This window comes from Ruegeria sp. BC3 (genome assembly GCF_056539265.1).
The window spans coordinates 1-57671 of sequence record NZ_JBQFUP010000006.1 but is presented as its reverse complement, the minus strand read 5'-3'; the positions used below and the strand labels follow the sequence as shown (position 1 = coordinate 57671).

51 protein-coding genes, 2 tRNA genes and 1 riboswitch (1 of these 54 running past the window's edge) are annotated in these 57671 nt (G+C 55.0%); of the genes, 22 read left to right on the top strand and 31 right to left on the bottom strand.

Annotation, left to right across the window (positions count from 1 at the left end):
* The 7 genes from ACR0MV_RS16205 to ACR0MV_RS16175 all read right to left on the bottom strand — a co-directional run.
* Nucleotides 1-599, bottom strand: partial view of a DegT/DnrJ/EryC1/StrS family aminotransferase gene (locus ACR0MV_RS16205; protein ID WP_480702832.1) — the 5' portion only. Its footprint begins 496 nt before the window's first position; only the first 599 of its 1095 coding nucleotides appear in the window; it begins with the start codon at nucleotides 597-599; the stop codon falls past the left edge of the window.
* Nucleotides 600-615: 16 nt separating this feature from the next.
* A complete protein-coding gene (locus ACR0MV_RS16200; protein WP_480702830.1) occupies nucleotides 616-3213 on the bottom strand; it encodes an FkbM family methyltransferase in 2598 nt (865 codons plus the stop codon).
* On the bottom strand, nucleotides 3210-4205 hold the full coding sequence (locus ACR0MV_RS16195) for a GNAT family N-acetyltransferase (protein ID WP_480702829.1): 996 nt from the start codon (nucleotides 4203-4205) through the stop codon (nucleotides 3210-3212). The genes ACR0MV_RS16200 and ACR0MV_RS16195 overlap by 4 nt, the downstream gene beginning before the upstream one ends.
* A gap of 11 nt (nucleotides 4206-4216) precedes the next feature.
* Nucleotides 4217-4441 (bottom strand): hypothetical protein, encoded by a 225-nt coding sequence (locus ACR0MV_RS16190; protein WP_480702828.1) that lies wholly within the window; start codon nucleotides 4439-4441, stop codon nucleotides 4217-4219.
* Nucleotides 4442-4443: 2 nt separating this feature from the next.
* On the bottom strand, nucleotides 4444-6051 hold the full coding sequence (locus ACR0MV_RS16185; protein WP_480702826.1) for an HAD-IIIC family phosphatase: 1608 nt from the start codon (nucleotides 6049-6051) through the stop codon (nucleotides 4444-4446).
* Between the two features lie 2 nt (nucleotides 6052-6053).
* Nucleotides 6054-6485 (bottom strand): sugar 3,4-ketoisomerase, encoded by a 432-nt coding sequence (locus tag ACR0MV_RS16180; protein WP_480702824.1) that lies wholly within the window; start codon nucleotides 6483-6485, stop codon nucleotides 6054-6056.
* Between the two features lie 304 nt (nucleotides 6486-6789).
* The gene (locus ACR0MV_RS16175; RefSeq protein WP_480702822.1) at nucleotides 6790-8586 is read right to left on the bottom strand and encodes an ABC transporter ATP-binding protein; all 1797 of its coding nucleotides are present in this window, start codon (nucleotides 8584-8586) and stop codon (nucleotides 6790-6792) included.
* A gap of 600 nt (nucleotides 8587-9186) precedes the next feature.
* Here ACR0MV_RS16175 and ACR0MV_RS16170 point away from each other — a divergent pair.
* The 3 genes from ACR0MV_RS16170 to glf are packed head-to-tail and all read left to right on the top strand — an operon-like array spanning nucleotide 9187 to nucleotide 12024.
* Nucleotides 9187-9987 carry a glycosyltransferase family 25 protein gene (locus ACR0MV_RS16170; RefSeq protein WP_480702820.1) on the top strand — a complete coding sequence of 267 codons (801 nt, stop codon included), beginning with the start codon at nucleotides 9187-9189 and terminating at the stop codon, nucleotides 9985-9987.
* Nucleotides 9984-10874 carry a hypothetical protein gene (locus tag ACR0MV_RS16165; RefSeq protein WP_480702818.1) on the top strand — a complete coding sequence of 297 codons (891 nt, stop codon included), beginning with the start codon at nucleotides 9984-9986 and terminating at the stop codon, nucleotides 10872-10874. The genes ACR0MV_RS16170 and ACR0MV_RS16165 overlap by 4 nt, the downstream gene beginning before the upstream one ends.
* A gap of 1 nt (nucleotide 10875) precedes the next feature.
* A complete protein-coding gene (glf, locus tag ACR0MV_RS16160; protein WP_480702816.1) occupies nucleotides 10876-12024 on the top strand; it encodes a UDP-galactopyranose mutase in 1149 nt (382 codons plus the stop codon).
* Here glf and arsB read toward each other — a convergent pair.
* From arsB to ACR0MV_RS16140, 4 genes are read right to left on the bottom strand one after another with little or no spacing between them, the layout of a single operon-like run.
* The gene (arsB, locus tag ACR0MV_RS16155) at nucleotides 12021-13055 is read right to left on the bottom strand and encodes an ACR3 family arsenite efflux transporter (RefSeq protein ID WP_480702815.1); all 1035 of its coding nucleotides are present in this window, start codon (nucleotides 13053-13055) and stop codon (nucleotides 12021-12023) included. The genes glf and arsB overlap by 4 nt on opposite strands.
* The gene (gene arsJ / locus ACR0MV_RS16150; protein WP_480702814.1) at nucleotides 13052-14317 is read right to left on the bottom strand and encodes an organoarsenical effux MFS transporter ArsJ; all 1266 of its coding nucleotides are present in this window, start codon (nucleotides 14315-14317) and stop codon (nucleotides 13052-13054) included. The genes arsB and arsJ overlap by 4 nt, the downstream gene beginning before the upstream one ends.
* Nucleotides 14314-15312, bottom strand: coding sequence for an ArsJ-associated glyceraldehyde-3-phosphate dehydrogenase (locus tag ACR0MV_RS16145; RefSeq protein ID WP_480702813.1), 999 nt, complete (start codon nucleotides 15310-15312; stop codon nucleotides 14314-14316). Before ACR0MV_RS16145 ends, arsJ begins: the two co-directional genes overlap by 4 nt.
* Entirely contained in the window at nucleotides 15309-16142 is an 834-nt protein-coding gene (locus ACR0MV_RS16140; RefSeq protein ID WP_480702811.1) for an arsenate reductase/protein-tyrosine-phosphatase family protein, read from the bottom strand. Before ACR0MV_RS16140 ends, ACR0MV_RS16145 begins: the two co-directional genes overlap by 4 nt.
* Before the next feature lie 175 nt (nucleotides 16143-16317).
* Between ACR0MV_RS16140 and ACR0MV_RS16135 the strand changes: the two genes are divergently transcribed.
* Nucleotides 16318-16393 (top strand) — tRNA-Thr (locus tag ACR0MV_RS16135).
* A gap of 61 nt (nucleotides 16394-16454) precedes the next feature.
* On the opposite strand, the gene ACR0MV_RS16130 is transcribed toward ACR0MV_RS16135, so the two are convergent.
* The 7 genes from ACR0MV_RS16130 to ACR0MV_RS16100 form a co-directional block, all read right to left on the bottom strand.
* Nucleotides 16455-16880 carry a hypothetical protein gene (locus ACR0MV_RS16130; protein WP_480702810.1) on the bottom strand — a complete coding sequence of 142 codons (426 nt, stop codon included), beginning with the start codon at nucleotides 16878-16880 and terminating at the stop codon, nucleotides 16455-16457.
* A gap of 260 nt (nucleotides 16881-17140) precedes the next feature.
* A complete protein-coding gene (dxs, locus tag ACR0MV_RS16125; protein ID WP_480702809.1) occupies nucleotides 17141-19069 on the bottom strand; it encodes a 1-deoxy-D-xylulose-5-phosphate synthase in 1929 nt (642 codons plus the stop codon).
* Between the two features lie 14 nt (nucleotides 19070-19083).
* Nucleotides 19084-19950 (bottom strand): polyprenyl synthetase family protein, encoded by an 867-nt coding sequence (locus tag ACR0MV_RS16120; protein WP_480702808.1) that lies wholly within the window; start codon nucleotides 19948-19950, stop codon nucleotides 19084-19086.
* Entirely contained in the window at nucleotides 19951-20193 is a 243-nt protein-coding gene (locus tag ACR0MV_RS16115; RefSeq protein WP_058272726.1) for an exodeoxyribonuclease VII small subunit, read from the bottom strand.
* The gene (locus ACR0MV_RS16110; RefSeq protein ID WP_480702807.1) at nucleotides 20190-21116 is read right to left on the bottom strand and encodes a histone deacetylase family protein; all 927 of its coding nucleotides are present in this window, start codon (nucleotides 21114-21116) and stop codon (nucleotides 20190-20192) included. The genes ACR0MV_RS16115 and ACR0MV_RS16110 overlap by 4 nt, the downstream gene beginning before the upstream one ends.
* Before the next feature lie 69 nt (nucleotides 21117-21185).
* Nucleotides 21186-21887 (bottom strand): response regulator, encoded by a 702-nt coding sequence (locus tag ACR0MV_RS16105; protein WP_170426079.1) that lies wholly within the window; start codon nucleotides 21885-21887, stop codon nucleotides 21186-21188.
* Nucleotides 21884-22396 carry a MarR family winged helix-turn-helix transcriptional regulator gene (locus ACR0MV_RS16100; protein ID WP_170426077.1) on the bottom strand — a complete coding sequence of 171 codons (513 nt, stop codon included), beginning with the start codon at nucleotides 22394-22396 and terminating at the stop codon, nucleotides 21884-21886. Before ACR0MV_RS16100 ends, ACR0MV_RS16105 begins: the two co-directional genes overlap by 4 nt.
* Before the next feature lie 158 nt (nucleotides 22397-22554).
* Here ACR0MV_RS16100 and ACR0MV_RS16095 point away from each other — a divergent pair, with 158 nt between their 5' ends.
* From ACR0MV_RS16095 to ACR0MV_RS16075, 5 genes are all read left to right on the top strand, one after another.
* Complete coding sequence (locus ACR0MV_RS16095; protein ID WP_170426075.1) at nucleotides 22555-23421, top strand: branched-chain amino acid aminotransferase; 867 nt, start codon at nucleotides 22555-22557, stop codon at nucleotides 23419-23421.
* Nucleotides 23422-23548: 127 nt separating this feature from the next.
* Nucleotides 23549-24499, top strand: coding sequence for an AraC family transcriptional regulator (locus ACR0MV_RS16090; protein WP_480702998.1), 951 nt, complete (start codon nucleotides 23549-23551; stop codon nucleotides 24497-24499).
* Nucleotides 24500-24607: 108 nt separating this feature from the next.
* On the top strand, nucleotides 24608-24973 hold the full coding sequence (locus ACR0MV_RS16085; RefSeq protein WP_480702806.1) for a hypothetical protein: 366 nt from the start codon (nucleotides 24608-24610) through the stop codon (nucleotides 24971-24973).
* A gap of 135 nt (nucleotides 24974-25108) precedes the next feature.
* Nucleotides 25109-26677, top strand: coding sequence for an alkaline phosphatase D family protein (locus tag ACR0MV_RS16080; protein WP_480702805.1), 1569 nt, complete (start codon nucleotides 25109-25111; stop codon nucleotides 26675-26677).
* Between the two features lie 208 nt (nucleotides 26678-26885).
* Complete coding sequence (locus ACR0MV_RS16075; RefSeq protein ID WP_170426067.1) at nucleotides 26886-27083, top strand: hypothetical protein; 198 nt, start codon at nucleotides 26886-26888, stop codon at nucleotides 27081-27083.
* A 33-nt stretch (nucleotides 27084-27116) separates the two neighbouring features.
* Here ACR0MV_RS16075 and cobO read toward each other — a convergent pair whose 3' ends face one another.
* The 5 genes from cobO to ACR0MV_RS16050 all read right to left on the bottom strand — a co-directional run bounded on the left by cobO (nucleotide 27117) and on the right by ACR0MV_RS16050 (nucleotide 31035).
* A complete protein-coding gene (cobO, locus tag ACR0MV_RS16070; protein ID WP_480702803.1) occupies nucleotides 27117-27716 on the bottom strand; it encodes a cob(I)yrinic acid a,c-diamide adenosyltransferase in 600 nt (199 codons plus the stop codon).
* A 57-nt stretch (nucleotides 27717-27773) separates the two neighbouring features.
* A complete protein-coding gene (locus ACR0MV_RS16065; protein WP_170467494.1) occupies nucleotides 27774-28709 on the bottom strand; it encodes a DMT family transporter in 936 nt (311 codons plus the stop codon).
* Nucleotides 28710-28753: 44 nt separating this feature from the next.
* Entirely contained in the window at nucleotides 28754-29416 is a 663-nt protein-coding gene (locus ACR0MV_RS16060) for an HD domain-containing protein (RefSeq protein WP_480702802.1), read from the bottom strand.
* Entirely contained in the window at nucleotides 29400-30500 is a 1101-nt protein-coding gene (gene aroC / locus ACR0MV_RS16055; RefSeq protein ID WP_480702800.1) for a chorismate synthase, read from the bottom strand. Before aroC ends, ACR0MV_RS16060 begins: the two co-directional genes overlap by 17 nt.
* A gap of 94 nt (nucleotides 30501-30594) precedes the next feature.
* A complete protein-coding gene (locus ACR0MV_RS16050) occupies nucleotides 30595-31035 on the bottom strand; it encodes a 6,7-dimethyl-8-ribityllumazine synthase (RefSeq protein ID WP_170467488.1) in 441 nt (146 codons plus the stop codon).
* A 128-nt stretch (nucleotides 31036-31163) separates the two neighbouring features.
* A riboswitch (FMN riboswitch) is annotated at nucleotides 31164-31311 on the bottom strand.
* A gap of 53 nt (nucleotides 31312-31364) precedes the next feature.
* On the opposite strand from ACR0MV_RS16050, the gene ACR0MV_RS16045 reads away from it, so the two are divergent.
* The gene (locus ACR0MV_RS16045) at nucleotides 31365-31994 is read left to right on the top strand and encodes an FMN-binding negative transcriptional regulator (RefSeq protein ID WP_480702798.1); all 630 of its coding nucleotides are present in this window, start codon (nucleotides 31365-31367) and stop codon (nucleotides 31992-31994) included.
* Between the two features lie 56 nt (nucleotides 31995-32050).
* Nucleotides 32051-32659 (top strand): glutathione S-transferase, encoded by a 609-nt coding sequence (locus ACR0MV_RS16040; protein WP_480702796.1) that lies wholly within the window; start codon nucleotides 32051-32053, stop codon nucleotides 32657-32659.
* 52 nt (nucleotides 32660-32711) lie between these two features.
* Here ACR0MV_RS16040 and ACR0MV_RS16035 read toward each other — a convergent pair whose 3' ends face one another.
* The 3 genes from ACR0MV_RS16035 to ACR0MV_RS16025 all read right to left on the bottom strand — a co-directional run bounded on the left by ACR0MV_RS16035 (nucleotide 32712) and on the right by ACR0MV_RS16025 (nucleotide 34433).
* Nucleotides 32712-33155: a c-type cytochrome gene (locus tag ACR0MV_RS16035; protein ID WP_480702794.1), complete on the bottom strand. Its 444-nt coding sequence runs from the start codon at nucleotides 33153-33155 to the stop codon at nucleotides 32712-32714.
* Nucleotides 33156-33342: 187 nt separating this feature from the next.
* Complete coding sequence (locus ACR0MV_RS16030) at nucleotides 33343-33876, bottom strand: GNAT family N-acetyltransferase (protein WP_480702792.1); 534 nt, start codon at nucleotides 33874-33876, stop codon at nucleotides 33343-33345.
* Nucleotides 33873-34433 carry a helix-turn-helix domain-containing protein gene (locus ACR0MV_RS16025; protein WP_480702791.1) on the bottom strand — a complete coding sequence of 187 codons (561 nt, stop codon included), beginning with the start codon at nucleotides 34431-34433 and terminating at the stop codon, nucleotides 33873-33875. The genes ACR0MV_RS16030 and ACR0MV_RS16025 overlap by 4 nt, the downstream gene beginning before the upstream one ends.
* 397 nt (nucleotides 34434-34830) lie before the next feature.
* Here ACR0MV_RS16025 and petA point away from each other — a divergent pair, with 397 nt between their 5' ends.
* Genes petA through ACR0MV_RS16010 form a run of 3 tightly spaced genes read left to right on the top strand, consistent with a single transcriptional unit; the run spans nucleotide 34831 to nucleotide 37565 of the window.
* Nucleotides 34831-35415, top strand: coding sequence for a ubiquinol-cytochrome c reductase iron-sulfur subunit (gene petA / locus ACR0MV_RS16020; protein ID WP_170426048.1), 585 nt, complete (start codon nucleotides 34831-34833; stop codon nucleotides 35413-35415).
* Between the two features lie 14 nt (nucleotides 35416-35429).
* Nucleotides 35430-36761 carry a cytochrome b gene (petB, locus tag ACR0MV_RS16015; protein WP_170426046.1) on the top strand — a complete coding sequence of 444 codons (1332 nt, stop codon included), beginning with the start codon at nucleotides 35430-35432 and terminating at the stop codon, nucleotides 36759-36761.
* An 18-nt stretch (nucleotides 36762-36779) separates the two neighbouring features.
* The gene (locus ACR0MV_RS16010) at nucleotides 36780-37565 is read left to right on the top strand and encodes a cytochrome c1 (RefSeq protein WP_170426044.1); all 786 of its coding nucleotides are present in this window, start codon (nucleotides 36780-36782) and stop codon (nucleotides 37563-37565) included.
* Nucleotides 37566-37706: 141 nt separating this feature from the next.
* Here ACR0MV_RS16010 and mtaB read toward each other — a convergent pair whose 3' ends face one another.
* Both mtaB and dapF read right to left on the bottom strand, forming a co-directional pair.
* Nucleotides 37707-38963, bottom strand: a complete 1257-nt coding sequence (mtaB, locus tag ACR0MV_RS16005; RefSeq protein WP_480702790.1) for a tRNA (N(6)-L-threonylcarbamoyladenosine(37)-C(2))-methylthiotransferase MtaB — start codon at nucleotides 38961-38963, stop codon at nucleotides 37707-37709.
* A complete protein-coding gene (gene dapF / locus ACR0MV_RS16000; protein WP_480702788.1) occupies nucleotides 38960-39802 on the bottom strand; it encodes a diaminopimelate epimerase in 843 nt (280 codons plus the stop codon). The genes mtaB and dapF overlap by 4 nt, the downstream gene beginning before the upstream one ends.
* A 211-nt stretch (nucleotides 39803-40013) precedes the next feature.
* Between dapF and ACR0MV_RS15995 the strand changes: the two genes are divergently transcribed.
* The 7 genes from ACR0MV_RS15995 (at nucleotide 40014) to ACR0MV_RS15965 (ending at nucleotide 46125) form a co-directional block, all read left to right on the top strand.
* Nucleotides 40014-40089 (top strand) — tRNA-Lys (locus ACR0MV_RS15995).
* 213 nt (nucleotides 40090-40302) lie between these two features.
* Nucleotides 40303-41661 carry a tyrosine-type recombinase/integrase gene (locus ACR0MV_RS15990; RefSeq protein WP_480702786.1) on the top strand — a complete coding sequence of 453 codons (1359 nt, stop codon included), beginning with the start codon at nucleotides 40303-40305 and terminating at the stop codon, nucleotides 41659-41661.
* Nucleotides 41658-42170, top strand: a complete 513-nt coding sequence (locus tag ACR0MV_RS15985; RefSeq protein WP_480702785.1) for a hypothetical protein — start codon at nucleotides 41658-41660, stop codon at nucleotides 42168-42170. Before ACR0MV_RS15990 ends, ACR0MV_RS15985 begins: the two co-directional genes overlap by 4 nt.
* Nucleotides 42171-42295: 125 nt before the next feature.
* Entirely contained in the window at nucleotides 42296-42490 is a 195-nt protein-coding gene (locus tag ACR0MV_RS15980; protein WP_170355731.1) for a helix-turn-helix domain-containing protein, read from the top strand.
* Entirely contained in the window at nucleotides 42487-43026 is a 540-nt protein-coding gene (locus ACR0MV_RS15975) for a hypothetical protein (protein WP_480702784.1), read from the top strand. Before ACR0MV_RS15980 ends, ACR0MV_RS15975 begins: the two co-directional genes overlap by 4 nt.
* The gene (locus ACR0MV_RS15970; protein WP_480702782.1) at nucleotides 43023-44468 is read left to right on the top strand and encodes a hypothetical protein; all 1446 of its coding nucleotides are present in this window, start codon (nucleotides 43023-43025) and stop codon (nucleotides 44466-44468) included. The genes ACR0MV_RS15975 and ACR0MV_RS15970 overlap by 4 nt, the downstream gene beginning before the upstream one ends.
* Nucleotides 44461-46125, top strand: coding sequence for a hypothetical protein (locus ACR0MV_RS15965; protein WP_480702780.1), 1665 nt, complete (start codon nucleotides 44461-44463; stop codon nucleotides 46123-46125). Before ACR0MV_RS15970 ends, ACR0MV_RS15965 begins: the two co-directional genes overlap by 8 nt.
* 1381 nt (nucleotides 46126-47506) lie before the next feature.
* Here ACR0MV_RS15965 and ACR0MV_RS15960 read toward each other — a convergent pair.
* A complete protein-coding gene (locus tag ACR0MV_RS15960; protein WP_480702778.1) occupies nucleotides 47507-48670 on the bottom strand; it encodes a S1C family serine protease in 1164 nt (387 codons plus the stop codon).
* Between the two features lie 21 nt (nucleotides 48671-48691).
* Between ACR0MV_RS15960 and ACR0MV_RS15955 the strand changes: the two genes are divergently transcribed.
* Nucleotides 48692-52735, top strand: a complete 4044-nt coding sequence (locus ACR0MV_RS15955; RefSeq protein WP_480702777.1) for a CHAT domain-containing protein — start codon at nucleotides 48692-48694, stop codon at nucleotides 52733-52735.
* Nucleotides 52736-53109: 374 nt separating this feature from the next.
* Here ACR0MV_RS15955 and ACR0MV_RS15950 read toward each other — a convergent pair whose 3' ends face one another.
* Together ACR0MV_RS15950 and thyX are read right to left on the bottom strand one after the other, a co-directional pair.
* Nucleotides 53110-56376, bottom strand: coding sequence for a phospholipase D-like domain-containing protein (locus ACR0MV_RS15950; RefSeq protein WP_480702997.1), 3267 nt, complete (start codon nucleotides 56374-56376; stop codon nucleotides 53110-53112).
* Nucleotides 56377-56822: 446 nt separating this feature from the next.
* A complete protein-coding gene (gene thyX / locus ACR0MV_RS15945) occupies nucleotides 56823-57518 on the bottom strand; it encodes an FAD-dependent thymidylate synthase (RefSeq protein ID WP_480702776.1) in 696 nt (231 codons plus the stop codon).
* Nucleotides 57519-57671: the final 153 nt, after the last annotated feature.

The following is a 57671-nucleotide window of genomic DNA, read 5'->3' as shown; positions in this document are numbered from 1 at the left end:
TCATTCGTCACAACGGCACCGCCGTCGCCAAGAGCACCAAGGTTCTTTCCTGGATAGAATGAAAACGCTGATATATCTCCAAAATTTCCTGCTCTTGTTCCATTTTGCGTAGCGCCATGAGACTGCGCGCAGTCTTCAATTACGTACAGTCCGTGATCCTTGGCAAACTCACAAATAGCGGGCATGTCGGCCAGACGCCCATACAGGTGAACTGCCAAAATTGCCCGTGTTTTGGATGTCAGAGCTTGCGCAAGTCCATTTTTCGAAAGATTGAAGGTGTTCGGATCGGGCTCAACCAGTATTGGTGTTAATCCCATTCTGGAGACGGCGAGCACTGTTGCAATGTAGGTGTTGGCCGGAACAATAACCTCGTCCCCCGCTTCCAGCTCCAGTGCGTCCAGGCAGAGCTCAAGTGCGTCCAAACCATTGCCAACACCGATCGCGTGCTGAGACCCGCAGTATGCCGCGAATTCTTTGCAGAACTCTTGATACTGTGTGCCTCTAACGTACCACCCGCTATCGAGAACGTCCTGCATGGCCTGAGCGATCTCTGAGCTGTGGCGGGCGTTAACCTCTTTCAAATTCAAAAAGCTGATCATAGCTAATTCCTTACATTCAGCCGTCGGTGGTGCTTAGTTCGCATATCAGATTGGTATCAACTGCAATCGACCTATCCAAAGGCTTCCGAATCTTGAAACCGTACCCTAGACCCAATTCCTCGACCCACTTCCGAGCCTTAAAGAACTGGTCGAAATTGTGGTAAATACTGATGAGTAGAACCGGCTTGTGCTCGAGAATAGTCTTGCGAGCACCCTCCAGGACATCAAACTCCATGCCTTCGACGTCGATTTTGATCAAGCCTACTTCGATTCCATGTTCTTCTACCAAAGAATCTAGGGTGCGTACCGGGATTGTCTCTTGTTTTGCAGTTTTACCCTTTGATGAATTTACCAAGTGTGACTGATCGCCCTGATCCACCACCACCATTTCAGACGGTTTGCTACCAAGCCCAATATTGAGGGGCCGAACATCTGTCAGCCCGTTTTGTTCAATCGTCTCGTTTAGAAGCTCATAGTTCTCGCGGCTTGGTTCAATGGCCCAAATTTCTCTCTTGGTAAACTCTCGCATGACCAAGACTGAATCCCCAAAATATGCACCTACATCGATCATTGCCTTTTTCTTTAAGGCTTCAGGATGTTCTAGCTCTGTGATGAAATGTTTGTAGAAGAAGGCCGTCGATGAGATATCTGCCGAAGGCAAATGGTATTTTCCATCATAGAGATACCATTTGTCCGACACTTTGAGGATGCGATTGTAGTGGAAATCCATCAACTCGCGGAACGTACTTTCTTCTTCGCGGGTAATTTGGAAGGCTCCGGCACTATAGGCCGAATATTCGCGAATGCGCTTTAATACCCTTGTGACGACGCGTCGGCTCTCGTCATCAAGGTCAGCAACCAAATCCAAATACAATTGTGCGATATCGCCGGCGAATTTTTCGAATGAGTCCCTATCAATAATGGTGTCGCACGTATCCATATGCGCCACGTAGGCACCGCCGTTAACATAGCTCGTTGGCGGTCCCGATAAGGCAGTCGTAGTGTTGTCGGAGACTTCCTGTACTACCTCAGATTTTAGTGCCTCAATTCGCAGAGACTGGTTTGTAATTTTTGACGATTGTACTTCCAGTTGCGCAGCCTGACATTCAATCCGGGCGGTTTGGTTATCAATTAGAGCGATCTGAGCCTCTAGGCGTCCGGCCTGAGACTCAATTTCTGTATGTTGACGGTCTAGTTTGGCAGCCAAGTCGGGGATACGGTGCTCCACAAGATCTGCAAGCTGTTTGTTTAGCACACGTTTGGCCCGTCGGTTTTTTTTGGCCTTTCGGAGCAAGTTCGTTGCAATCAGAAGCAAAGTCACCGGAAACGCAAGAATCGCAAGAAGGGCAATAAACAAGAGCCACATCTTGTATTCAAAGCCCTTGAACTTCATTCGGCGAATTAGCTTGTCTTTGTAGCGCAGTTCCAACATGTCGCTGGTATATCGCACGGCTCGAAGCCTTCCCTTGAAGCCAAGCCGGTATGTTTTCTTCTCGATTTCCCAGCCAAGGAATGTCTCTTTCGCTTTGCCATATGTAAGCGTCGATTTGCGCGCAGCCTTTATGAATTCGTCGGCAGCAAATTTTGCGTTGTGAAATTTTGAAACGTAATCGTGGACGCTGTCACCAAGTTGTTTTTGCCTATCAGCGCTCAGCAGATCGTCCAGAATTTCTGCACAAGTCCGGATGGGCAGATCAAATTCAGGTGCTTGTTCAACTTGCCACCCCAAGCAAAACCCTTTTGTCTCCTGAAGGTAGACAAAAACATTGTCATCGTAGTCGTGAACCTCATTGCACACGACAATGGTTGGAATGGCCAACCGGCCTGACGCCAACACTGATGTACCCATCGCAAACATGGCGTCGACGTTGTCGATCAAGAATTCATCGAGTTTCTCGTCAAACATTGGTCCGGTAAACACGATGTTCAACGAGGGATAATCCTCAGGAATGATCCTGCTTTCTTCCGGGCCATTTCCAATGACGTAGAGAGTTTTTTTGCCGTCATAGTTATAGGCATCGAAATGCCTGGCCAGGTTGGTTACCGCAAACACCTTGTCGATAGACAGGCGCCCAAGAATTGCGATCCTGATTTCCCCTTCAGGTGCATGATAGGTCGTTTTTCGCTTTGGGCTCGGTTCTACGCCAATGGGCACATAGTTTTCGTCAAACGGAATCCCATAGTCCGCCTGGGCTTGTCGATGTGCAGCATCGCAAAAGAAAACAGCGTGATTTTCACTCACTGTCTGCAAAAACTCGCGAAGACGACCAGAGTCAATGTTCCAGGAGTCTTTCAAAACCGGCACGCACAGGTTATGCCAATTGACAAAAATAATCCTACTGTCCGGGTGCAGATCGGGCAACCAATGCGCCCAGTAAATCGGGGTAACCAGTATTACAGGTTCCTGCAACTCGACGCCAAAATGCCCGTCCTCCAATTCGAGCTTTTTGACGCTAGATCCCTCGAGCATAGGATCCGTGATGCCGTTTTTGAAATCAGTATAATACACGTTGCCTGAATATACTTCAGCCAACCGCCGAGCTATGGATGTCAAGTAAACCGGACCGCCGGACGCTTCACGCCATGGAAAATAGAATACGATAGGCAGATTCATTTTTCGGAAGTCTCGATGAGTTCGACAATAAATCTGTTGGGCATCACCATGAAGACTATTGGCGCTTTGAAGTAAACGGACTGCTTAACCGGAGTAATTGCGCGAATGCCAAGTCGCCCCATTGTTGTCATAGCACTCTCAATATCCTTCACATAGTATGCAAAGTGATAAGGTGTGACGCTGTGCGAAAGCCAGCTGTCCAGGGTTTTGTGGCCTTCCATATTTTCGAGTAACTCAATGCGTGGCTGGGATTGAGCGGTCATAAACAGGCCATGCACACCTTGCCCGGGATCGGTAAACCGGGCCTCGTCCGAATAGCCTACAAGACGATACCCAGCGGCCGCACTTTCAATCGATTTTGCAGCGATTCCAATATGATGAAACTCAAAAACACCCAACTCTGCCTTCAGGCGCCGATTAAAGATGTTCTGACAAAAGGGTCCCCATTTTGAAGCTGTCGATTCTACATATTCTTCTTTGGTCAGAACGTGTTCTACAAGTTCGAATGTTTCGCCACGCAGCTCTACGGTATTGGGTGCGGTCGCCGGTCGACGCTTTGCGTAACCGTCGTGAAATTTAACGACACCGGAGTTTTCGGATACGGTCCGGCAGTAGATTTCAGTCAAACCCAAATCATGAAAACCAAACGACATCAGAAGGTTGACGCTTTCGATAGCAGCCAGGCTACCATCTTCAATAATCCAGCGACCCCACTCTGCCCGGCCTTGTTCAATGTCGTACAAGCCGATCAAGCCCACAGTCTGCTGGTTGAACCGATCTACGACCAGAAAATAATAATCATTCTCGGCCCGGGCTTGTTTCTGAAGCCATGCCCGTTGCGCTTCTACATCGGGGGAAATGGGGTTGAGGTACTTTTGCTTTTGGCTGTCAACGCTGCGCAATTTGACGATGTACTCTGCATCGTCCTCAGAAACGGGGCGCAATTGAAAGGATAACCCCGTCAGTCGACGTGAACGAAGTACATCTACCACCAATCCGCTCCTTAGCTTCCGTTCAGTTTGGCTTGAATAGCGTCGACAAAGCTTTTGGGAGAGCCCAACTCCGTCAGTTCCTCAGGTGTGAACTGAATCCCAAATTCCTCTTCGGCAGCCAAGGCGTGCTCAATACGGTCGAATGAGCTCCAGACTTCAGGATCTTCGTAGTGAGCTTGGAATTTATCACCCAAGCCCGCACGGCTTTCAACAAAGGACAACACGTTATCTGACATGATTAATGACTCTGTTCTTTCATTTCTAATTCTGGGACGGAGATCTCGACGATCCCTTCTGGGAAAACATAGTCGAGCTCTGAAGCTGCGGCGGAATGTTCTTGAAGGAACTTCGCGACGAAGTCTTCTGCCGGCCCGTTTCGGTCGCCTTTTTGGAACTCGATCCTAACCTTGGAGCAGTCCAGCTGGGCTGCGGCGCACTTGATCGCACCTAGAACAACGACATCGTCTAGGCCACGTCCGAGAGCTCGGCAACTTACAAACATGTCCTCCACCTGCATCGTGTTGTCATGTTTGTGCGCAATCAGGCAGCCGATGATGCCGCTGTCGATAAGCTTGTCGCTCATGGATACGGTCATCACACAAGACAAGGGGCTTTCAGCTGCAGCCTTCACCTCTGCGAGCGAGTAACGCTTGTAGTTGAAAATGAACTGATTGGTCTTTCTGGAAAGCTCGGAAACCCGGGTCACCTGTTCCGGGTGATTTGCCTTGAAGGAGATCTTGATCTCTAAAGAGCGTAGATAGTCTTCCGGAGACATTTGCTCTTTCAGACGACGGCGTTCCTCATTTGCCTGTACATCTTTGCTTCTCGCTATGTCTTCTGCGGAAACTTTGGATTTCAACAAACCGGGGTATGCCGCCACGCCACGCGCGTTGGCCTCGCTGTCCGGTGAAGCCCAAAACATTTTGATGTCCGGCAACGCGTTACTCACTTCAAAAAGCTCGCCCATGTTATCATCGACAAACAGCATTGCGGAATGGTGGATATTCAAGAACTTTTCCAACCCTTGGATGTTGGACGACTTTGAATTCCAGTTGACCATGAATTTGGTCACATTTTCAGGGCGAAGAGGGAAATCGCTGCGGCTCTTGAACAATTGCACTGCATCTTCGGCTTCGTTTTTTGACGCGACACAAATAAAGAACCCTTGCTCGGAAAGCGCGACCAGCTTTTTTTGCAGCGCAATATGCCCCGGTTCCAAGACAACCCCTTCTGCGCCGTCTTCTCCAAGCACACCTTTATAAAGTGTGTTGTCGAGGTCGACCACGACAGCTTTCAACCCTGGCAGAAGCACCGCAGGAATGATGCTAAGGCCCAGCAGTCGGGACATTTCCAGACACGCGTCCGGGCTGCAACGTGTTCCGGTAAAGCTTGCGAGTCGCTCATCAAAGAACATGTCACCAAGGCGGTCGACTATTGGCGTAACGTCCGCTTTGAACAAAGGTTCTTTGGCCTCGAAATCCGCGCCGATGGGCACGATGACAACTGGATCTGCCGCGCCCTGAGCAAGTTCGTTCAAGCGAGAAACGATATGCTTGCGTCCATTCTCATCATACCGATCTAGATCAACCCAAAGGATGTGTGCGTCCGCTCCTGTCGAAAAGTCAACATTTGCAAAAGCATCATCGTAGTCGCTGTAGCTGAACTCTGCTCTAAGGCCCGAAACTTCTAGAAAAGCATCGAGTGTTGCCGCCACCAACTCGAAGGAATGGTTGCGAATGACGTTGAGCTTAATCTGGCGGGCTTGATGATCGCCTCTGTCAATGAGGTCGCCGCGCTTGAGGCTTTGGCTTGATGTGAGGCTGTGAAATTCGAGAAGCTTATCCATTTTTAGCCACTTATCTTCATGTTTTTATAGTCGTCAATCGAGTGGATGTATTCTTCCGCATCGTAGTGGTTATCTGATACGACAACCAGAACGCAATCCTCGCTGAAATCGTACATCTCTTTCCAGACCATCCGTTCAATCCAGAGAAGTTTCGAAGGCGAGTCCAAGTCTATGCTTGCGAATTCACCGTCGGGCGCGATCAGTTTGACCTTGCAGCGACCATTAAGGCAAAGAAACCCAAAACGCGAACGCCGGTTGGCATGGCTTCCACGCGGCTCATCACCAACGGTCCCATAAATCGCAAACATGCGTTTAAGTTCGAAAGGCACCTCTTTGAGTTGCTCAATAACAACCAAATTGCCCCTGTCGTCGCCACGGACCGGTAGTTCAACAATCCCGTATAGGTCTTTATGATCTTGTTCAGACCGCTTCATGAGGTGCACATCCAAGTTTTTTGAATTTTAGCGCGATTTAGCACCGTTTCTGTAGTGCGTACAGTGCCGTTGCATCCTTTGTTAATCATTTTTGGAATGTGCGAATTTTTTCGCCTGCTCCCTGGTTTGCCTATGAACAAGATGATGTTTGTCGATTGAGACAAGCTGACCGCCAGGGCTCAATAAGGCCCTCCAACTTCGGGTGCCAAAATTCTCGCGCAGATCAAAAAATGAGGCCACTTCTCCAAACAAACAGCATTCGAAACAATAAAACTTACCCTAGACTGACCTGTGTTCTCCACAATCAGTCAGTAGCTTCTATTTTTACTTCGGCTGCAGAGTCATGTTTTTTGAACTGTTGATCGAACAGATTTCGAAACTGACCATTGAGTTGCATGAGTTCATCGAGGTTACCTTGTTCGACCACAGCGCCATCTTGGACCACCATGATTTTGTCAGCCTCCAAAACGGTTGAAAGCCGGTGCGCAATCACAATCACGGTCATATTTTGGGTCAACGCGTCCAACGCCGATTTCACAAGCGCCTCGGATTCCGCGTCCAGTGCACTGGTGGCTTCGTCAAGCAGCAAAATCTCAGCTTTGCGCAGTACGGCGCGCGCGATGGCGATGCGTTGTTTCTGACCGCCGGACAGAAACGTGCCGTTCTCGCCAACCTGTGTCTCGTAGCCGTGTGGAAGATCACAAATAAAGTCGTGGGCATATGCAGCTTTTGCAGCCTCGATGACCTCTTCGTCTGTTGCTTCCGGCGCCGAGCAGCGCAAGTTTTCCATCACAGAGGCCGAAAACAAGAATGTATCCTGTCCAACATATGAAATCTTGCGCCTGAGCGATGAAAAGCGGGCTTCTTGCAAGTTTTGACCATCGATTTCCACGGTGCCTTCATCGGGGTCATAAAACCGCATAATCAATCCAAAAATCGTTGACTTTCCCCCACCCGACTGACCGACCAAAGCCGTCGTCTTCCTAGCGTCAAATGTCACGTCCATGTTTTCGATAACCGGAATCGAGCCGTGATACCCAAAGGTAACGTTGCGCAGAGCGATCTCGCCCGGCCCATCGAGGAGGTCACGCGCTTCCGGGCTTTCCGGCATCGTGTCTTCCTGATCCAGCAATCCGAACAGCATTCCGACGCCGACCATCGCCGCCTCAATCTGAACGCGCATTCGTGATAGCCGCTTGGCTGGCTCGTAAGCCATCAACAGCGCGGTAATAAACGACATTAACTGACCGGCTGTAGGTTGTTCCGTGCCCGCAATACCAAGGGTCGAAACGACAAGAACGCCAGCAACTGCCAAGCCGGCTAGAAACTCCATCAGGGGGCTGGCAATGGACTGCAACCGCGCAATATCGTTTGACCGTTGTTCGACCTTGAGGATGGCTGTTTCCATACGATTGATCATTCGGTCCTCAAGCGAGAAAACCTTGATCACCCTGATGCCCGCAGAGGTTTCCTGAAGAACACGGATAATTTCGGCCAGCGACTTGAACTCCTGTTGCATAATCGATCGCACGCTTTTTAGTAGGTAGCGCACGCCTAGCAGAGCGATTGGGCCGACGACAAAAAACATGACCGATAAGACGGGTTGCTGGTACACCATGACAATGACCAGCCCGACCAAGGTCAAGGCATCGCGTACAAACCCTGTGACAAGAACGTCAATAAGCGTTCGAGCAGCTTGCGCACCATGGGTGGTCCGCATCAGTAGGTCGGAGGATTCGTTTTCAGCAAAGAAGGAAACGCCGTGGCGCAGCAATTTTCGGTAAACTCGGTCCTGTTGCATCGCCACGATCCGGTTACCTGCACGCGCGAGGTATATGGATTGAATGTAAGAAGCGACCGCCTTCGTTAGAAACAGGAGAACAACGCCTAGAGCGATAGCGACTGCCCAGTCCCGCATCTCGGGGCTGGTCATTGCATCCACAATATATTCCATCATGAACGCAGAGCCGGCTGTGGTTGCAGCAACTGCAATCATTGCAACAATGGCAACGGCGTAAAGAGGACCTTGGGCAAAAAAGCTCTCGGTTATAAGGCGGCCCATATGGCCTGATCGCCACTCGGTCCAGGCACGCTTAATCATCGAATTCTCCAGATCATGAAATCATGCGCTCGCTCAGTTACCCTATTATTGTTTTGGCCTAAAGGGCAGATAAAACGGCACGACAGAGTTGTCCATGCGATCGGATGTATGGAGCGTCAGGCAGGTAGTCACTCTGTTTGCATAGTGCAAGTGATAGAAGGCGAAAGGATCAACGGTGCCAAAGCAAAGGTCCTTTTACCAACTTGAATGCACCGCGGGTGGGAAACACAACGATGTCGCCTTCAGTCTTGTGTAGGCGCTTTGCACACAGTTTTTGGCGCCCAAATCAAGTTGTTCTGGCCAATAGGTAAGCACTAGGCATACATCGGGTTGCAAGGGGTGCGGAGGCTCATACTCTTCGCGATGGGTCAAACGACTTTCTTCCTGGTTTCATTGTGATATGTATATGTTATACTTGCGATAAGGGTTAAATTCTATTTGGCCCCACTTGGTGAGTGTCAGTGTTTTGGTTGTTTCTAAGCGGATATCTGCCGCGGGATCTCGTTGCGAGGTGACGAAAAAAAGGATCGCTCATTTTTGCTTGTGCTCGGGGCGCGCGGCCCATAGGAACGCAATGAAAAGATTTATGGTTAAAGTGCAGTGTCGATCAAGGCTGTCATTCTGAGTCTGCCAGACGACGTGGAACGTCGACGTTCCTGCGGTTATGAGTTTGATCGCCTCGGGCTTAAGCACGAGTTTTGCGACGCGATCCCCGGTGAACAGATAAACACCTCTGAGTTGAAGGGTTTTTATGATGCGGACATGAACCGTATCAAATTTAAACGCCCGCTCAGTCGTAACGAGGTCGCCTGTACGCTTGGGCACCGTCTTATCTGGAAGGCGATTGCGGACTCTCAAGATCCAGTAACGCTTGTTCTGGAAGATGACGCGACATTTGTGCAAGATCCTAGGGGATTTTTGGAAGAACTTGCAGAACGCGGCGCGCATTTCGAAGATGTTATGATCAAGCTGGACGGTGTCTCAAGGAGAAACGGGCAAGTGATCAAAAAGGTCGGAGGCCAGGACCTTGTTTTGTCGGATCACCTCCCGCCCAGGACCACAGGCTATATCATCGGACGCCGTGCGGCGGCGCAGTTGTTGGCACTTGGCGAACGTATCGCGCGGCCAATCGATATCGATCTGAAATTCTATTGGGAACACAACGTTCCGATTCTAACGCTCAGCGAGCAAATGGTTGCTGAACGCGAAGAAGCTGGCAGCACAATCGACCATTGCCGAAGCCGCACGAAACCTGGCTCTCCTCTGTCCAGATTTATGCGCAACCTGATGTATCAGGCCAAATTCACCCATGGGCGGTTGAGCCATCCGTTGAACCCGGACATGATCGATGGGCTTGGCCCGTTGATGCAGGCCGATAATCGGGTTCGGAACCGCGTATGAAGAAAAGCCTTGTGGTTGTCCGTGCGGGCAACAATTCATTGCACCATCGGTGGCAGGAAATTCCCTATGAAGATCGTGCCTATGATCTTCTGATCAGTTATTTCTCGGATGAGGCGTTTGCCGCGTTCAAGCCTGAACCGGGCGTCGAGGCCGTTTTGGTCAAAGGTGGCAAATGGGACGGCTTGTACAAAACGCTTTCTTATCGCGATCTCGAGCGATACGACTATTACTGGTTGCCGGACGACGATCTGGACATTGGAGCTGCAGACGTGAACGCGCTATTTGGTGCAATGCAGGTCCATGGTTTGCGCATTGCACAGCCATCTCTGACGCCGGACAGTTATTTCTCGCATTTCGTGTTCAGCCAATGTCCGGGGTTTGTGCTGCGCTACACAAACTACATCGAGATCATGGCCCCCTGTCTGCATAAGGACATCCTGAAGAAAGCGTTGCCGCTGTTTCAGGGCACGATGAGCGGATATGGCCTGGACTACATCTGGTGCCGCTGGGCCGAGGCCGGCGCGTTTAGAACCGCCATTCTTGATGAAATCGCGATGCACCACACGCGGCCCATCGGAAAGAACCTCAAAGCGGCGATGGCGGCGTCCAACAATCTGAGCTCCGAAGAAGAAGAAGCGGCGCTGAAAGAGATGTTCGATCTGTCACGCCGCACGGTTCCAGTTGTTTTTGCGGGGATTCTGCAGGGCGGGCAGCCAATTTCCGGGCGTCTACCGGTAGGCTGGCGAATGTGCCGGGCCTGGATGTCAGTCTTGCCGAAGTTCCGCAGTTCCAGCGAAGCGCGTTCGGGCATATTCAAGATCGCTCGGCGGCAGTTGATCAAGCCTCTCGACATGACGACAATTGCGCTGAAACAGGAAAGTGCCTGAGATGCGTTTTTTGATGGTAGGGGCAGGGTTGTCAGGTGCCGTGATTGGCCGGGAGCTTGCCGAGCAAGGGCATGAGATCACGGTTGTCGACAGTCGCGATCATATCGGCGGCAATTGCCACACCGAGCGGGACGCCGATACCGGCGTCATGGTTCATGTCTACGGGCCGCATATTTTTCATACCGATGACGAAGAGGTGTGGAGCTATGTGAACCGCTACGCCAATTTCCTGCCCTACAAGAACCGGGTCAAAACCACGTCTCAGGGTCAGGTCTATTCGCTTCCGGTGAACCTGCACACGATCAACCAATTCTTCGGTAAGACCATGCGCCCTGATGAGGCACGTGTGTTCATCACCGAAGAACAGGCCGATACATCTATCACCGACCCGCAGAGCTTTGAGGAACAAGCGATGCGGTTTGTCGGTCGTGACCTTTATGAGGCGTTTTTCAAAGGCTACACGATCAAGCAGTGGGGCTGCCACCCGTCCGAGCTACCGGCGTCGATCCTCAAGCGTCTGCCGGTGCGCTTCAACTACGACGACAACTACTTTTTCCACAAATTCCAGGGCATGCCCGAGAACGGCTATACCGACATGATCGCCGGTATCCTTGACCATCCCGGGATCACTGTAAGGCTCAACACCACGTTCGACCGCAGCATGGGCGATGAGTTCGACCACGTGTTCTATTCCGGTCCGTTGGACGGCTATTTCGACTATGAACTGGGGCGGTTGGGCTATCGTACGCTGGACTTTGAACGCTTCACCTACGACGGCGATTATCAAGGCTGCGCCGTGATGAACTATGGCGAGGAAGAGGTCCCTTACACTCGCATCACCGAGCATAAACACTTTGCTCCGTGGGAAACGCACGAAGGATCAGTGTGCTACCGCGAGTTTTCCCGCGCCGCTGGCCCGGACGATATTCCCTATTACCCAATCCGTCAGGTGAAAGAAAAAGCGCTGTTGGGTGAGTATGTTGCCCTGGCTGAAAAGACCCGGAAGGTATCATTTGTCGGTCGCTTGGGTACGTACCGGTATCTGGATATGGATGTGACAATTCGCGAGGCGCTGGACTCGGCGCGGGCGGTTGTTGCGGCCATCTCTGAAAAAGAACGGCTTAAACCGTTCTTTGCACCGGTTCTTTAGGGCGCGCTAGGAGACGCTGCGGTTTCCGGGAACTTTGCCCGCGTACGATTGGCAAATGCAACCAACGACAGCATCACCGGGACTTCGACAAGAACACCCACAACCGTAGCCAACGCAGCACCGGAGTTCAGTCCGAACAGGCTAATGGCGACGGCGACGGCCAGTTCAAAGAAGTTGGACGTGCCGATCATTGCGCAGGGGGCGGCGATGCGGTGGGGGACTTTCAGGGCGTAGGCCGCGCCGTAGGCCAAGGCAAAGATGCCGTAGCTTTGGATCAGGATCGGTACTGCGATGAGTACGATGACCAGTGGTTTGGCCAAGATGGTTTGGCCCTGCAGGCCGAACAGGATGACGACGGTGGCGATCAACCCCATTACCGACCAGGGTTTGACGCGGGCAGAAAAGGCATCGATTGCCTCTTGCGAGCCAAACTTCTTGCGGGTGATCAAACCGGCGATGAGGGGCAGCACAACATAGAGCACAGTTGCCAAAACCAGGGTCTGCCAAGGGACTTGGATGTCAGTCACACCCAGCAGGAAAGCCACGATGGGTGCAAAGGCCACCACCATAATCAGGTCGTTCACAGACACTTGCACCAACGTATAAGTCGCGTCGCCTTTGGTCAGTTGCGACCAGACGAACACCATCGCGGTGCACGGGGCGGCCCCCAGCAGAATCAGTCCGGCGGTGTATTGGGCCGCGTCAGCAGGCTCGATCCAAGGTGCGAAGACGTAGTCAAAGAACAGAACCGCCAGAAAGGCCATGGTGAACGGTTTGATCAGCCAATTGACCACCAATGTTACGATCAACCCGCGGGGTTGGCGTGCAACGCCTGCGACGGCGCCAAAATCGACACCAACCATCATTGGATAAACCATGGCCCAGATCAGAAGGGCCACCACCAAATTGACGCTGGCCACTTCGGCCGAGGCGACCAGTTGAACCAGACCGGGGGCTGCCAACCCGATCAGGACGCCACCAACCATGGCAAGGGCGACCCAGACGGTCAGGTACCGTTCGAAAATGCTCATGTATACGCCTCATTCGGCTGATCGGTCAGCTTGCCGGATGTCAGGGCGGCCAGCGCGACCATGATTGCTGCTGTACCTAGGACCATGGCAAGCCCGCCGATCTGGTATGTCAGGCCGGACAGGACAGTGCCGACAAGGCGGCCCGTTGCGTTGGCCATGTAGTAAAAACCCACATCCATCGTCACACGCTCGGACCTGGTGAAGGCCAGGATCAGGTAGGAATGCAGCGATGAGTTGACCGCGAAGATGGCACCAAAGGCTAAAAGGCCCACGACAAGGGTGATGGTCAGCCACGGTTCGGGACCCGAGGACAGCAGAACTGCAACCGTCAATGCGGCAGGCACGCAGAACAGGGCGGCGGCCCAGTTGCGCGCCGCGTGGATCAGCTCACCTTCTGTGCGTTCGGTTGCGCGTAAAATCTTCGGGGCGCTGGCCTGAACGGCACCGTACAGGATGACCCAGACGGCCATGAAGGTGCCGATCATGAAGAACGTGGCGCGGTTGCCTTCTTCGGTGCCGTCAGAGAGGACGGCGTAGAAATAGATCGGGATACCGACCACGAACCACACGTCCCGTGCGCCGAACAGGAACACCCGCGCCGCCGACAGCCAGTTCACGTTGGATGATTTCGAAAACACTTCGGAGAATTTCGCGCCCTTGCGCCCTTTGGGCAAGCCGGGGGGCATCAACACGAAGACGGCAACCAGAATAACCGCCAGAACGATCGCCATAGCCAACGTCGCCCACATAAAGCCCACCGTCGCAAGCAAGCCAGCGCCCAGAAGGAAACCGAGGCCCTTGACCGCGTTCTTCGACCCGGTCAGCACGGCGACCCAGCGGAACAGCCCGCCGCCCGTCGCGGGGGCCAGCAGTTTCACGGCGGATTTCGAGGACATCTTGGCCAGATCTTTGGCGACACCGCTGGCACCCTGGATGATCATAACAAAGACCACTTTGGCCGGAATAGCCCAGTTAGGGTCTAGTTGTGTCAGGGCCAGAAGTGCTCCGACCTGTAGCGCCAAGCCCGCATACAAGGTTGACGTCAACCCAAAGCGCGCGGCGATCCAGCCGGCAGCCAGATTGGTGCCCATGCCTGCGATTTCATAGAGGACAAACAGATAAGCCAGCTGCACCGGCGAGAACCCCATCGTATGAAAGTGCAACAGCACCAGCATACGCAGGGCCCCGTCGGTCAGCATAAAGGCCCAATAGGCCGCCGTAACCGCGATATAGGCCGACAAACCTTCGGGCCGGTCGGTCACAGCGAGGCACCGACCATCAGGGCCACATCGACCAGACGATGCGCATAGCCCATCTCGTTATCGTACCAGGCATAGATCTTCACCTGCGTGCCATTCACCACCATGGTTGAGGGCGCATCCACGATCGAAGAGCGTTCGTCATTGGTGTAATCGGTCGAGACCAGCGGACGGGTTTCATAGCCCAGAATTCCCTTCAGCTCGCCCTCTGCAGCGGCCTTGAAAAACCCGTTCACTTCTTCAACTGTGGTTTTGCGTTCAACTTCGAAAACGCAATCGGTCAGCGAGGCGTTCAGTAGTGGCACGCGAACCGCATGGCCGTTCAGTCGCCCTTTGAGCTCAGGATAGATCAGAGTGATCGCGGTGGCCGAGCCCGTGGTGGTCGGAATCAGCGAGTTCAAAGCCGACCGTGCCCGACGCAGATCCTTGGCGGGGCGGTCCACGATGGTTTGCGTGTTGGTCACGTCATGGATGGTGGTCATCGACCCGTGGCGAATACCCAGATTGTCGTGGATCACCTTGACGACTGGGGCCAGACAGTTGGTGGTACAGGATGCCGCCGTGACGATCTGGTGGACAGCCGGATCATAGGTGCCGTCATTGACGCCCACGACGATATTCGCGGTCGGGCCATCTTTGACTGGGGCCGATACGACAACCTTCTTCACGCCGGCCTCGAAATAGGGGGCCAGCTTGGCCTCGGTCTTGAAGACGCCGGTGCAGTCGATCACCACGCCGACGCCGTCCAGTGGCAGTTCGTTTAGGTCCTTGGTACCAACAAATGGCAGGCGGGTGCCATTGATCGTGACGCTGTCGGCGTCATGGTCAAACGTGGCATCCCAGCGCCCGTGCACGGTGTCGAACTCCAGCAGATGCGCGTGCATCTCGGGGTCGCCAACGCCATCATTGATCCAGGCGATTTTCGCCCCTTTCTCAAGCAGCGGCTTGAGGGCCAGTTTCCCCATGCGGCCAAGGCCGTTTACAGCGTAAGTAGTCATTTCGGGTCCTCGGTAGACGTCCTGCCGATGTCATCGACAGCAGATTGAAGTGCGATCCGATCAAGGCTTTCGACCGGTAAAGACGTAAACGCCTCAATCCGTCGCTTGAGCGCACCGTAAGCGTTTTGAAAGGCGAGGCTTTTCTCGGCATCCGTACCGTCGGCCTTGACCGGGTCGGGCATGCCCCAATGGCCGCTGATCGGCTGGCCTTCCCAAGCCGGGCATTCCTCGTTCGCGGCCTGATTGCAGACGGTGAACACGAAATCCATCTCGGGCGCGCCGGGTGCCGCAAATTCGGACATATGCTTGGACCGCAGCACCGATGTGTCGTGTCCTTTGTCGCTGAGAACTTGCACGGCGAATGGGTTGAGTTCGGATGCGGGCTGTGTCCCGGCGGAATAGACGTTGAACCGATCGCTGCCCAGCGAACGCAGCAGAGATTCGGCAAAGATCGAGCGGGCCGAATTGCCCACGCACAAAAACAATACGTTGAACTTCCGATCAGTCATGGTCTCAGTTCCTTTGGAAAAGGGCATGCAGATATCAGGGCGACCCCGGCAGCAATCGACGATCAGGAAATCGAGCATTTGCTGCACGTTGTTCATTTCAATCGAATAGAGCAGAGACGTCCCCGACCGTTCCTGTTTCACCAGCCCGGATCGCTGCAGCGCGTTCAGGTAGTTCGACAGGGTGCTTGCCTTGATCCCAAGCTCCTCCGCCAGCTCTCCGGCCGGAACAGTGTCAGGAAACCGTCGCATTAACATGCGAAACACGGAAATGCGCTGCGGGTGGCCCAGGATGGACAGTTGGTCGGTGATTTGTTCTATCATATTTCATGAAATATTGAAATAAAGATCAAGCGGCAACCCACAATCGGCGCCGTTACAAAAAGTTCACAATGAAAATTGGATACCGACGCCGTTTGCTATGAGGCACTAGCACTAGAAATTCGCGCAGAACGAGACTTGCGTGTATCCGAACGAAGGTTTAAACGGGCCTTCGCTTGCCTCAATAGCTCAGCTGGTAGAGCAGGTCCTTCGTAAGGACAAGGTCGGGGGTTCGAGTCCCTCTTGAGGCACCATTATTCCAAACATCACTGACGCCAAGTCGGGTTGCCCGTCTGATCCCTGCGCCTTCAACGTTCAGGCACACTCTTTCACGCCAAGCCCGATCAGATATTCGCCGGAAACATACATAAGCTCATTCGGGCCCGCGAATCTGGCTTTGGTCATGAACCAGTTTTTGACCGGACTGGGATAGTAACTGGACAGCGAAACGCTTTTCCTGTCGAACTCATCTGCCGTCATTTTCGTGCGGTTTGCGCGGTGGGGACCATGGAAACCGAACACTGTTTTGCGGGACACGCAGACATCATCCGCCCCCAACAGCATGGTGCAGCTGGAATGGCAGTAATCTCCGGTGATCCGAAACTGTGCCTTGGTCCGATTGGCAATTTCGATCTGGACCATGCGATCCACGATCCGTCCGCCCCGATCATTGCCGACCTGTATCTCTTTTGACGCTGCCGGAACGCTCATCAGTATGAGAGCCGCCAGCGCTGCCATCATTTGTATCATCCGCCCGCCTGCTCAAAGGGTGGAGTTTTCGTTTTCTTGATCTCTACCAAAAAAGCAGGCCAGCAGGAATGGCGCGCCGGGACGCGAATGCGCCCTGTGTTCCTGCGGACTCACTTCCAATCCAAGGATTCTGAGGCTTTCCGAAGAAAACATTCGATCACAACGACTTGGATACTGCGTGCAGGCGCGTTGGTCACACTGTCGCTGCCACGCAGAGGTTGCGGCTTGCGCTGGGCTCTCAACTTTGCGCTTTAAGCGCGTTTCTCGCCGATGGTGGCCACACCGAGAACCGACAGCACCTTGGCCTCGATTTGCTCGGCATTCAGCCCGGCAACGGCATACATATCCGCAGGGCTGGCCTGATCGATAAAGATGTCGGGCAGGACCATCGAGCGGTATTTGAGACCCTGATCGAACACGCCTTCATCCGCCAACAGCTGTGCAACATGGCTGCCAAAGCCGCCGATGGAACCTTCTTCGATGGTGATCAAAGCCTCGTGGTTGGCGGCCAGATCAAGGATCAGGTCGCGATCCAGCGGTTTGGCGAAACGGGCGTCTGCGATGGTTGGGGTGATCCCGCGTGCGGCCAAGGCCTCGGCGGCTTTCTGCACCTCGGCCAAACGTGTCCCAAAGGAAAGCAGCGCTACGCGCGCACCTTTTTGAATGATACGTCCTTTGCCGATCTCAAGAATTTCACCCTGTTCCGGCAGGTCAACGCCAACCCCTTCGCCGCGCGGGTAGCGGAATGCAATCGGGCCGTCGTCATGCGCGGCGGCAGTGGCCACCATGTGCACCAGCTCGGCCTCATCCGCCGCGGCCATCACGACCATGCCGGGCAGGTTGGCAAGATAGGCGATGTCGAAAGATCCCGCGTGCGTTGCGCCGTCTGCGCCGACCAGACCCGCGCGGTCGATTGCAAAACGCACCGGCAGGCGCTGAATAGCGACGTCATGCACAACTTGATCGTATCCGCGTTGCAGGAAGGTCGAATACATGGCGCAGAAGGGCTTCATGCCCCCAGCCGCCAAAGCCGCGGCAAATGTAACCCCGTGTTGTTCGGCGATCGCAACGTCGAAACAGCGAGAGGGATAGCGTTCGGCAAACAGGTTCAGGCCTGTGCCATCAGGCATAGCAGCCGTAACGGCGACGATCTTGTCATCCCGACCTGCCGCTTCAACCAGCGTTTTGCCAAAGACAGACGTATATGAGGGCGCGTTGGACGGCGCTTTCTTTTGTTCACCCGTGACAACGTCGAACTTCGCCGTGGCATGGCCCTTGTCGCGGGCCTGCTCGGCCGGGGCATAGCCCTTGCCCTTTTTCGTCAACACATGGATCAGGATCGGACCGGTCGCCCGCGCCTTGACTGTGCGCAAAACCGGTAGCAACTGGTCCATATCGTGGCCGTCGATGGGACCGATATAGCTAAAGCCCAGCTCTTCAAAAAAGGTTCCGCCCATGGCCATGCCCTTGAGCATTTCCTTGGCGCGCTTGGCTCCTTCCCGGAACGGTTCCGGCAGCAACGACACTGCGCCTTTGGCAGCGGCTTTCAGATCGTGGAAGGGGGCCTCGGTATAGAGCCGCGACAGATAGCTGGACAGAGCGCCGACGGGCGGGGCGATACTCATGTCATTATCGTTCAGAATGACGATCAGCCGTTTTCCTAGATGACCCGCGTTGTTCATAGCCTCAAAGGCCATACCCGCAGACATCGAACCGTCGCCAATTACTGCAATCGCGTCACCCAGACCTTCGGGCGTGACACCGCCCAGATCACGGGCAACGGCAAAACCCAGCGCGGCGCTGATCGACGTGGAACTATGAGCCGCGCCAAACGGGTCATACGGGCTCTCGCTGCGCTTGGTGAAGCCGCTTAGGCCGTCTTTCATGCGCAAGGTGCGTATGCGATCTCGCCGTTCGGTCAGGATTTTGTGCGGGTAGCACTGGTGCCCGACGTCCCAGATGATCTTGTCGCGCGGCGTGTCGAACACCGCATGCAGTGCTGTGGTCAGTTCAACCACGCCCAGACCCGCGCCAAGATGACCCCCAGTGACAGAAACGGCCGAGATCGTCTCGGTCCGCAATTCCTGTGCCACCTGATGCAATTGCGCATCCGAAAACTGCTTGAGATCCGCAGGGCGGTTCACAAGATCCAGCAAGGGCGTGTTCGGGCGGTCAGACATGTGGCGTTCCTGGCTTAGCTGTCCCGGGCAATAACGAAGCGGGCCGCGTCCTTCAAGGTTTCTGCCTGCGCGCCGTACCCATCCAGTGCCGAACAGGCCTGTTCAACCAGTTGGGCGGCGCGCGCCTTGGCCGCGTCCAGGCCCAGAAGAGACACAAACGTGGCCTTTCCCGCATCGGCATCCTTTTGCAGGCGCTTCCCGGCCTTTTCGGCATCGCCCTCAACATCCAAGATGTCATCCGCGATTTGAAAAGCAAGTCCAAGCGCTTGGGCATATCGGCGCAAGGGGGCAGGATCGGCCTGTGCCAGCCGCGCTCCCGCGCAGGCGGACCATTCGATCAGGGCCCCGGTTTTTCCGGCTTGCAGCTGGGTGATCTGCTCCAATGTCAACGGGTCGGCGGCCGTTTCAGCGGCAATATCCAGCGCCTGACCCAGAACCATGCCCTGAGCCCCGCTGGCCTTGGCCAGTGTCAAAGCCAATTCCGCGCGCACCTCGGCAACTCCAACCTCTGGTCTCGTACAAAGCTCAAAGGCAAGTGTTTGCAGGGCATCCCCGGCCAGAACGGCAGTTCCTTCGTCCCACTTTATGTGCACAGTCGGACGCCCACGCCGCAGATCGTCGTCATCCATGCAGGGCAGATCGTCATGCACCAGCGAATAGGCGTGCAGCGCCTCGATCCCCGTCGCGGGCCAGATCGCCTGCGTAGGATCGACGCCATGCAACCTGGCGCTTTCCAGTACCAGAAAGCCACGCAGCCGTTTGCCGCCTTTCGTGGCGTAGGCCATCGCACGGGTCACATCCAGATCGTCCAGCGCGCTCAGAACCAGATCGAACTGGGCCTGAATCCGCGCGGCGTCCTGCGCCAGAATTTCCTTGAACATTTACTGACCTTCGACAGGGGTCGTCCCGGTTGGCTGCCCGTTGGCGTCCAACGTGATCGCCGCCACTTTTTCCTCGGCCCGCTTCAGCTCATCTTCGCAGCGCTTTTTCAACGCGGCACCGCGCTCGTACAACGCAATGGATTGATCCAGCGCCACATCCCCACGCTCCAGCTGGCCAACAACGGCCTCAAGCTCTTTCATCGCTTGTTCGAATGTCATCTGATCAACAGGAGTATCGGTCATCGGGCTGCCTTCATCAGTTCTTCCACATGGGCACGAGTGGCCTCGGCAAGTGCGTTCAGATCATACCCGCCTTCCAGAGTCGAGACGATACGACCCTGACACAGCTCATCGGCAATCTTACAAAGCTCAGCCGTCACCCAGGCAAAATCGCCCGTGGACCAGTTCAGATTGGCCAGCGGATCGTCCTGATGGGCGTCAAACCCCGCCGAAATGATGATCAATTCCGGTTTGAAAGCGCGCAGACGCGGGAAGGCCTGCGTCTCATATGCCTTACGCATTTCCGCACCACCTGACCCCGGGGCCAGAGGGATATTCAGTATCGTCTCATAGGCACCTGTCTCATCGGGGCGGCCCGACCCCGGCCATAACGGCAGCTGCTGGCTGGTGATCACCAGTGCGCGCCGTTCGTCCCAAAGCAGATCCTGCGTGCCGTTTCCGTGATGCACGTCGAAATCCACCACGGCTACGCGGCTTAACCCATGATGATCCAATGCATGCTTGGCCGCCAGTGCCGCGTTGCCGAACAGGCAGAACCCCATCGCCGTATCCGTTTCGGCGTGATGCCCTGGCGGGCGTATTGCGCAAAAGGCATTCGAAACTTCTCCGCCCAATACCATATCCACCGCACGAACCGCTGCGCCCGCGGCCCGATAAGCCGCGTCGACAGAGCCCGGTGACATAAACGTGTCGCCATCAATCTGCGCGAAACCGTCCTCGGGTCTGTTATCCCGAATATCGCGAATATGGCTTTCCGGGTGCACCCGCAGCAAATCGTCATCCGCCGCCATTGGGGCCGTCACGCGTTTCAGGTCCAAGCCTTCAAGCGCATGTAGAATATGCTCCAGCCGAGCCACCCGTTCTGGGTGACCTTGCGGCGTCACGTGACCAAGACAATCGGCATGGGTCAAAAGGGCGGTTGTCATCGGGATCCCATCTTCATCTGGCTAAAAATACCTTCGCCGAAGGCATGAAAACGCCGCGCAGCGGCTAAATCAATCGGGTGCCAGCATATACCCGGCGCCGCGCACTGTTTGCAGGTACCTGGGCTGCTTTGGGTCCTGTTCAATCTTGCGGCGCAGGCGCGTGATCTGAACATCCACGGCGCGTTCCTGCGCCTGACCTTTGTCGCGGCCCAAATCTTCGACCAATTTGGCACGGCTGATCGGCTCTCCGGGCTGGGCCGAGAAGATCTTCATCAACTGGCTTTCCGTAGCGGTCAATCGCACAGGGTCTTCACCCTGCCACATCTCGCCCCGCTCAATGTCATAGCGGATCGGACCAAGGTGCAGAATTTTGGCCGCAGCATCCTGCGCTGGCGTTTCCGGCATCCGTCGCAGGATCGCGTTGATCCGTAGCAACAACTCTTTCGGCTCGAACGGCTTGGCAAGATAGTCATCCGCGCCTGCCTCAAGCCCCGCAATTCGATGCTCGGTCTCGCCGCGTGCGGTCAATAGCAGGATCGGCGTCGCATGGGTCTCGCGCAGGGCCTTGGTCAGACTGACGCCGTCTTCGCCCGGCATCATCACGTCCAGAACGATCATGTCGAAATCCAGCCCGGACAACACCCGTCGCGCATGGGCCGCATCCCGCGCGGCCGTCACCAGGAATCCATTCCGCATCAGAAACTTCTTCAACAGATCACGAATACGCTCGTCATCGTCGACGATCAGCAGATGGGCGTCCATATCGCTCATGAGGTGGTATCCCGCAGTTTCGTATAGGCATGACGCATATCAGCATCCATCATTGCTTCAAGCACTTTACGAAACCCTGACACGGCCTCGGGCCCCGCTTCTTTATAGGCGGCTCGCATTCGAACGCGCTGGGCCTCGGACAGCTTGGCTTCTAACGCCTTGCCCTGTTCTGTCAGAAATAGGTGTCTTTCGCGTTTGTCCACAGACCCGACCCGGCTTTCGACAAGGCCATCCTCGATCAGCGTGCGCAAAACCCGGTTCAGAGACTGTTTTGTTACGCCCAAAATGGCCAGAAGGTTGTTGACCGTGGTCCCCGGTGCGCGGTTAATAAAGTGAATTGCACGATGGTGCGCCCGCCCATAGGCCATTTCGGTCAGGATGCGATCGGGATCGGCAGTAAAGCCGCGATAGGCGAAGAACATGGCCTCAATCCCCTGCCGCAACTGTTCGTCGGTCAAGAACAAAAGGCTCTCGCCACCAAAGGACGGGGCGGGGCGGGTATCCGACATCGTATGCCTCATTCGCTACTCGGGTCGAGTTTATGTCAGCCTTATTGACATTCCAAGAGTGGACAGTTATCGAATCGCAGTTTTTGCGCAACTTTATGTCCGAAGCGGACTTAATTTACGCAACAATCGAAAATTGATCCCGGATCAGGAGGTTTCGCATGGCTGGGTATGATGATCGTGATGGCGTCATCTGGTTGGATGGCAAACTGGTGCCCTGGCGCGAAGCCAATGTGCACATTCTGACCCACGCTATGCACTATGCGTCCTCGGTGTTCGAAGGTGAGCGCGCCTATAACGGCAAGATCTTCAAAAGCCGGGAACATTCCGAGCGTCTGATCGCCTCGGCCGAGGCGCTGGACATGCCGATGCCCTATTCGGTGGACGAAATCGAGGCGGCCAAGGAAGAAGCGCTGAAAGCCAGCGGTCTTCAGGACGCCTATGTTCGCGCGCTGGTCTGGCGTGGTTCGGGTGAGGATATGGGCGTGGCTTCGGCCAAAAACCCGGTGCGGATGGCTGTCGCGGTCTGGCCTTGGGGTGCCTATTACGGCGATGCCAAAATGCAGGGCGCCAAGCTGGACATCGCAGAATGGAAACGGCCGAGCCCAGAAACCATTCCGGTGCACGCCAAAGCTGCCGGTCTTTACATGATCTGCACGATCTCGAAGCACAAGGCCGAGGCCAAAGGCTGCTCGGACGCGCTGTTCATGGATTGGCGCGGCTATGTGGCCGAGGCGACCGGGGCCAACGTGTTCTTTGTGAAGGATGGCGAGGTGCACACCCCGCTGGCCGATTGCTTCCTGAACGGTATCACCCGCCAGACCGTTATCCAGATGCTGAAAGACAAGGGCATCACCGTCCACGAACGCCGCATCAAACCGGAAGAGATGGCCGATTTCGAACAATGCTGGCTGACCGGTACGGCAGCCGAGGTTACTCCGGTTGGGCAGATCGGCGACTACACCTTTGAGGTCGGAGACCTGACCCGTGAGATCGCCGCAGATTATGAGGCGCTGGTCCGCGCCTGAAGCCACGAATCCAAGATCTTGCAGACCCTCGCGTATTCGCGGGGGTTTTTCTTTGCCATTCGTTCAGGACATTTTGCAGATCGTTCACCTGGCTGGACGAATACGCGGTTGAGTGTACGTTGAACTCATGTTGGACCTGCTCAGCGATATCCTCACCCGTCTGTCTCTGCGTGGGACGTTCTATTTCCGAACCTCATTTTCACCACCATTCGGTGTACAGGTTCCAGCCTTTCAGAACGTCGCGCGGTTTCACTTTGTGCAACGTGGAGAGCTGAACGTTTTTGTCTCTAATACTGGCGAAACACTGCGTCTTAAGCAGGGTGATCTGATCCTGATTCCGCACGGATCGGCCCACGCGCTGTTGTGCAACGAGGTCAAACCGTTGGATGCACTGCCGCTGGAACAGGTTCTGAAGGACTCTGGATATCAAGGTGACGGCGTTCTGGTCTATGGCGGCGAGGACAAAAGCCGCGATACGCAATTGATTTGTGGCCATTTCTCGTTCACGGGCCCGCCGGGGCGGCAGGGAACCGGGTATATGCTGATTGACCGATTGCCGCCCTACATCCTGATCGAGAACTATGGTGAGGACGCCGGCGCCTGGATCGAAGCCACCTTGCGCATGATCGGGTCCGAGATCAGCAGCGCTCGGATCGGCGGTGACCTGATCGCGCTGAAACTGTCCGAGGTGCTGTTTGCTCAGGCTATACGCGCCCATCTTGAACATCAAAGCCCAAGCGACACTGCCCTTGCAGGCTTTGCCGATCCCCGGATCTCGCGCGCGCTGACCGCGTTTCACAAATCTCCGGCGCAAGACTGGAGCGTTGAAACGCTGGCGCGTGAGGCAGGGATGTCGCGCACCGCATTCGCCCAGCTCTTTGCCGAGAAGATGGGCACCACGCCCATGCACTATCTGACCGACTGGAGGATGCAGATCGCCTGTCACGGTCTGACGGAAAGCCGCTGGAATGTGGCTGATGCGGCGGCAGAGGTCGGCTATGCCTCCGAGGCTGCGTTCTCTCGGGCATTCAAAAAGCAGATCGGCCTGTCCCCGGCGGCCTACAGATCGCTACACTAATACGACCGAAGTCTGAACGATCTGCATGATTTTGCGAACGGTTAAGAATTAAGCGTTCGAAACACCTGACCTAACTTGAGGCCACGCCAAGTAAGGAAAGGAAATCCCATGTCTCTTCGTTTTGTAACCCGCTCTGTTCATGCCTATCTGGACTACCCCGTTGCTTTGGCCCTGATGGGGTTGCCCTTTGTGCTGGGCCTGGGCCAGTCCAACCCGATGGCCCTGTGGCTGTCTGTTGTGACGGGTTTGGCTGCTTTTGTGCTGACTGTGCTGACCGACCATCATCTGGGTATCTGGCGGGTGTTGCCCTATAAGGTGCATCTTGCCGTTGATCTGCTGGTCGGCGTTGTGTTCCTGGCCGCGCCCAGCCTGTTCGGGTTCTGGGGGCTAGATGCGATATACTATTGGCTGAACGGCGCGGCGGTGGTCGCCGTCATCTCGCTCAGCGCACCTGAAGAAGGTGTTATAGCCTGAGCGTTTTATCCACAGGTATCACGATATCATCGTGATAGTTTCAAGAAACTGAGCCGTTTGTTTTACAAACAGACGGCTCACTGCCGCTCACCAATCGCGTGGCCAACCACTGCGCCACCAGACAGGAGAGCCCCCATGACACGAATCCTTCGCCCCAACCGCCGCGCCTTTCTGGCCGGCAGCACAGCCTTTGCCGCATCATTGTCCATGCCTGCCATCAGCCGCGCATCGTCGCGCCCGGTCTTCACCCACGGCGTGCAATCTGGCGACGTCGACACCGCCTCGGGTATGATTTGGACGCGCACCGACCGACCGTCCCGCGTGATGATGGAAGTTTCGACGACCGAGAGCTTTACTGACGCCCGACAGCTGGCGCCGATGGACGCCATCCCGAACAACGACTTTGCGGTCAAACGCCTGGTCGATGGGCTGCCTTCGAATCAGGATATCTTCTACCGGTTCGTCGCAGCCGATCTGAACGACATCAACATCACATCAGAGCCTATTGTTGGCCAATTCCGCACCGCGCCAACCTCGCGCCGCGATATCCGGTTTGCCTGGTCTGGCGATACAGCCGGTCAGGGTTGGGGCATCGACGACGACGGCATGCGCACCTACGCCACCATGGCGCAGCATCGGCCCGATTTTTTCATTCATTCGGGTGACACGGTTTATGCCGATGGTCCGATGAAGGATGAGGTTGAAAAAGACGGGCAGGTGATCTGGAAGAACACCACCCTGATCGACGAAAAACGCAAAGTGGCTGAAACGCTGGACGAATTCCGCGCACAGTGGAAATACAATCTGATGGACGATCATGTGCGCGCAATGAACGCCGTCTGCCCGACGTTTTTCCAGTGGGACGACCATGAAGTCGTAAACAACTGGTCGGATGCCAAGGACCTGATCTCGGATGATCGTTATACCGAGAAATCCGTGCACGTGCTGCAATCGCGCGCCGGTCGTGCTTTCCACGAGATGACGCCGCTGCGGTTCACTCCGGCCGAGCCGGGGCGGGTATATCGCAAGATCTCTTACGGTCCGATGCTGGATGTGTTCTTCCTGGACCTGCGCAGCTACCGCGGTCCCAACGGTCCGTCGATGGAGGATGAGATCACCGATCAGTCGCGCATTTTGGGGGCCGAACAACTGGCCTGGCTCAAGCGAGAACTGGCGTCGTCGCAGGCCACATGGAAGGTGATCGCGTCTGACATGCCCATCGGGTTGATCGTCTGGGACAACTGGAAGGAACAAGCCGGGGCCGAGGCGATCTCGAATGGTGACAGCGGCCCAGCCAAGGGGCGCGAGCTGGAGATTGCTGATCTGCTTCGGTTCATCAAAACCGCAGGCATCACCAACACGGTCTGGTTCACGGCGGATGTGCACTATACGGCGGCGCACTACTATGACCCTAACAAAGCACAATTCCAGGATTTTGAGCCATTTTGGGAGTTTGTGTCTGGTCCGCTTCATGCCGGAACTTTCGGTCCGAATGGCCTGGACGGAACATTCGGCCCTGAGGTGAAATTCGTCAAAGCACCGACCGAAGAACAAGGCGCAAACCTGCCGCCCAGCGCCGGCCTGCAGTTCTTTGGTCTGGTCGACATTGATGGAAACACCCAGCAGATGACCGTGCGCCTGATGGACCGCGCCGATACCGAACTTTGGTCGATCACGCTGGACCCGCAGACGAAAGCGATCTGATCGCTTGGGCAGATACCCGCGCGCCCTGATTATCAGATCGGGGCGCGCTCATTTCCCCTTGAAATTTCCGACAAAAACAATCAGATAAAGCCCAAGGCCAGATGTGCTAACATCCAGCACAGGATTTCGAGGCGGTCTGCGTGCATAGCGCAGCGCATAGTGAGGGCACGCCGCCGCCTCGGAAACGACGCATGAGCAGGATTTGATGATGGGCGATCCGATTGACGAAATCATGGCTCGACACGAGGCGGCAACGGCTTGCGGCTGTAACTGCAATGGCGACTATTGCGCCTATGTCGACACGCCTAAAGCCAAAAGTGTCGACAAAGACGTGCAAAAACTGCCAGACAGCGCGGCAAGCCGACGCGGGTCCGTCAGGTATCTGAACGAACACCCGCAGGCTTAGCAGCCCCAAAAGAGGCTTTTCAGGCTCTAATGTTTAGAAATCCACACCACGCTGGGCTTTGATTCCAGCCTGAAACGGGTGTTTCTCTTCGGTCATTTCGGTGACCAGATCGGCGTAATCGCGCAGGGCCTGCGGAGCGTCGCGCCCGGTCAGAAACACGCTGGTCTTGTCGGATCGTTCGTTCAGCCCGTCAATCACCTGCTCGACCGACAGGTATTCATAGCGCAGGGCGATGTTGATTTCGTCCAGAACGACCAAATCGTATTCGCCGCTGGACATCAGGGCGCGGGCCTTGTCGAAGGCGGCATTCGCGGCGGCGATGTCCCGCTCGCGGTCCTGCGTATCCCATGTGAACCCTTCGCCCATGGTGTGCCAGGTCACCAGATCACGCTCTTCAAAGAACCGGCGCTCACCGGTTTTCCACTTGCCCTTGATGAATTGCACCACGGCGACCTTCTGGCCCCAACCCAGCGCGCGGATCACAACCCCAAACGCGGCCGAGGATTTACCCTTGCCCTTGCCGGTATTGATCAGAACCAGGCCGCGATCCGGGTCGACCGCCTCGGACACTTTCTTGCGGTGCTTGGCCTGCACCTTCTGCATCTTTTCCTTGTGATCTTGTGCGTCGCTCATCTATGGAACCTTTCCTGATGTTGCGGTCAACCTAAGCGAAGTTCGCGAAAGGTAAAGTCACCCTTTGGGATCTGTGACCGAGCGGGCCTTGCCGCGCTCCAACCCCAATTGGTGTTCGCGCCAGATCACCACAATGTTGCCCGCAATCACCAAAGCCGCGCCTGCCAGCATCACCAGCGTCGGCAGCTCGCTGAACCAGATGTAGCCAATCACAATGGCAAACAGCATCGAAGTGTAGTCATAAGGTGCCAGCATCGAAGCCTGACCAAACCGATAGGACGAGGTCACCAGAATTTGGGCCACGCCCCCGATCAGACCAGCCAGGATCAGATAGGCCGCCTGTTCCCAAGTAGGCACCACCCAACCCCAAAAGATGGTCAGCCCGGACAGGATGGTCGCGGTCATCGAGAAATAAAACACGATGGCGGCAGGGTGATCGACTTGGACCAGTTGCCGAATGTGAATCTGCACAAAAGCGCGGGCGAGGGTCGCGCCCAGAATACACAGCGCGCCGATGGTGGCGGCTGCCTCCATGTTGTTGCCGCCCAGTCGTGGCCAGATCATGATAAGAACGCCCAGAAGGCCGATGGCCACGGCCGCGATCCGGATGGCTCGGATGCGCTCACCCAGCATAATGGCAGCCAGAATCAGGGTGAAAATCGGCGTGGCGTAGCCAATCGCGGTGGCTTCGGGCAGGGGGATCAAGCCGAGGCCAGTGAAAGTCAGCCCCATTGCGGTGGTCCCCAGCACGCCGCGCCAGAAATGGCCCATGGGTTTGCGCACTGTGAATCCCTGCGCCAATTCTCCGCGCGCGATCAACCAGATCATGATGACCGGAATGGCAAAAAGTGACCGGAAGAACACCATTTCGCCCGGAGGGAAGTGGTCAGACTGCGCTTTGATGATCGACGCCATGACGGTGAACAGAAACACCGCGCTCGTTTTCAGAGCGACGGCCAATACGGGTCGATGCGATGTTAAGGGCTTTGCCATCGGCGCGAACCTGCGCTTTTGGCCGGGAAAGATCAACGTGTCGTTTAGAGATTTGTCCAGTCAGACGGCAGCGGGGTGCCGATCTCGTGCGCGAACTCTTCCAGAAAGCGGATCATACGGGTGATTCTGCGCTGTGCGATCTCTTTACCGGCTTCCGTCAGCATATCACTTGGCAGACGCAGCAGCTTGACCTTCCAATGGTCAATCGAGAAATGCAGGTCGTCCAACGGGCGCGCTGCGGCAAACGGGTCCGCTGGGTCGTAAAGCGACCTGCCCAGAGCACCAGAGACTGAGAAATTCCGCGCTATCCCAATTGCCCCCAGCGCATCCAGCCTGTCAGCATCGCGCAGGATGCAGGCTTCGGGTGTTTCTGGCGTGATATTGGCTGAAAAGCTGTGGGCCTCAATCGCGTGTTTGATCGCAGCAATCTGTTCTGAAGAATAGCCCAGTTTGGCTAAAATAGACTCTGATTCTTCCGCCGATCTGCGCGAGGCGAGGTGCCTTTCGGGGTCATCTTTGGACAGGTTCACCAGATCATGCAGATAGGCAGCGGCCAACAAAACAAGCATGTCGGTCTGGTCGTCTGCAACCGCCTGAGCGTTTACCCAAACCCGATCCAGGTGCGCCAGATCATGGGCTGGATCGGTTTCCATACGCTGCGCAACGACCGCACGCAGGCGCGTGCGCAGGTCAGCCGATCCGTCCACGGTTCTCTCCGATCTGGCCGCGATGCAGCAGCAGGTGGTCAAGGATCACGCAGGCCATCATAGCCTCTCCGACAGGTACGGCGCGGATTCCGACGCAAGGGTCGTGGCGGCCTTTGGTGATGATCTCGGTCTCTTCGCCGGATTTGGTGATTGTCTTGCGTGTCGTCAGGATCGACGAAGTCGGCTTGACTGCAAAGCGCACAACAATGTCCTGACCGGTGGAGATGCCGCCAAGAATACCGCCCGCATGGTTCGAGCTGTATTGGGGGCCGTTCTGGCCCATAAAAATTTCGTCCGCATTGGCTTCACCTGTCAGCTCGGCGGCCGCCATACCTTCACCGATCTCAACGCCTTTGACCGCGTTGATCGACATCATCGCAGAGGCCAGATCCGTGTCTAACTTGGCGTAAATAGGCGCACCCAGCCCGGCTGGGACGCCGCGCGCCACAACCTCAACAACCGCTCCAACCGAGTTGCCAGACTTGCGCAGGTCGTCCAGATACGCAGCCCAATCCTCGGCCGCTTGCGCATCCGGGGTCCAGAATGGGTTCTGTTCGATCTGGGACCAGTCGAAGTTGTCACGGTTGATCTTATGCGGCCCGATTTGGGTCATGTAGCCGGTGATCTGCACGTTCGGTGCGATCTGCTTGATCGCTTCACGCGCCAGCCCGCCAGCCGCAACACGCGAGGCGGTTTCACGAGCCGAGCTGCGCCCGCCGCCGCGATAGTCGCGAATGCCGTATTTCTGCCAATAGGTGATGTCGGCGTGACCTGGGCGAAACTTGTCCATGATATCGCCGTAGTCTTTTGAGCGCTGATCGGTGTTCTCGATCATCAGTTGCACAGGCGTGCCGGTGGTCTGACCCTCGAACACGCCGGACAGGATTTTCACCTGATCGGGTTCGCGCCGTTGTGTGGTGAACTTGTTCTGCCCAGGTTTCCGCTTGTCCAGCCAATGCTGAATCATGGCCTCGTCAATCGCAACACCCGGAGGGCAGCCGTCGACGGTTGCGCCCAAGGCGGGTCCGTGGCTTTCACCCCAAGTGGTGACGCGGAAGAGGTGACCAAAACTGTTCATCGACATGGGGCATGCTCCTTTGCGCGTCGTGATTAGCGGGCGCGGGGCTTGGCCTCAAGCGGATTTGCGGTTGGGGCAGGAGCGCCCCAACCAGTTGTGCTTATGCGGCACGGGTCACTGAGGCGCGGGTTTCCGTGATCTTAAGCGCGGCCTGCGCGGCTTCGCGCCCTTTCTCGACGAAATGCGCGCGGTAAATGGCGTTGTGGTGATCGGTCTCTTGGTATTGATGCGGCGTCAGGGAAACGGACAGCACAGGCACGCCAGTATCCAATCCAGCGCGCATCAGACCATCGACCACCGCTTGCGCGACAAAGTCATGCCGATAGATGCCGCCATCTACGACAAATGCAGCGCACGCAACGGCGGCGTATTGGCCGGTTTTTGCCAGGTCGCGGGCCAGCAACGGCATCTCGAACGCGCCAGGGACGTCAAAGACATCAACCTGATCAGCTGGGATCAGCTCAAGAAACCCCTCAAGCGCACGGTCAACGATATCGGAGTGCCAGTTGGCTTTGATAAAGGCATAGCGGGTGTGTGTCATCGTGATCTCCTTTCAGTTTGGTGGCCTGCTGGCGATCGCGAAAAACCGGTTCCCACTTTTCGCTGCCAGCCCGGCATGACACGTCACCCAAGGCGATCACGAGCAAACATGCCGCTGGGCGGCACGCTGCACGTTCTCTTTCATCCGGACTGTAACCGTCGGCTCTGGCGTCTCACCAGATCTGCTGACACCCCGTAAACCGGGGCCGCTCGCGGGCTTACGGGTCACAGCCCGCATACCGCCGGTGGGGAATTTCGCCCCGCCCTGAGAACAGCCGGACCTTGCCAATGTGCGCAAGGTTCTGCAAGAGATTTTGCAGGAGAACGCCAATGCACCCCAACCCAGCCTTCCGCGCCGAAGATAAAACACGCCACATTGCCTTTGCGCGCGAGCGGGCGTTTGGCGTTTTGGCGCTGTCGACCGACACCGCGCCGTTGATCAGTCACGTCCCATTTCTGCTGTCCGACGATGGCACCCACGCCGAGCTGCATTTGGTCCGGTCGAACCCGATCGTGCGTGCGCTGCGCTTGCCCGGACCCGCCCGGATCGCGGTGAGCGGACCGGACGGGTATGTCTCGCCAGACTGGTACGGGGCCGAGGATCAGGTTCCGACCTGGAACTACGTGGCCGTCCACCTGACCGGCCAGCTAGAGCAACGTCCCCAGGAGGAATTGCTGGACCTTCTGGATCGGCAATCCGCATTTTACGAGGCACGTCTCCTGCCCAAGCCACCTTGGACCACACAAAAGATGAGTGCGGATGCACTGGAGCGCATGATGCGTATGATCGTGCCGTTCAGTCTGCGCATCGATGACATTCAGGGCACCTGGAAGTTGAACCAGAACAAACCCGACGCTGCCCGTGAAAGCGCAGCCGAGCAAATTGCGCATAACGGCATAGGGTCCGAACTGGAGGCTCTGCAAAAGTTGATGGCGCAAGTCGATCGGGGCTGCAACTGACGGGTTTAGTTTTGCATCCTGTCCTGTAAGGTTCCGCCGAGTCAGGGAGATTGCTCATGAAACTATATTTCAGCCCAACCTCGCCCTATGTGCGCAAAGTTATGGTTTTGCTGCACGAAGCCGATCAGCTGCAGGATGTAGAGCTGCTTGAAACCGCGACTACGCCGATGTCACCGGCCGAGCCGCTGCTGGCCAAAGCACCTTTGACCAAAGTACCTGCGCTAGAACGCCCGGATGGACCGACGCTGTTTGACAGCCGTGTTATCTGCGCGTTTCTGAACGATCGCGCGCAGGCCGGGCTGTATCGGGACGGGGCTCGGCATTGGGATGTGCTGACGCTTGAGGCGTTGGCCGATGGGATTCTGGATGCCGCTTTGCTGATTACGTATGAGGGCCGGATGCGCCCCGAAGACAAGCAGTGGGACGATTGGTCCGATGCACAATGGACCAAGATCGCACGCGCCTGCGCTGCATTGAACCAACGCTGGATGGCGCATCTGTCCGGGCAGCTCGATATGGGGCAGATCGCGGTGGCCTGTGCGCTTGGCTACCTTGATTTCCGCCATGACGCACGCGGGTGGCGCAAAGGCAATGATGCACTGGCCGCCTGGTTCGAGACTTTCGCCGCGCGTCCCAGCATGGTTGCGACGCAGCCACCGGCCTGATTGAGAGTAGGCGTGCTGGTCGCTCTGCCATCAGAACGACCAGCGGCAGCGTTCACTCGCTGAATGTTGCAAGATAGGCCGCGATGTCGTCGGCCCCCTTTTTCAGCTTCACGCTCATGTTCGGGCGCGCGGTTTTGTCGCCCAGATACTCCTGAATAAAAACGATCGGATTTTTCGAGTATGCGGCGATGTTTTCCTCGGTCCAGATCAGACCTTCCTGACCTGCGCGGATCATGTCGTCGGTAAACATGCCTACGGGCAGGCGTTCGCTGCCGTTCAGATAATCGTTCTCGGTCCCGGCCAGGCGACCCACGACACCATAAAGATTTGGACCGGTGATACCGCCTTTGACCAATACCTCGCCGTCATTGATGATCGCGTGGCAGGAAGAACAACGATTGTAGAGCTTTTCGCCTTTCGCGGGATCGCCGGCCGCCAGGGCCTGAGACGAGACGACAAGGGCGATGGTCAGAATGGGTGCAATGAATTTAGACATAGGGGACATCCTGCTAAGGTTGTATTGTCCCGGCCTTTCAACCATTCCAGAGCGAAGTGCAATCGAAAACAATCCTATCTAAGCCTTTGTAAAATATCTATTTTTAACTCAAGTTTCTCATATCCTCACGGCCTGGGCGAGCTGCCAATAGCAAGCAGCCGAGGGCGTTGTAAAATTAGGTTTAAAATCAAAGATATCGGTACATATACGTTGTCGCGTGACGGGATTGGCCATCCGGGTCGAATGCGAAATCTGGGATGACGCCCGCCGGTTCGAATCCGACCGACTTATAAAGAGCTTCCGAGACGTCGCCCGTGCGCGTGTCCAAGGTTACGAGCGTTTTGCCCTCTTCCCGGGCAGAAGACAGGGCTTCACCCATCAGGGCCTTACCCAACCCTTGGCGCCTGGCCGATGGATGAACGATCATCTTCGAGATTTCCGCACGGTGGGGCTGATTGGGGGGCATGCTGAGCAAAAGCTGGACTGTGCCGATCAGGCGACCCTCGGCAAACGCACCGAACAGGTGCCGCTCTCCGTTGTCCACTGCAGATTTGACGTCGTCCACCCAGAATCGTGCGGCGGTGTCTTGCTTCAGGGGCATCATGAAGCTGATCGCGGCCCCGTCGGCGACACTGTCGACTAGCACGCGGCAAAGATCGGTCAGATTGTCGTCGATGTCCGTCGGGGTAAGGCGTGAAACGAAAGGGGGCTGATGTGTCATGACAATGCGATCAGGTAAGAGCAGGGCGTTTGGGTCGTTTTAAAAACTGTCTCACCGAACAAGATGTAACGAATACAATCCCCTTGTCGCAGGTCATGAGCTTTCCCCTCGACGGTGATTTCGATCTGCCCGGACAGCACATACAAGTGATGTTCTTGTCCCGGAACTGCAGGAGCGTCGTAGGCAATGCGTTGCTGCGCGCCCAGGGTGCCTTCGATCAACTCAACCGAAAGCTGCCCGCTCGGGGGGGAAACGTTTCGACGTTCAAACGCCTGTGTCGGATCTGACCAAACCGGCTGGTCTTGGCGGCGGACGATCGGTTGGAAGCTCTGCTCTAATGGCGCAAGAAGCTGAGAGATCGGCAGCGCATAGACTGTGGCCAGGCGTCCAAGCGTCTCGGCGGTTGGGCTGACTTCGTTTTTCTCAATACGAGACAGGGTCGCGCGGCTTAATCCGGTTTTGCCGGCTAACCCTTCGAGCGTCATGCAGTGTTGCTCTCGCAATCCTCGCAGATGCGCGGCCAGTTTGTCCGAAGAGGGATGTATCGATTTGCTCATATGTGGGAATTTTCCCAAATATGATGCTTTGGTCAAGAGGTTAAGTCGAAACGAACTGTCGCGTGCTCTGTGTCTTCGCAAATGTCACAGAGCCCGATAATGAATAATCCTCGGTATGCTCGATCCGCTTAGCGTCTGCCGTCCCCGTCCAAGCGAATCGAATCACATTGCTGACGAGCATGATGGAACGCGTGTTTTTTCCGAAAATCAGGCCGGTATCTTGAAAAATTAGCCCCTCGTTGTGACATGAATGCCCGGATGTGGCGCACTGCGCGCCTATGACCGCTGGACGAACCGATTTCTCCCGGCTAGATAGCCGCGATGAGACGCCGCTTTGATGCGGTGCTGATGCATGTTTGCCCGGTATCCTCCGGGCGCCGGAATCGGAGAAAACCTCGTGTCCCACGCAGAAGACCACGAAGGCACCCGCAGAGATTTCCTCTACTACGTCGCAGGCGGCGCAGGTGTCGTTGCGACGGGTGCAGCCGTATGGCCCCTGATCAACCAAATGAACCCATCGGCAGACGTTCAGGCGCTGTCCTCGATCCGCGTGGATGTGAGCGGCGTTGAACCCGGTACACAGCTGACCGTGAAATGGTTGGGTAAACCTGTGTTTATCCGTCACCGCACCGGTGCCGAGATTAGCGAAGCACAGGAACAGGACGCCGAGGGCGTTGCTGCTCTGCCGGATCCGCTGGCGCGTAACCTGAATCTGGCGGCAGATGCACCTGCGACGGACGCCAACCGCGTGATGCCGTCGCCCGAAGGCGAAGCACCCGGCGCGTGGCTGGTCCAGATGGGCGTCTGTACGCACCTGGGCTGCGTGCCTCTGGGCGATGCCGGCGACTTTGGCGGCTGGTTTTGCCCCTGCCACGGATCGCACTATGATTTGGCCGGACGTATCCGCAAAGGCCCCGCACCTGAAAACCTGCCTGTTCCGCCTGCGGAATGGGTGGATAACAGCACCATCAAGCTCGGCTAAGGGAGACCTAACTTATGTCCGGAATTCCCCACGATCATTACGAGCCGAAGACAAACGGCGAGAAGTGGCTGAACAGCCGCCTGCCCATCGTCGGCCTGATTTACGACACCATCATGATCCCCACCCCCAAGAACCTGAACTGGTGGTGGATCTGGGGCATCGTCCTGGCGTTCTGCCTGGCGCTGCAAATCATCACCGGTATCGTTCTGGTGATGCACTACACCCCGCATGTTGACCTGGCCTTTGCCAGCGTCGAACACATCATGCGCAACGTGAATGGCGGCTATTTCATCCGCTACCTGCACATGAACGGCGCGTCGCTGTTCTTTGTCGCGGTCTACATTCACATGTTCCGTGGCCTGTACTACGGTTCGTACAAAGCCCCGCGTGAGATCACGTGGATCATCGGTATGCTGATCTATCTGATGATGATGGGCACGGCCTTCATGGGCTACGTTCTGCCTTGGGGTCAGATGTCCTTCTGGGGTGCAACCGTGATCACCGGCCTGTTTGGTGCAATCCCGTTCGTGGGTGATGCGATCCAGACCTGGCTGTTGGGCGGACCCGCGGTGGATAACGCGACACTGAACCGCTTCTTCTCGCTGCACTATCTGCTGCCGTTCGTCATTGCGGCGCTGGTCATCGTGCATATCTGGGCTTTCCACACCACCGGCAACAACAACCCCACAGGTGTTGAAGTGCGCCGCACCTCGAAAGCCGATGCCGAGAAAGACACTCTGCCGTTCTGGCCGTACTTTGTGATCAAGGACCTGTTCGCGCTGGCCGTGATCCTGGTCGTGTTCTGGGCCGTTGTCGGCTTTATGCCGAACTACCTGGGTCACCCGGACAACTACATCGAAGCAAACCCGCTGGTAACGCCTGCACACATCGTGCCCGAATGGTACTTCTTGCCATTCTACGCGATCCTGCGTGCCTTTACCGGTGAGGTCTGGGTCGTTCAGTTCGCCAGCTTCATCACCGGCGGCATCATCGACGCCAAGTTCTTTGGTGTGATTGCGATGTTCGGTGCGATCCTGGCGATGGCGCTGGCGCCTTGGCTGGACACCTCGACCGTGCGTTCGGGTAAGTATCGCCCGATGTTCAAGTGGTGGTTCTACCTGCTGATCATCGATTTCTTTGCCCTGATGTGGCTGGGTGCGATGCCCGCGGAAGAGCCCTATGCGACCTTCTCGCTGATCGCGTCGGCTTACTGGTTCGCTTACTTCTTTGTGATCCTGCCGATCCTCGGCGTCATCGAGAAGCCGCTGCCGCAGCCCGAGACCATCGAAGAAGACTTCAACGCGCATTATGGCAAGGCTGACGCCGAAGCCACGCCGGCCGAGTAAGAAGAGGGACCGGAAACCATGTTCAAGAAACTTGCAATCGGTGCCGCGTTTGCTTTGGCCCTTACCCCTGCTGCGTCCTTCGCAGCAGGTGGCGGCGAACAGCACATCGAAGACTTCGACTTTTCGTTTGAAGGTCCGTTTGGCACCTGGGATCAAAACCAGCTGCAGCGCGGTCTTCAGGTCTATACAGAGGTCTGCGCAGCCTGCCACGGCCTGCAATATGTCCCTCTGCGTGATCTCGAAGCGCTGGGCTATTCCGAAGAAGAAGTTATCGCCTACGCGGCGGGCAACTTCGAGGTGTTCGATCCCGAGCTGGACGATTTCCGCCCGGCGATCCCGACCGACCACTTCCCGGCAAACACCGGTGTTGGCGCACCGGACCTGAGCCTGATGGCCAAGGCCCGCGCCGGCTTCCACGGGCCGTATGGTCTGGGGATCAACCAGCTGTTCAAAGGTATGGGCGGTGCGGAATACATCGCCTCGCTGCTGGACGGCTACACCGGTGAAGAGAAGGAAGAGGCAGGCACCATCCTGTACGAAAACAAAGCCTTCCCCGGAGGCTGGATTTCGATGGCGCCGCCTCTGGCCGAGGATCAGGTTGAATTCACCGATGGTCATCCGGCCACCGTTGAAGCCATGTCCGAGGACATCGCGGCCTTCCTGATGTGGACCGCTGAACCGAAGATGATGGAGCGCAAATACTCGGGCTTCGTCGGTGTGATCTTCCTGTCGGTCCTGTCGGTGCTGCTGTACCTAGTCAACAAGCGCCTGTGGGCCGGTGTGAAAGGTAAGCGCCAGCACTAAGTCCGCCTGCAGACTGAATTGAAAACCCCCGCGCTTTCCGGCTGCGGGGGTTTTTTCTTGTTAGCGGGGTGAAGGGGCCAGCCTCTTCTTGGCCTGCGGCCAATTCAACCCCGCGGTATTTTTGGCCAGATGAAGAGCGGATCAGGCTTTCAGTTGGGTCGCGGAGTGTCCGGTGATCGTTGCTGTCACGATCTGACCCTCGGGCTGGGGGGTGTTGAACGCGACCTCGGTGAATTGCTCGGTTCGGCCCATATGTGGGTTCTCCATCAGGATGTGATGGATTTTGCCGTTCTGAGCCTGCAGGTGCTTTGCAACCTGTGCTTCACCCGCTGCACGCAGGCGGGCCGCGCGGTCTTTGATGATGGTGCCGTTGATCTGCTGCGGTATCCGGGCTGCAGGGGTGCCTTCGCGCTTGGAATAGGGGAAGACGTGCAGCCAGGTCAGGTCGCAATCGGTGACCAGCTTCAGAGAGTTCTCGAAATGCGCGTCTGTTTCGGTCGGGAATCCCGCGATGATGTCGGCGCCAAAGGTCATCTCGGGGCGCAGCTTGCGGGCCTCTTCGGTAAAGCGGATGGCGTCGTCCCGCAGGTGGCGTCTTTTCATCCGTTTCAGGATCAGGTCGTCACCATGCTGCAGTGACAGATGCAGATGGGGCATCAGGCGCGGCTCGGTCGCGATCGCCTGCATCAGGTTCTCATCCACTTCGATCGAGTCGATTGAGCTGATCCGCAGGCGCGGTAGATCGGGCACCAGCTTGAGAATTCGCATGACCAGATCGCCAAGCTTGGGTTGGGCGGGCAGGTCGGCCCCCCACGAGGTCAAGTCAACACCGGTCAGAACGACTTCGTTGTAACCGCGGCCCACTAGGCGTTTGATCTGATCCACCACGACGCCGGCAGGCACACTGCGTGAGTTACCGCGGCCGTAGGGAATGATGCAGAAGGTGCAGCGGTGATCACAGCCGTTCTGGACCTGCACATAGGCCCGCGAACGGGTCCCAAAGCCGTCGATCAGGTGTCCGGCGGTTTCCGTGACGGACATGATGTCGTCGACCTGAACCGCCTCGGTTTGTCCGATGAAATCTGCGGCCATTCCCTTCCAGGTGTCGGGCTGCATTTTCTCGGTGTTGCCGATGACTGCGTCGACTTCTGCCATTTGGCTAAAGGTCTCAGGTTCGGTCTGGGCGGCGCAACCCGTCACGATCAGCCGTGCATCGGGGTTTTCGCGACGCAGCTTGCGTATCTCTTGCCGGGCCTTGCGCACGGCCTCGGCTGTTACCGCGCAGGTGTTGATCACAACCGCGTTGCTGAGGCCTGCCTGCTGAGACAGCTCTTTCATAGCCTCGGTCTCATAGGCGTTCAGGCGGCAGCCCAAAGTGGTGAACTTGGGGGCACTCATCCCAGGCTCTCCAGGAACTCTGGCGTCAGGGTACCGTTGAAGACGTGGCAGGTGGGGCCGGTCATCCAGACACCGTCGTCACGCCAGTCAATCCAGATCGTACCGCCGTCCAACTCAATCTGCACTTTGCGCCCGGTCAGTCCACGGCGCGCGGCCGCAACGGCTGTGGCGCAAGAAGAAGAACCCGATGCCAGAGTGATTCCAACACCCCGTTCCCACACACGCATGCGGATGTGATCCGGGCCGATGATCTGCGCGACCTGCACATTGGTGCGTTCGGGATATAGCGGGTGATGCTCGTAACGTGAGCCGAATTCGGTCAGCGGGATCGCTTCGGCGTCTTCGACAAAGAATGTGCAGTGCGGATTGCCCATTCCTGTCGCAGTCGGTGCGCCTTCGATCGGCAATTCCAGCGTGTCGACCTCTTCGGCCAGCGGAACTTCGTTCCAGATCAGCTGCGGCTGTCCCATGTTGACCGAGGTCAGGCCGTCTCCGGCGTCCGATGCGTACAGTGTGCCGCGCTCGGTCGTCAGTGTAAGTTCGGATTTCCCTGTTTCCTGCATCAGGAACCGCGCAATACATCGCGTGGCATTTCCGCAAGCCGCAGAGGTGGAGCCATCTGAGTTGTAGAACACCAGGTGAGCGTCCGCTTCGCCGTTTTCGATCACGGCCAATTGGTCGAATCCGACCCCAAATTGCCGATGACCGATTCCCCGCGCCAAGCCCGGAGAGATCTCGATTGGCTGTGCACGCGCATCTACAATGACAAAGTCATTGCCCAGCCCGTGCATCTTCATGAAGGGCAAACCGGTGTCGTGTGTCTGTTGCATGGCGGGCATATAACGATGGTCAGGAAAGGAATCCACCCTGCGGTGAAGATTCCTTAAAAAAGGGGTTGACCCCCCCGCGCCACCTGCCTAATTAGGCCGCCTATCGGGTCGCCAGAACTACTGATTATTCTGGCGAAACGAGGTGCAAAATAAGGTCTTGAACCCGATCGGGAAAATGCCTTAAAGAGCGCCACGGATCGAAAAGATCCAACAAAAGAGTGGGCCGTTAGCTCAGTTGGTAGAGCAACTGACTTTTAATCAGTGGGTCGCAGGTTCGAATCCTGCACGGCTCACCACTCTAAACATCAAGAAAATAGGGCTTAAACCCCTGAAATTTAGGGGCTCTACGGTCGTTCTTTCATGGCATGCAGAGTGCGAGTTTGTGCAGGTTTCGGAGCAATAATGCAGGCAAATCTGGAAAAAACCTGGAAGAACCATTAGTTTTGTGGTGCGGCCAGCCGCTGGAACGACTGAGCCCGACATCGCCAAACTATGAAGGAACTCCGGCAATGCCTGAAAAGAGCCTATCAGCACGTGAGCTTGCTTCAAATCACATCCAAGCGGCGTTGGACACGGGCGTCCGAGGCGAATTGCGCGAGGCACTTAGGAAGGCGGCTGCATTGGCAGCAGGTGAACGCGTGACAGATGTCTCTGATCTAGAGTACCGCCAACTAGCCATCGGCGGTAAGTTGGTAGATAAGGATCGACCTGGCCTCGTGATGCGTCACGGCAAACGCACGGGTAAAGTCTGGATCTACCGATACGAACACCCCGACACAAAGAAACAAGTGGAACTCCAGTTCGGGCGCTACCCTAAGATGTCGACGGCGGACGCTCGTGAAACATGGCGCGAACTACGCTCTCAACGGCTCGAAGGCAATGTGCCAATGCCAGCCACATCTGCATCTCCCAGCGCCCTAACCATGGGCAATTTGATTAAACGATACATCTCTGACTACGCGCGGGTGACTAAAGCCGAATCGTCGTCGAGGGAGGACGAGCGCCTCCTGGGAAAATTCATTGTGCCGTACTATGATGAACTGCCCGCAATGGAATTTGACCACGAGGTAGCCAAGGCGGTCTTGTCCAACATCGTGAATGCAGGTGCTTTACGTGAAGCTGAGAAAGTCCGTTCGGTGCTTTCGACGATGTTCAATGTGGCCTGTGGGCGTACGCGAAAAATCTCGACATTGGACGGTACGTGGCTTCCGCCAGATCATCCCAATCCGGTAGGGGCAGTAACGCTCCCGAAGCGGAAACCGCGCCAACACACTCCCGGGTCGCGTGAAATCCGCAACTACGTACGCGGCCTCGATCAATTGGGGCAACATGGTGAGATCCTCCGCATTCAGTTAGAGACATTTGCACGCATTGGGGAGGTTACGTCCATGGAGTGGGATGAGATCGATTTGGATGCTGGCACGTGGACGCTGCCCGCTGCCCGCTCGAAGAACGGAAAGGCTCATGTCGTTATGCTTGCGCGCCAGACCGTGGAGCGACTTCGGGATCGCGAGGGCGAGACCGCCTCACACCTGGTCTTCCCATCAGTTCAAGACGCCAATCGGCCGACTGACAAACATCTGGTGATCCGGACCCTTGCTCGGAAGCGGCAAGTGATCGGCATATCAGAAGAGTTCACATCTCACGCGACGCGGAGAGCGGCGCTGACGTGGGTTGCTGAGAATGGTGGAGGCCGCGACATTCGCGACCGCTTATCTAACCATACACCGCCGGCAGACGGATCAGACCACATATATGTTTCCGCGGAGCACAACGAGGCCGCACGACGGTTCACCCAAGCTTGGGTCGACCATCTTACGGGTTTGGAGGCTGACAACGTCAAGTCGCTTGTAGGGGTGCGAGCATGAGCCAGGTATTCGAGATCGGTGGGATATACCTCCGGCGCAACGAGGATGGCTCGTATCGCTTCGCAAAAGATGGCTGGTCGCAGGCAGTTCCGCTCGATCTCGATAACCACGATGCATTAAGGGAAATCGTTCAGTTAATGGCACCCCGCCTAGCTACTGTGCTTGAAGATGATCATCGGCGATGGACGCATGAATTCTCAATACGCAATGAGCAAAGTATCCAATTGCACAAGTCGCTGAAGAAAGAGTCCACGCTTGTGAAGGGACGCAGAAAAGGTCTCGATGGGTCCCAAAAAGTCAGAAAGTCAAAGTCCAGATTAACAGAAGAGGTGGCGCTGGGGATTTTTGACGAACAAATGGCTGTTCCTGGTGTCAGACGAAGGTGGGCACTAGCGCGAAGTGAGAAGCTGCTTGCGGAATGGGCCGAAAAAGACCCCGCGAATCGCTATGCTTGGAAGGCGGATACAATAGCTAGAAAGGCACGTGAAAGAGACCAGCGTTTCGGATAGCGGTTACCATCCGTTGCCACAAATGGGAAAGTGGTAACCAGAACGCACCGCTACATTGCAGGTATCTGCACGTACAGTGATCTTCGCTCCCATCTACGCGCAAGTGCGCATTGGGGGGAGTAACTATGGAACGCGAGCCTGACCTTAGAATCGCTGACGCCGCGGCCGAGATCGCAGTCTCGGATCGCACAATTTGGGATCTTATCCGCCGCGGTGAGCTGGTTTCTTACAAGGTTGGCCCGCGAGCTCGCCGAGTGACGCGTGAAAGCCTTGATGCCTTTCGTGAGCGACATGTTGTTCCACCGCGTGGTGCAGCATGAGCAAACGTGGCCACACACTGATCAAGGATGACAAAGTTGATACGCCCGAGTCCGTGACCGACAGGCTAGTGCCGTATTTGGATCCGAAGGAACAAATCTCGGAGCCGTGTGCAGGCGCGAACATGCTTGCCGCACGATTGGAAGCGCAAGGGTTCAAAATTTCAGAGGCTTACGACACTGAGCCCCGCGATCTGGCGATCGAGACTGCTGATGTCGCGGATCGGTGGCCACAGCATCTAGTAGTCACGAACCCCCCGTACGGAACGAAAAGTAGACTGCGCGTGCTCAATGCGCTGCTAGCAGCAGAGTGTCGTGCATGGCTCCTGATCCCTTCGGATTGGCTCACTGGTCAATGGTTCGCGCCATTTGCGCCCCACGTAACGAAGATCATTCCGGTTGGACGGGTTTCGTGGATGGGAAATGGCCGAGGCGGCTATGACAACTCCGCGTGGGTGAATTTCGACTTCGCTGAAATGCATGAGTTCGTGATGCCCAGAGTTGAGGCCAAACTAGTGGCCGCAGGGGTCAAAACATGAGTTGCGAAGAACTGAACCAAAAGAGTCAGCGACTCGCTCGCGCTGAGCGATCAACACACAGGCATTCAAGTCTTCCAGAAAACAACGCAGAGTTTCTGGAGGCAGTCTTTCATGCGGCCAAAGCGAGTGAAACAGGCTGTATTGCAGCCACCCATCTATTGCGGGGAAGACCCACATTTCCCGCGTATGCTTGGCCCGCGAGCAATGTACAGGAGTTTCACACGCATTTTGGTGTCGGTCTTCACCTTCCGAAGGATCCAACGATCGTCGATCGGAGTAAGTTTCGACGAACCAAGAGTACCTGGTGCGGGATGGCAGTTCTTGTGCTTGACGACGTTGGTCAAAAAAAAGGTGACCGGACTATTAAGGCTCCCGAAATGGAGCCGAGCTTTGTGGTGGAGACTAAACCAGGATCGCAGCAGTGGGGCTATATCTTTGATGAGCCTGTGCGTGACTATCAGCGCGCAAAACTGCTGCTCGATGCTGCTATCATTGCTGGTGTGAATGATCCGGGCGGACAGAACCCGCTGCGGCTAGTAAGGCTGCCAGGTTCCTTGCCCTATGGCAAAACATACCGCGCAGAGTTGGTCGCGTGGACTGGCGGGCATTTCAGTGAATCAGAAGTCATTACAGGGCTGGGTCTCGATCTCCAGGCCGCCAGCAAACTAGTGAGGTCAAACGGCCCAGCGCCTCTTGCAGCAGGTGATCCCGCGCCCGTCAGCATCGGCGACGACCCAGTGCTAGTTTGGCTTGATGCCCAAGGGATGATCCTTGGAGACAGGGGCGATCATGGTTGGATCGACGTCGTTTGCCCCTGGCACGACGAGCATACTGAAGGAGAAATCCAGGGCACAGGTTACCGACCGCCTACGAGTTCCGATCCCTATCGCTCATTTCACTGCTTTCACCGATGCTCGAGTGTTGAATATGGACGCACCACGGAAGCTTTCCTTGACTGGGTGCGCCGGTCAGGTGGTCCAGATGTGGGCAGTCTAGATGAGGCCGTCCGTGCAGAGCGCCGCGCGGTTTTCCGCAAGATGCGCTCCGATATGAGCCTTGGTGCCGCCGACCCGGTGTTGCTGGAACACGTCCGTCACGCCAAAACCACGACTGCTGGATCAGACGATTGGAAACGCCGTGTTAACAGCATCTCTTGGCTGTTGTGCCAAGATGGTTGGGGCGATGCAGAAATAGTACGCATGCTTATCAGCATAGGCGTCATGGGCGCGGATATTGGTGCCAGTGTTACTTGGCTTATCTCGCAAATCGATAGCGCCCGCAAAACGCAGGCGACCAACGCGCGGCGGGACGCTGAGCGAGCAAGACGCCGACTTCCAAATCGGGAGCAGCGCATCGAAGCTGCTGTAAGGGCGCTCTCGCGCCTTAATACAAACGAGCAAAAAGTCATTTCAGAATGGGTGAATAAACAAATCGATGGCTGATGATTTGAACAACGTGCTGAAAATGATTGAGGGTCACCTTTGCGCAAATCGCGTCGTCGTGCCTGACGAGGGCGACGATCGAAGCGCCACCATTGCGGCTGTTGTGCATGCTCTGAATAGGTTTGGTGAGGTATATTGTTTCGCAGACGCGACGGTCGTCGTGGCCGAGATAGAAAGTGCAATCCTACGAGAAGGTATCGATAGGAGTGCGCCCTTCGTCCGGCGCAAGCGTCCTATCAAGGCCGATACAACCAACCTGATAGTTCCCATGGAGCGCGCCGTAGAATGGTACGGGCGCGTGCAAAGCGGTCGGCGGATAGAAATCGCCCGCAAAAGAATGGACCCGTGGATCATCAAAGCGATCGCAAATCTTGGGCCCACCGGTGGCCTGCGCGAGTTGGCGGGGGTTGTTGATCACCCGGTGTGGTGGGACGGACAATTGCTTACCGGATCTATCGGATACCACCCCCCGACAAAGCTCTATATCGACAGCAAAAACGTCGAAATAGACCCAGACATGTACTCGTCACCACAGGACGCATTCAACTTTTTGGCCGAAGATTGGATGATGGAAGCTCGCTTTGATAACTTTCAGGATCTGGTGCACTTTCTGTCGCTGCCCTTAACCCTCATAAAGCGACCAACGTCGATCCGGCGCGGTTGTCCGATCTACCTTCTGAATGCGCCCGAGCCGAACAGTGGCAAAACGACAAGCGCTGAAGCCGCCCACCTATTGGTTACCGGCGGACTACCCGGCGTCACAGAGTATCCCGAGGACAGGCAAGAGTTCCAGAAATCCTATGCGGCGGCGCTGATTGAGACACCGACCATGATCCTTTTCGACAATCTTCCTAATGGATGGCATTGGAGAAATGCGACCTTAGACAAAGCAGCCACTAGCGACACTATGCGGCTTCGCATCCTAGGTAAGACACAGGAGGTGGAAGTTTCGACATTGCCCGTCATCGTCGTCACTGGAAATGCTATGCAGCCAGGATCGGCTGACAGTATGTCTCGCGCGCTTTGGGTGAATTTCATGGGGCCAAAACCAGGACGTCTCTTCTCTAGGGACCTGATTGGCTTCACTGTCGAGAACCGTTCTGCGCTCCTCTCCGCCTACGCAAAAATCGCACAAGCCGACATCAGTTCAGCTGCCCGCATACCCGGTGGTCGGTTTAGTGATTGGGAGAATGAAGTGGCGGCGCCCATGATGATTGCTTCGAGGACGGGGATAGAGATTTACGATTTATGGGCGGAGAATCGCTTTTTAACATCTGTCGATGAGGCCGCCGCCGATCTGGTCGAAGCAATGGTTGCCGAGCAGGAAAAGATCGCCAAGAGTGTGGCCGACCTGGGGCTTCTCCGGCTGGCAGCAAGAAAGGATCAGGACGCCGACGCCAGGGTTCGCATCAACAGTGAGGGCTTCATGCCAGGGGATATGGCCGTCCGCTTCCAGGATCAGCTGTACAACTTTGCCGTGGCGCGAGGAAAGAAGCACCAGAGCGACGAAAGCGAAATATCGGCACGCGCTGTGAACGAGTTGCTTGCGCCTCTAGATCGGCGTCGCTTCGGCACACATCAGTTCAAGGTGACGTTGGGGAAGAAGCCAAACGGCCGCAAGAAGGTAACATTTCGTGCCGAAGTCGCCGAGTTTTGAAGGTTTTTTTGGTAGGTATTTCGGCGCTAGCGGCGCTGCACCAGCCTGAAGGCCAGGCAAATTCCTCACACCCCTTGCCCCCTGATCACCCCATAGTCTTATTCTTCGCGGGAAGCCAAATTTGGCTAAGTATTACAGAAGAAATAATGGGTGACATGCGGTGGAAGGGGTGCGCGTTCCGTTGCAATATGGATCGAACTTGAGGCCAGGGTCGGTCCTCGTGGAAGGGTTCAGCATGCCTCTTTCTAGCAATCCAGAAGCTCGTGCGCGACAGCTGGCCAATCTGCGACCGGTTAGTCGAGATAAGTCGCTTACAATGAAAATGGCGCTGCAGTATGGCTTCGGTGTGGGGGTGCAGAAACGTTGTACTGCGCTTAAGCGTGACGGTACCCCCTGCAGGGGATGGGCGGCCTATGGGACCCCGAAATGCCTCAAGCACGGAGCGCGCCTATATGCCGGAACTCCACCCAGTCCCAACCGCGATGTTCGGCAAGCCAGAGAGTGGCTTTCTGAAAATCCTCCAACGCTTGAATTGACCCGAACGCCCGAGTGGCGTGCGACGGATAAGCTTGGAGCCCGTCACGGGCTATTGCAAAAGGCAAATTTGGTTGCCGCCTGGAGTGCAGCGCAGAAAGGTGATTGGAAGGCTTGGCGTAATCTTACAAGTGTATGAGAAGCTAGAGTTAGATCGACGAGCCGCGCTACTGTCATGTCACTAGAAAATCTGTGGCTGCGTTTCCAATCCTTTGCGTCAAAAACGATGAACCTGCAAATATCGTAAGGAAATTGAGTTTTTGAGGTTTGTCCCTTTGATATCTTTAAAGAATCAACAGACTTCTACTCAGTGGCTTCATCGCTCTTTGCCCATCGCAACAAAAATGTTTTCGCGAAATGGCGGCTGTTTCAGGTTCCGGGATTCAAGCCTTGCGTTAAATAGATTGACTATGAGGTACCTGAATTCCGCTGTATGCGTTCGTGATGGCCTATAGCTTCCGCTCAAGTAAATCGGCTGACCCTACCCCCTGGCGCCCCCAAAATCTTAACAATCGAATACGCGTTAGGCTCGTGTAAATTCTGGGCTGTTTTTTCAAACGTTGAGATAGGCTGCATCTTTTGTGGCTAGCGGATCGCTGCAAGATTACCGTTCAAAGCAAACGGGCTCATAGCCAAAGCGCCCTTTTGTAGAATTTTGGTTTTGCGCGCTGCAGCCGGCCTACCAAACCCTGGAGACAAAGCAAACCCGGCACGCTGAAGCGATTGGTACCGGTCGGGATCTGACTTCAACCATTCGCATCACCAGTCTTCTTGCGAGATAGGCCTAGCCGTGAATTGAAATCAATCGATTCCCAGCAATATTCTGCGTTTTTAGTCAGCTGCGATACTAGGATATCGCCCGATATCCAGACGGATCAATCCCTCCGTCTGCATGCAAGCCCTGAGTATCTGCCTTTCCATCACCAGTAGTGTCCCAAATCGAAGTATCCCACGACCCATCTCGATTTACGTCAGATACTACACCGTTTGGTTGTCCGTCTTGCTGGTCATCAAAGACTATTTTGATTGGCTCATCCTCGTTATCAGGGACAATTAGCCAAGCGTCGGTTACCCCGTCGCAATTTCGGTCAAACTCTTGCATATCGGCCGTATTATCAGCAGAACGACCATCAAACAGAATTTCACCTTCGCACTTTTGGGGCGCAGCTGCTGAATTACTTGCCTCGTCTAAAAACGTGCGCACTTCATTGATTGCAACAGCAAAGTTCAAGGCTTGTCCTTCGCCATCTAAAAAGGAGTTTACGCCGATCATTTCGCCATTGTCGTTAAGAAGTGGTCCGCCAGAATTACCAGGATTGATCGGTGTTTGCGTCTGAATAACGTCCGCTTCATGCTTAATTCCACTTTCCGTAACCCATTGAAACGTTGGCCTAAATGAACTTACATATCCTTTGGTATAGGTCCAAGCGTAGCTATGGGGATGTCCGATTGCGTGCGTATCGTCACCTATTTGCAAGTTTCCGATTTCTCCTAATTTCATCAACTTTGCATCAGGCGGTGGCGGTGATCCCAGCTTCAGCAAAGCTAGGTCTTTCGTTTCGTCCGTTGCCGCCACTTTCGCGGGTAATACGACGTAATCTTCGGAGCTGGGCATTGTTTTAGTGGGAAAGAAAACAACAGAAACCTGGTCTTCACCTTCCACCACGTGCCAGTTAGTTATGATTTGCCCGGCAGTGCTGATTAACGAGCCGCTTCCAATACTTCCGCCATCGGTAGCAACCATTACGACTGCTGGCGCTCCATCGCGGAATATCCCCGCCTCTTTTGCTCCTCTGAAAGATATCTCTTCTGATCTGAAGTCAGAAACCAAAGCAGCGACAGTCGATGGCTTAGCACCTGATATTACTTGTGCACCCACCGACAAGCCAGTCTCGCTCGCTTGCCCAGCCTCTGGAACGACCGGGATTTCCGCCCTGACGGAAGCGGTTGACTGAAATAGAACTATTAGGCTCAGAATAGATGTAACTAAAAAGCTTTGTTGGCTTTGCATCCGAGTTCCTTGGAGTTGATCGTGCGTTTCTTGAACTATGCAACATTAGTACTTGCGGTATGTCTATGCTTATTTGGTTCGAAGACCCCGGCTCAGACAAATCAACGCGTTGCTATTATTGAACAAAATATTGAAGAACTTAGGAAATCTGGGAAATACAGCGCAGCCCTAAAGACTGCCGACGAAGCGCTCCAACAGACAAAAGATAGCGCGCAACTTTTTGTTTTGAACTTGAGCAAACTCAGAGTCTGCATGGAGATTGAGGACTACGGGTGCTTCAGTGATCACCTTAAGGCGGCAAATGAGTTATTTGATAGCCAGACAATTCCTAACGAACTACAAAACCATTCCCTAAATCGGTTAAACATTTGGTTCAGCGTGGTAGATTGGTATTTCGGTGACTACGATCAGCTCACAAAACGGGCTTTGACACTTGAAACTCAGGGTTACTACCAATTTGATTTGGAAGAGTTCTTTGTAGCTCACCGCTTTGCAGCCCTTGGATATCACTTATCGAACAATCCTTTTGAGGCCAGGCGTTCAATTTCTCGAATGATCCAAGGGCTGCTTGCTTCTCAGGCATTTGCGGACGACAGGCTTCCGAAGGATGTGGTAGCACGTGGGTTATCTCTGATCATCCGTACGGCTCACATACTCGGAGACAGTTTGTATGCAAGACGACTGATATCATCTCTCGATGGCTACATTCTATCAAACCTGCCAAGGAACACTGTTCTTCACGTAGACTACTTAGTCGAGACTTCTGAAGTTTTAGCTCAATCTGATACTCGCGCAGAAACTCTAATTGCCATTGAAAGGCTTGAAGAAGCCTTCTCAATTGCCGAATCCTTAGAGATTCCTGAGGCAGTTCGCCAGTTTAAACTCTCGTATATCAAGGTCCTCCAGACTGCTTACGCTCTGCAAATTGGTGATACACTCGCGGCAGAAGCGTACCACACCGAAAACCCGACAAAGTTTTTTTTGGATGAGAATAACACAGATCAAACGATAGAAAGCTCTTCCGAGGCTTTTCACGCTTTGGCAACAACCTTAATTTCCAAACAGAAAGACGAGCTGATCGACCTTCCCTGGATTAGGTTGTTTTCGAAGCCCACCAGCTTTGAGAGTGGTGGATCCCAAGACGACCGATACTATAAGCTTCTTCGACTTTATGCGCATGGTATAGCCAAAAATAGTAGAGACCCTGAAGACGGATTAACTGAGATTTCTGCAGCAGTGCAGGAGGTCTTGGACTACGTGGACGACAGGGCTGCAGGTTTCTCAGGTCTGTTCCCACTTCCTAGGTTTGTTGATCGCTTTATTCTAGCTGACTTCACAAAAAGTGCCTCGGGACGAGAAAACTTGATGCCACTTGCTTTTCGGTCGGTTCAGCTTTTGCAACGGAACTCTAGGCACACAACTGGAGATTTCCTGTATGCCAATTCTTTCCTCCAGGACGAGACCGAACGGCGCCTAGCGCATCAATGGCGATCACTTAATCAGGGAATGCAAGAAGTTGAGATTCAGAGTCTTGTCCACCTAACAAGATCAGAGGGTTCTGAGGGACGCATAAAAGATTACAGATACGCGCACCAAGAACTCGTAGAACTAATTGATATGAGTCGTTTTGGGCTCGAAAACCTAAACTCGTCGGAAACAGGAAAGAGCTTAATTCCTTCAATTGAGGACGTTCAAGAAAGCTTGGAATCAGACGAAGCGTTTCTACTGCAAACTCTGTATATAGGTCAGCTAATTTCATTTTGCGTAAGACAGTCTGGAGCCTGGTTGGCAACTCGAAAGTTGGAACAAGAAGACTATTTGAACTTCAAGTTGCTGAGGCTATCGCTAACTGCCACGCACCCGCCCAACCCTGAACTAGACCGACAATTCCCGCTAGAAGCCAGTTTCAAGGCATACCAAACCGTAATAGCGGATTCCGCCCCCTGTCTCGCGGGGGCTACAAAGGTAGCTTACATTCCTTCAGAACTCAGCTCCGGCGTGCCAATTGAAGTATTAACAACGGCGCCGAGCTCATTAGAAAACGGAGAAAAGGGGCTTAACGAACAACCCTGGTTTCTAAATCAAGCATCAGTAAGGTATTCGGGCTCTGTTCAGGAATTCTTAGCAGGAAACCAAACAGCCAAGCCAATAGGCAATAAATTTCTTGGTATCGGCGATCCTCAATTAGGCGGCACTTATGAAGTCGCCAGCACAAGATCACCGGCCAAATTGAGTGCCGCCGTTAGCGAGTTGGCATCTTTGCCCAACACACGGGACGAGTTGATTAGCGTCGCAAGCTTCTTTGACCGCTCAGAGTTGTTGCTTGGAGCGGACGCTACGGAGCAAAGTTTCAGGGATGTAACCACAACTAGCGTAGACGTAATTTCGTTTGCGACACATGGCCTTATTGCCGGCGAACTTACGGGCCTTGAAGAACCTGCTTTGGTGCTTTCGCCGCCTGTTAGTGAACAAGGGGGTGTATTTGCCGTGAACGACGGACTTTTGACTGGTTCCGAAATCGCAGCTCTAAACCTAGACGCCACACTAGCAATTCTATCTGCTTGCAACACGGCCAACTACGACACCAGTGTATTTTCAAGTGGCCTCCGAAGCTTATCAAATGCGTTTTTGATTTCCGGAGTTGAGAGCGTTTTGGCTTCTTTATGGCCAGTGGAGACTTATTCGAGTGAATTCCAAGTCACCCAATTTACAAAGTACGCGCTCGCTGACGGTGAAGCTCTAGACGACGCACTTCGACTAGCCAAGATTGAGTTAATGAACTCAGGCGACTTAGAGTTTTCTCATCCTAGGTTTTGGGCGCCATTCGTTCTGCTTGGTAACTCCACTCGATCAAGCGCAGAAAGCTCATATGGACAAAAATTGGAACTACACAGTCTGGACAGAGAAAATGATCCCGGCAGCGAGTTTTTGTATGTCGACGTAAGTGATGGAGGCGCGATCGCAACTTCAAAAATCGGGCGATGGAACGGAACACGCTTTTCATCCATTTTCGAAGCATCCTGGCCAGGGCAAAATTCAGTAAAAATGGTATCAGATAAGATGGGTGCTGGGACCGTCGCCATTACAGATCAGTTCCTGGCAACTGCAGGATACACTTCTGATGCAGCAAATACTGTGACGGCCCACATCGGCGTCTACGACATCAATGGAGAGCCTCTTTGGGACTGGTCCACATATCCTGTCCCAGGAAGCTTTTCGCAAATCCTTGACGCAAAGGTCCTTGAGGCGGATGACGGCAGCCCATTGGTTGCAGCTTTAATCCGCCGCGGCTGTTGTAGAGACAAAAAAATCAAAGAGCTGCTAGAAATAATTTGGTTGTTTGACGGCGAAGTACTGCGCCAAGATGTCTTGGACGAGAAGGCCGCAGACTTTTCTCAGAGTTTTGGATGGATATTTCAGAGACCAGATGACTTTTTGATTATTCATTCGCTAAGGTCTCTCCCTGCCACAGAATTCGTTGGTTCTAGCGATTTGGCGGGGATTGCAGATCCTTGTGCCGGAAATTTTGAGACGCGTGTCTTTAGCATTCGCAGAGACGAGCATGCCGAAGTCGATCTGACTATATCCCCGGGTATTCGGGTGAGTTCAGCTGTCCAAAAAGGCGACAAAATATTGTTGGCAGGAGCCAAGTTTTCTCGGTGTGAAAACACCAGCCAAGCATTCGTTGGTGAGATTCAAGACCATCATCGCGACATTCAATCACTTTGGATTGACCCACAGTTAGTAAACTCCAACGCCGTATATGCTAACGAAATCGACGATCAACTCATTGTCGTGAGTGACTGGACAAGGAAATTCTCCAGCAGCGCATTGGTTTCCGGAGAAAAGTCTCTAGGCTTCGACCCTAATCAGCCGAGGGCAGAGAATTCTTATCAATTCACTGAGACAGTAGTAAATAAAATTGCTGATGGCGGCGGTATAGAACGCGCATTCATCTCCAGTGCGTCCTCAGTTCATCCGCTTGCAGCCCGTACTGAGGGTGGCAAACTTTTCGTCTACGGAAGTTATTCTAACGGCGCGATGGTTGGTGAGTTTCGGTGGTAATTTTGAGGGTTGGCACGACACGCCGAAATTTGGACAGTGATTGAGCGTTAAAAAACAACGATCGCGTCAAATCACAGTAACAACATTTGGCCAATCACCGCTAAGCCAGGTTGTTGAGATGTGTGATTACGGCCCTAAACGGTCCTTATACCCTACTAATCCCCTACAAATTCAGGTGGCCCCACCCTATCACCGGCTTTCCGGCCAGTTAGCCACTTGGCCGATCCAGGTTAGGCGGAGTTGGTGATCGGCTCTGAGACCCCGCAAATTTACGTACAGCAGTTTGTCTGGCTTGTTTGAGAGTTAGCTTGGCCGTTCGCTCACTCTGCCTTCAGACTACATTTTAAGTAGACCGACTAGCCATGGCGCAATCTTTATGGCCGGGCTTCAAAGATCACAGCAACCCGGCTGAGAATATCTATCGGCTGTCCGTCTGAAACTTCCCTGCACTGATCAAACAGAAGGTTCATTCTCTCTCGGACAGCATCACGCACTTCATCCGACTGACCTTTAAATTCGCTGAAGATTGCGTCGATTCCGAGGTAGTCGGGGATCTCAGCGCCGGAAGCACTTCTCTGACTTACCATTTCCTTTGCCTCAATCCAAAATACGTCGAGCTCGTGAGCCCAGGCTTCGGCCAGCTTTTCCAGTGCCGGCAAAGTAAGGTTCCCGAACAGCTCTTGGCCGGCGTCAGACGATTCTTGTCCAGCTAGAAAGCCTGCGAGAGAAGCAAGGAGAGAAACGGTCCGTGCAGGGCGGATATCCCAATGAGTCAAATGCGCCAAGGTGCTACCAATCCGGCCGAATGTGGTGGATATCTCTGACAGATCTGGGCGGTGATCTTGCTTGCCTCGACGCTGAGTTTCGGCATAGGCGCTCGAGAGGAGGCGGGCCGCTTCAGTCTGGTCGCCGATGATCTCTGCGCGCCCATCGATATCACGCACAGCGAGCAAGCGAGGTGGCAGAATGTTTGGGTCTTGTGGGCTCCCGGTGCGACCGCCCAAGAGCAAGATCGTGGCTGGTTCAAGGGATGAGAGTAGGGAAAGGTCGACTCCCCAGAGTCCTCGCGGCTTCGCGGCCTCAACGCGTCCAAGGACATCTGGGTGTACTGAGCGTCGAAGATCTTCAAGTTGATCGAAATAATTGCTAGGCCGGAGGATGCGAGGTTTCTTGATTTGATCGAGCACCAGATCGGTCAAATCACCGGCGGCAAACTCTACCAGTTCAGAAGGTAAATCATCCGCGCCGACACCCGATAGCAGTGCGATGCTGGCAACTCGTGCGCGCGCCTTGTGATCTGACGACAGGACGAGCCCAGGTAGGTCGAAGGTGTAATAATGAATCCGAGAGTTTGGACTGTCGATCCGATCAATCCGCCCGAGGCCTTGGATCAAGCTCTTCACGTCCGATGTGACACCGATGATCCCAAGAGCGGAAGCAATCTGAAGGTTGATACCTTCTGCCATTTGGAAAGTCAGAAACATTGCACGAGGTTTCATCGGATCAACATGCTTGCCGTCGATCCCAAAGTACTCCTGCGCATCCGCTCCTGATCGAATGTGGTGCAACTTCTTTCCGGTCTTTATTCGTGCTCCTGGTGCAACGACAAAAACCTCGGGGCCGCGCCCACGCTGCCCTGCAAGAAGCCTTGCATAGACTTCGAGCACACCGACTCGTTCGGCGAGGAAGATCGCATGACCATGTTTTTTGAGAATATCGCGCATAACACCGGCGCGCGCCTCGTCAATACTGTCGAGGCTAGGATGTTTTAGTAGCCGAGTGATCCGGTCGCAGATCGGTGTCTCGCTGTCATCGGCTTCTTCGGTCACTTCCTCCGGCAGTTCGCCATCCGGAATACCAGTACGACGCGCATTCTGTTTCTCTGCGCGGCGAAGGTTTTCCCCGATTGAAGCACGTCCTCGTTGATCTGCATCGCTATCGCGCTCACGTGCCCATTCTTCACGTGCGAATGTTACCGAAGCTCGCAACAGCGCCAGAAAATTCCGTATGTGGATGCGCGACTTGTCATGGAACTTGATTTCAGTTTGACCGGCGCGCTGGGGATCTGCAGAAACAAGGGTTATCCCTGTCGTGATGCATTCAGCCAGCGTCTTGATCCGTTCGATGATCAGACGCTGTTGCTCGCTTAGCATCGTGTCTTTCCGATGGCTTCGAATTGTCGGATAGACAAAAGCTCCTGATTTTCTGTCGGGACTTTCACCTATGCAATGACGTTGGCGCCTGACAACATAGGGAGCGAGTGCATCTGCTAGACCTTCCTGGAGAGCGCTGATTTGCAGACCTCGAGTTTCCAGCGATCGCTCTAGGTTGTTTACCTCATCCTGTAGCGATTCAGCGCTATCAAACAAATCGTCCTGCACGCTCTGGGCTTCGATTCGGCGATTTACATCATCTAGGTGGCGGACGAGCCGTCCACGCTCTCGAACCTTCGCCATGTGCTCGTTAATTTGGTCTGTGATAGCCGGGGGCACATAGATCGAGGCGCGCTTCTCGTGGAATGCAAGAAGACCGTCGAGACCCTGGTTCCCCATTAGCGTGGCCGACAAACAGGCTGTCCAGATTGCAGGGCTGCGCTCGAACACGAGCGAGCGCGCTGAAGGAGCCAGATACCGAGAACTCAGCCGATGACTCTCATCAACAATCATTGATGCAGACGAACGAACGGCGCGGTTGATTTCTTCAAGTTCAGTTGCTTCTTCTTTGCCACGTCGTGACAAGTGGCTGTGCTTAATCGGCTTGAAGTTCGCTGGTGCGTTTGTTGTCCAGTTTTTCAGAACGCTGGCGGGTATCAGGGCAAGTGATCCCAGTCGTTGTTGATCGGCGCGCTCACCCCAAGAAAACACGGTCTGTCCATGGGAAACGGGTAAGACGGTTGCCAGGTGTTTGCCTATGTCGGTCTTTCCCGCGCCAGTAGGCGCTTCTACGAACGAAAAACCATGCTCGTAGATCGTTCCGGCCGCCTCATAGACAAGATCAGCTTGGAATGGTTGCGGAGGACGTCCGGTGCTCGTTTCGCCAGCGACCCTCCAAGGCGTGAAGCTGGTTGTCTCGTGAACTGTCCTGGCCACGGCTTCATCGGGTGTGACAGAACGTATAAGGGAGCGCAGGATTTCCAACGCCGTTTCTGTCCAGTCTCGCCCTATATCCCAATATCGCTCTGCCGCAGCGCGTCGTGCCGCAGTAAGTTCGGGCCAGGCATCGACATCGTCCATGAATTCTAGGTTTCGGCGCAATCCGTTGATCGAGAAATTGGCACTTCCCGAAAGCGCCGTCTGTTCCCCAACAAAAAGCTTTGCATGAAGCATCGGCGGCCTTCGACCCAAACTAACGTTTGCCAATTCTGGATCAAAAACGCGAAATTGGATGATGCCGCGTTCAATAGCATCCATCGCAAGCACTGCCCGCAGATCGGCCAAATCGACAACGGAAAAGCCTCTTGCACCAAGGAAATGCTGTCGCGCCTCATCTGCCACCGATCGGCCAATACCACCGAAAACCTGCCGAGAGTCGGTATTCGAGCCAAAGACAATTCGAATGCTTCCCTCAGGGCGTTTTCCAAGGTCGTCGATCGTATCAAGCAAGATCGTCAGAGATGACAGGAAGTCCTGATAGCCCGTCACGATCAAGCAGTGGGACTCCTGTAGTAAGGATTTGACTAGGGCACTGACCGGGCGGGAGGCATTGTCGCCCCAGGCGTCATGTTGGGACGATGAGAGCCCCTCCTTCGCGTTTTCCTCGCGATCAACGTCAGTAGTTCGGGAGAAGAAGCGAGAGATAAGGCCTTGTCGCTCGATGGTTGCCATTTCCTACTGTTTACCCGCACTCAAAGGTCTTTGTAGACTCGTTTCATCCAATGCGCGGACCTGCGACGCACGCCAAAGTTTTCTACTTTACGCAGCCTACTGGAAAAGATTGAGAAAGATATGTCCAGAAATTGTCGAAGCGCGACTGCGTTCCGCTACGTGCAAACTCGAATGTCCCTCAGCGAAGACGCGTACAAGGTCTATTTTCTCGCCTGTTCAGGCGACCAAGCAGCTATTATTCGTCGAATAAAAACCTAACGAGACTAACCAACACGAATTTGTTCAACAGCGGTCCATCCATCATCGCAGTTCACAAGTTTGAAATCAGCGACCAAGCTTGGAGCCTCTGCAAGCAGCATTTCGTAGATGAGAGTGCTGACAAGGCGCATTTCAATGTCTCCCCAAATCGATCCACGCTTTTGCAGAAAATCACGCAAGGCTCTTGCATTCGCAGTAACTGAGATCGTTGTCATGGTGGCGTTGGGTAGAATACTCCTTGCAGCAGAGCGCCTTAGCCGAATTTTCTCGCTAGGATTCAAATCTCCCTTTGCTTCTACAGAGCGCAATACTTCGCGGTATGCCTCTAGTGCGGCCTTGGTTAATTCTTCCCAAATTTCATATGCCTCTTCAGCCAATCCGGCCGGGCGCACGAATTCCGCTTTACCTTCATCGTGGTATTGTTGAGAGAGCTGGCTGTAGGAAAAGCCTACTCTGTGCCTCACTAGCTGGTGCGTGAATGCTCGGCTGACACAATCTAGAATAAACGTCCAGTTTGCGTGCTCCAGCACACTTTCATGCCCCTTATCAATAAGATTTGCGACATATTCGGCGTTGGGATGCCTTATTCGGGAGGTGTCGCGCGAAAACGACATGTAGCAGACGCGCCCACAAATCTCGACACCCAATTCAGCATCAGATACACCTTCCGTTGAGGCCCACCCGACTCCTTTGTCTTTCAAAAAAGACTGCAGACCTTCGTTAACCAGTGTAGGTCGGGATACGAGGTAGAGCTTCGGATAAGTGTCTGACGTCAGCACCAATGGGACAGTTTAAGTAGATTTGATAAGAGAGGGTTTCTGGCTCATCGTAACCGCCAAGGAGTGGAGATGAGA

Coding starts and splice junctions, on each gene's coding strand:
- arsB (WP_480702815.1), bottom strand. CDS start 13,055: ATGAGCATTTTCGAACGGTACCTGACCGTCTGGGTCGCCCTTGCCATG.
- ACR0MV_RS16075 (WP_170426067.1), top strand. CDS start 26,886: ATGGGCGATCCGATTGACGAAATCATGGCTCGACACGAGGCGGCAACG.
- petB (WP_170426046.1), top strand. CDS start 35,430: ATGTCCGGAATTCCCCACGATCATTACGAGCCGAAGACAAACGGCGAG.
- ACR0MV_RS16040 (WP_480702796.1), top strand. CDS start 32,051: ATGAAACTATATTTCAGCCCAACCTCGCCCTATGTGCGCAAAGTTATG.
- ACR0MV_RS16095 (WP_170426075.1), top strand. CDS start 22,555: ATGGCTGGGTATGATGATCGTGATGGCGTCATCTGGTTGGATGGCAAA.
- ACR0MV_RS16115 (WP_058272726.1), bottom strand. CDS start 20,193: ATGACCGATACTCCTGTTGATCAGATGACATTCGAACAAGCGATGAAA.
- ACR0MV_RS15965 (WP_480702780.1), top strand. CDS start 44,461: ATGGCTGATGATTTGAACAACGTGCTGAAAATGATTGAGGGTCACCTT.
- ACR0MV_RS16110 (WP_480702807.1), bottom strand. CDS start 21,116: ATGACAACCGCCCTTTTGACCCATGCCGATTGTCTTGGTCACGTGACG.
- ACR0MV_RS15960 (WP_480702778.1), bottom strand. CDS start 48,670: ATGCAAAGCCAACAAAGCTTTTTAGTTACATCTATTCTGAGCCTAATA.
- ACR0MV_RS15980 (WP_170355731.1), top strand. CDS start 42,296: ATGGAACGCGAGCCTGACCTTAGAATCGCTGACGCCGCGGCCGAGATC.
- ACR0MV_RS16200 (WP_480702830.1), bottom strand. CDS start 3,213: ATGAATCTGCCTATCGTATTCTATTTTCCATGGCGTGAAGCGTCCGGC.
- dapF (WP_480702788.1), bottom strand. CDS start 39,802: ATGCCCGCCATGCAACAGACACACGACACCGGTTTGCCCTTCATGAAG.
- ACR0MV_RS16065 (WP_170467494.1), bottom strand. CDS start 28,709: ATGGCAAAGCCCTTAACATCGCATCGACCCGTATTGGCCGTCGCTCTG.
- ACR0MV_RS16130 (WP_480702810.1), bottom strand. CDS start 16,880: ATGATGGCAGCGCTGGCGGCTCTCATACTGATGAGCGTTCCGGCAGCG.
- ACR0MV_RS15990 (WP_480702786.1), top strand. CDS start 40,303: ATGCCTGAAAAGAGCCTATCAGCACGTGAGCTTGCTTCAAATCACATC.
- ACR0MV_RS15985 (WP_480702785.1), top strand. CDS start 41,658: ATGAGCCAGGTATTCGAGATCGGTGGGATATACCTCCGGCGCAACGAG.
- ACR0MV_RS15970 (WP_480702782.1), top strand. CDS start 43,023: ATGAGTTGCGAAGAACTGAACCAAAAGAGTCAGCGACTCGCTCGCGCT.
- ACR0MV_RS16105 (WP_170426079.1), bottom strand. CDS start 21,887: ATGAGCGATATGGACGCCCATCTGCTGATCGTCGACGATGACGAGCGT.
- ACR0MV_RS16190 (WP_480702828.1), bottom strand. CDS start 4,441: ATGTCAGATAACGTGTTGTCCTTTGTTGAAAGCCGTGCGGGCTTGGGT.
- ACR0MV_RS16175 (WP_480702822.1), bottom strand. CDS start 8,586: ATGATTAAGCGTGCCTGGACCGAGTGGCGATCAGGCCATATGGGCCGC.
- ACR0MV_RS16185 (WP_480702826.1), bottom strand. CDS start 6,051: ATGGATAAGCTTCTCGAATTTCACAGCCTCACATCAAGCCAAAGCCTC.
- ACR0MV_RS16050 (WP_170467488.1), bottom strand. CDS start 31,035: ATGACACACACCCGCTATGCCTTTATCAAAGCCAACTGGCACTCCGAT.
- ACR0MV_RS16180 (WP_480702824.1), bottom strand. CDS start 6,485: ATGAAGCGGTCTGAACAAGATCATAAAGACCTATACGGGATTGTTGAA.
- glf (WP_480702816.1), top strand. CDS start 10,876: ATGCGTTTTTTGATGGTAGGGGCAGGGTTGTCAGGTGCCGTGATTGGC.
- ACR0MV_RS16120 (WP_480702808.1), bottom strand. CDS start 19,950: ATGTTCAAGGAAATTCTGGCGCAGGACGCCGCGCGGATTCAGGCCCAG.
- ACR0MV_RS16165 (WP_480702818.1), top strand. CDS start 9,984: ATGAAGAAAAGCCTTGTGGTTGTCCGTGCGGGCAACAATTCATTGCAC.
- ACR0MV_RS15975 (WP_480702784.1), top strand. CDS start 42,487: ATGAGCAAACGTGGCCACACACTGATCAAGGATGACAAAGTTGATACG.
- ACR0MV_RS16045 (WP_480702798.1), top strand. CDS start 31,365: ATGCACCCCAACCCAGCCTTCCGCGCCGAAGATAAAACACGCCACATT.
- ACR0MV_RS16090 (WP_480702998.1), top strand. CDS start 23,549: ATGTTGGACCTGCTCAGCGATATCCTCACCCGTCTGTCTCTGCGTGGG.
- ACR0MV_RS16035 (WP_480702794.1), bottom strand. CDS start 33,155: ATGTCTAAATTCATTGCACCCATTCTGACCATCGCCCTTGTCGTCTCG.
- ACR0MV_RS16085 (WP_480702806.1), top strand. CDS start 24,608: ATGTCTCTTCGTTTTGTAACCCGCTCTGTTCATGCCTATCTGGACTAC.
- dxs (WP_480702809.1), bottom strand. CDS start 19,069: ATGTCTGACCGCCCGAACACGCCCTTGCTGGATCTTGTGAACCGCCCT.
- ACR0MV_RS16080 (WP_480702805.1), top strand. CDS start 25,109: ATGACACGAATCCTTCGCCCCAACCGCCGCGCCTTTCTGGCCGGCAGC.
- ACR0MV_RS16010 (WP_170426044.1), top strand. CDS start 36,780: ATGTTCAAGAAACTTGCAATCGGTGCCGCGTTTGCTTTGGCCCTTACC.
- ACR0MV_RS16140 (WP_480702811.1), bottom strand. CDS start 16,142: ATGATAGAACAAATCACCGACCAACTGTCCATCCTGGGCCACCCGCAG.
- mtaB (WP_480702790.1), bottom strand. CDS start 38,963: ATGAGTGCCCCCAAGTTCACCACTTTGGGCTGCCGCCTGAACGCCTAT.
- ACR0MV_RS16100 (WP_170426077.1), bottom strand. CDS start 22,396: ATGTCGGATACCCGCCCCGCCCCGTCCTTTGGTGGCGAGAGCCTTTTG.
- ACR0MV_RS16025 (WP_480702791.1), bottom strand. CDS start 34,433: ATGAGCAAATCGATACATCCCTCTTCGGACAAACTGGCCGCGCATCTG.
- ACR0MV_RS16030 (WP_480702792.1), bottom strand. CDS start 33,876: ATGACACATCAGCCCCCTTTCGTTTCACGCCTTACCCCGACGGACATC.
- ACR0MV_RS16145 (WP_480702813.1), bottom strand. CDS start 15,312: ATGACTACTTACGCTGTAAACGGCCTTGGCCGCATGGGGAAACTGGCC.
- cobO (WP_480702803.1), bottom strand. CDS start 27,716: ATGAGCGACGCACAAGATCACAAGGAAAAGATGCAGAAGGTGCAGGCC.
- aroC (WP_480702800.1), bottom strand. CDS start 30,500: ATGTCGATGAACAGTTTTGGTCACCTCTTCCGCGTCACCACTTGGGGT.